Here is a 53,547-nt window from a genome sequence, read left to right on the forward strand (position 1 = left end):
CATGGGCAGAGCAATATCGGCAGCATGCGCCGTCTGCGCCAGAGGAGGCGTGAGGCAGGTGGCAAGGGCAAGCAGGGCAAGGGACTGCGTAAAATGGCTTTTGATCATGGCGCACTCTGGTTTCGAGGTTTGATGCCTCCTGCCGCAACCGGGTTGTGGGCGGGAAACATGCGGTCTAACGATTGGGGCGAAGACATAATCGTCGTTTTGCGCAGTTCACGTCGCGTCGATTATGTTTTACGTCCACAATGAAATTTTCGCAGGCAGGTAAAAGGCGATAAATGTTACAAACGTTTGTGGATGTTTGTGAATACGGAAAAAATAAACGACGCACACCCACGCGAAAGGGAATGATGCATGGCTGATGGCCCGAAGGGACCGTGGAGCGAGGATGAGCGGCATGACCTGCCGCCACTGGAGGAAGTAAGCGAAGAGGGCGGACGCGAACCCTTCTTCAATATGCCGGGCGGCGTGCTGGTCGCGCTCGCATTGCTGTTCCTGATCTTTGCCATCCAGGACTGGATCGTTTCTCCCGCGCTCTCGGAATGGATCGTGCTGGAATTCGGCTTTTCACCGATTCGCTATGCCTATCCTCTGGCCCAGCAGGATCTCGCCTGGATCTGGACACCATTGACCTATTCCCTCCTGCATGGCGGGGTGCAGCACCTGCTGTTCAACGGCCTTTGGCTTGCGGTGTTCGGCACGCCGGTTTTCCGGCGCATCGGCGCGATACGCTTCTGTCTGTTGTGGTTGGTAACGGCTGTTGGCGGGGCGGCGCTTCACATGCTGTTGAACTGGGGGGATGCGACGCTTCTGGTCGGCTCCTCCGCCGTGATTGCCGGAATGATGGGCTGCGCCTGCCGGTTTGCCTTCGGGGCCGGCCGGCATGCTTTCCGATTCGCGGATGATGTGCGGTTTCTCAGGCGATTCGGCATTCTCGAGGCGCTGAAGATCCGAATGGTTGTAACCTTTATTCTTGTTTTCGGCGTGAGCAACCTGATTTTCGCGGTCGGCCCACCGATCTTTGGCGATCCGGGCGGCCCAATTGCCTGGGATGCGCATCTCGGCGGTTTCCTCGTAGGTTTCCTGGGGTTTGCAGCTTTTGACAGAGATGCGCCGCGATAGGACATTGCGTCGCAGGTAAATTGCAGGCACAATCTCGTGATCGGCTGTGCGTTTGGAGGACAAACCGCCGGGTTGCAGGGAGGCCTGGACTGGGAAGTCCTCAAGCCATTGCATGACGAGAATGCTGGGATTTGCTGAGGAGGAAGCAATGTCTGTAACCGTGAGGATGATTCTCGAGGAAAAAGGCCGTGACGTCGTGACCGTCGGGCCGACAGTGACGCTGGCGGAAGCCGCAACCGTTCTGCATGAGAAGAAGATTGGTGCCATCGTGGTGATCGGCATGGAAAACCGCATCGTCGGCATCTTTACCGAACGCGACCTTGCCTCGGCCATTGGCCGTCTTGGTCCTGAATCTCTGAGCCTGCCGGTCTCCAAGGTGATGACCGCCAATGTACATCGCTGCACCGAGGAAACCACCGTCAACGAGCTGATGGAACTGATGAGCCGCAGGCGCTTCCGTCACGTTCCGGTTGAAAGCGGCGGCAAGCTCTGTGGCATCGTCTCCATCGGTGACGTGGTCAAGCAGCGCATCCGCGAGGTAGAACTCGAGGCTGAGCACATCAAGGCCTATATCGCCGGGTAATATCGAGCTGTTGCACGATTAAACCGCTTTGACTGCCTGAAATATCAATATGCCCGGCATGGCCCTTGATGGGGCCGTGTCGGGCATATTTCGTGTTAAAATCACAGGGTGCGGCTTCGGTTCAAGCACTCTACCGTGTAAACGCTTCCTGCATGCGGCGGATTTCGCTGATGCGGGCCATGGTTTCCTCATAGCCGCGTGCAATCGTCTCTTCCGCCCGGTGAAACTCGGAGAGCCCGATATCGTTGACGCGGGGGTGCAGCGCCAGATCCGGCGGATCGCCAGCCAGCCGGGCGCGGGAAATACGATCCTGGATGATGTTGAAGGATTGCACCATCACGGAGGTCAGGCCGAGCTTGTCGCGTAGCAGCGAACTGCCCTCGTGCAGGGCTTCGCCCACCTTGTGCTTGACCACGGCGGAGCGTCCGAACACGTCATAGTTCAGGTTCACGGCCACCACCAGCGGCTGCTCATAGGAACGGCAGACCGAAACCGGTACTGGATTGACCAGGGCGCCATCTACTAGCGTTCGGCCATTGCTGCGGATGGGCTCGAAAATTCCAGGCAGTGCGTAGGATGCGCGAAGAGCGGTAATCAAGGAACCGCCATCGATCCAGACCTCATGACCGCTTTTCAATTCGGAGGCGACCGCGACGAACGGCTTGGGAAGGTCCTCGATGGTCATGCCTTCCAGATGTTCCTGCATGCGCTTGGTCAGCCGCATGCCGCCCAGGAGACCGCCGCCGCCAATGGTGAGGTCCAGCAGCGACGCAATGCGGCGCATGGTCAGCGAGCGGGCAAATTCCTCCAGTTCGGCAAGTTTCCCCGCGAGATAGCAGCCACCCGCCAGCGCGCCGATGGACGTGCCTGCCACCATGCCGATTTCAATTCCGGCTTCATCCAGCGCCTTCAGCACGCCGATATGCGCCCAGCCCCGCGCGGCTCCGCCACCTAGCGCCAGTGCTATCTTGGGTTTTGGGGGCGGCAGGGCCACGGGTTCGTTTTCCGCCGGTTTCCCGGCTCCACCAGCACCGTGGGATTTCAAGCTCCAGTTCAGCATGCTCCGTCTCCAGCCCAAGGTATGATGATGAGCGTTTGAAGCTTACCAAAGTCTTGAGGAACGGCGCAGAAAAATGACAGCGCTTGTCAAATTTCGTTTACGCCCGAAAAACGACGTGGGATTATCGAGCTTGACCATCGTCGCCGTAAACGGCCTGCGGGTCGAAATGCCGATGATCGTCAACGATCACCGTTTTCGCGGCGCCATTTTCCACCGTCACGGCGCGGTAGAAACATGAGCGCCGTCCGGTATGGCAGGTGGCATCATGGCCTGCCACTTCCACCTTCAACCACACGGCATCCTGGTCGCAATCCACCCGGATTTCCTTGACGCTCTGGAGATTGCCCGAGCTTTCGCCCTTCTTCCAGATCGCCTTGCGCGAGCGGCTGTAATAATGGGCGACGCCGCTTTCCAGCGTCAACGACAGCGCCTCAGCATTCATATGCGCCACCATCAGCAGTTCGCCGTCCCGATGATCGGTCACCACTGCCGTCAGTAGCCCATGCGCGTCGAATTTCGGCGTCAGCAGGCCGGCATCTTCCAGTTCGCTCTTGTCTTTGGAGGGGGCAGGGAAATCGATCATGGCGGGAGTTCTCACAAAGAAAAAACGCGGATCGTTTTCTCCGATCCGCGTTATGCCGTTACATCATTTCCCGTGAGGTGAAAAGCGGCTCAGCGTCCACGCACCATGGTCATGAAGCGCACCTGCTCGGCGGCATTGTTCTTGAAATCGCCGGTGAAGGTGGTGGTGAGCGTGGTGGAACCGGACTTCTGAATGCCGCGCATGGCCATGCACATGTGTTCTGCATCCACCATGACAGCAACGCCGCGCGGCTTCAGATGCGTATCGATGGCCTCGGCGATCTGTGCGGTCATCGCTTCCTGCGTTTGCAGGCGGCGCGCAAACACATCGACGATGCGGGCGATCTTGGAAAGACCCAGAACCCGCCCGGCTGGCAGGTACGCGACATGCGCCTTGCCGATCACCGGCAGCATATGGTGCTCGCAGTGGGAGAAGAACGGAATGTCGCGCACCAGAACGATGTCGTCATACCCGGCAACTTCCTCGAAGGTCGTGCCCAGAACGTCGTCAACATCGGCATGATAGCCGCTGAACAATTCCGCATAAGCCTTGGCCACGCGCTTCGGCGTATCGAGAAGCCCTTCGCGGGTGGGGTCGTCGCCTGCCCAGCGCAGAAGCGTGCGAACAGCGTCTTCCGCTTCTTCGCGGCTGGGGCGAGCCGCTTCCGGCGACAATTTCTTTACGATGGCATCCATGCCCTTTGTCTCCTGTTCAGTCGCCTTGGACGGAACCTTTAAAGAGGAACCCGGTTGTAAATGCGTAATTCTACTCATAATGCAAGTCCAATCCTGCTTCCGACGCTCGCTTCAGCCTCTCACTGTCACGTTTGCGGCTTTCCCGTCCTGTTTGCGTCACCGGAAAAGCGCACGATCTTAAGTAGAGAATGCGCATGCATCATAGAGCCTTGCTTTTCTCATATGGTCCGCGTGTCTCACGTTTTCGAGTGAGCCGGCAGACAAATTGATCTTACGCCTGCCGGGGTCTACCGGATCAGTCCTTCAATCCCATTCCTGAAAAAACCATCTGTTTCCGTTTCTCTCCCCCCTGCTATATAATGCATGAAGCAGACCGGTTGAGAACCGCAAACGCAACACAGTGTTGCGCAAAGCTTTACGGTGACAAGGGCCCGTTTTTCGTTTTTACGCCTTGGCGGAGCAAAGTTTCCCGATGGATGACATTTACAACAGCAAGATCCTCGAATTTGCAGGCAATATCAGCCACATCGGCGTGCTGGACCCGGCAGATGCCAGCGCTGAGAAGCATTCCCGCCTGTGCGGCTCGCGCCTGAAAGTCTATCTGACGGTTGACGCCGGGAAAATCAGGGGTTTTTCCCATGAGGTGAAGGCCTGCGCCCTGGGCCAGGCCTCTGCATCGGTGATGGCGCGCACGATCGTTGGCGCAAGCTTTGCCGAAGTGCGGCAGGCGCGGGCGGATATGCTCGCCATGCTGAAGCAAGGCGGAGATGGCCCCTCCGGCCGCTTTGAAGACATGCGCTATCTGAAGCCTGTGAAGGATTATCCCGCCCGGCACGCCTCAACCATGCTCACCTTTGAGGCGGTGGTGGACTGTCTCGACCAGATCGAGGCCAAAGATCACGCCATGGCGGGGTAAAATGTGCCAGTTCTGCGAACTTGCCGAAGATGAGGATGAAAAGCCGCGCGCCGGGCGCAACTATGTCGGGCCGTTTCGCAAAACCCCGGGGCGGCTGATCGGCATGGGGGTGATCCGTCTTTATCAGCTTACGCTCTCCAGCCTTGTCGGAAGTCACTGCCGTCATAGCCCCACCTGTTCGGAATATGGCTATGAGGCAATTGCCCGTCATGGCATGTGGAGCGGCGGCTGGCTTACGCTTTTTCGGGTCCTGCGCTGCGGGCCCGGCGGCACCTGGGGGGTGGATGATGTGCCGCCTGTGCTGGGCAATGGCTTTCGCTTCTGGCAGGTCTGGCGGCTGTGGCGGTTCGGGCGCAAGCGGGCCGGGGCACGCCTTTGACCGTGCCTGAGGAATATCGTCAGGCCTCGCGTGATTTTGAGGCTGTGCTCGTCGATCTGCGGGATCATGCCATGCTTGCCACCACGCATCGGGCGTTTACCACGCTGGAAGCAGTGCTGCGGGTTTTCCGCCGCCGCCTGACCGTTGCGGAGGGGCTTGCCTTTGCCGACCTTCTGCCCGTTGGGCTCCGGGCGCTGTTTGTCAGCCATTGGGATTGCCATCAGCCCGCTTTGCCGTTTCTGTCGCGCACGGAAATGATGGCGGAGGTGCTGGCGCTTCGGCACAATCACAATCTTTCGACGGACACCGCGATCGAGGATGTGGTCACGGTGCTGCGCCGTCATCTGGATGAGAACGCGTTGCAGATGTTTCTGGCAGGCCTTTCATCGCCGGCGCTTTCCTTCTGGGGCTTTGAGCCCCTTGCCGATTAGACTTTACTGACAAGGCGAATTTCAGTATCCAGCCGCTTCATTCCCGGCGGTATCGCGCCGGTTCATATCACCACCCGCATTGGTTGGCGGGACTGGAGTGGAGCTATCATGTCTGAAGCCGTTTCCCTTACATTTCCCGATGGTTCCGTGCGCAGCTTCGAGGCTGGCGCAACGGGCAAGGACGTCGCCGAATCGATCTCTAAATCGCTGGCCAAGAAGGCGGTTGCGATCGCGCTGGATGGCGAAGTTCGCGACCTTGCCGATCCGGTGACCAGCGGAAAAATCGAAATCATCACCCGCACCGATCCGCGCGCGCTGGAACTGATCCGCCACGACTGCGCTCACGTCATGGCAGAAGCCGTGCAGGAGCTGTGGCCCGGCACGCAGGTAACCATCGGTCCGGTGATCGAAAACGGCTTCTATTACGACTTCGCCAAGAATGAGCCCTTCACCCCGGACGATCTGCCGAAGATCGAAAAGAAGATGAAGGAAATCATTGGCCGCAACCAGGCCTTCCGCAAGGAAGTCTGGCCGCGCAACAAGGCCAAGGAGGTTTTCGCCGCCAAGGGGGAAGCCTACAAGGTCGAGCTGGTCGATGCGATCCCGGAAGATCAGGACGTCAAGATTTACTATCAGGGCGATTGGTTCGACCTCTGCCGTGGCCCGCATATGGCGTCGACCGGCCAGATCGGCACGGCCTTCAAGCTGATGAAGGTGGCAGGGGCTTACTGGCGCGGCGATAGCAATAATCCGATGCTGACGCGCATCTACGGCACCGCCTGGGCCGAGCAGGCCGATCTCGACCAGTATCTGCATGTGCTGGCGGAAGCTGAAAAGCGCGATCACCGCAAGCTGGGCCGGGAAATGGATCTCTTTCATTTCCAGGAAGAAGGCCCCGGCGTTGTGTTCTGGCACGGCAAGGGCTGGCGCATGTTCCAGGCGCTGACGGCCTATATGCGCCGCCGCCTGTCCGGCACCTATCAGGAAGTCAACGCGCCGCAGGTGCTGGACAAGTCGCTGTGGGAAACCTCCGGTCACTGGGGCTGGTATCAGGAAAACATGTTTGCCGTGAAATCGGCGCATGCCTTTACCCATCCCGACGATGAAGAGGCCGACCAGCGCATCTTTGCCTTGAAGCCGATGAACTGCCCCGGCCATGTTCAGATCTTCAAGCACGGGTTGAAGTCTTACCGTGATATGCCTGTGCGCCTTGCGGAATTCGGTCTCGTGCATCGTTATGAGGCGTCTGGTGCGCTGCACGGCCTGATGCGCGTGCGCGGCTTTACCCAGGACGATGCACATGTCTTCTGCACGGAAGAGCAGATGGCGGCGGAATGCTTGCGCATCAACGATCTCATCCTGTCGGTTTACGAGGATTTCGGCTTCAAGGAAGTGGTGGTGAAGCTTTCCACCCGTCCGGAAAAGCGCGTCGGGTCTGATGCTCTGTGGGATCGCGCCGAAAGCGTGATGATGGATGTGTTGAAGACCATCGAGGAGCAGTCTGGCGGCCGCATCAAGACCGGCATTCTGCCGGGCGAAGGCGCCTTCTACGGTCCGAAGTTCGAATACACGCTGAAAGACGCCATCGGGCGTGACTGGCAGTGCGGAACCACACAGGTTGACTTCAACCTGCCGGAACGCTTCGGCGCCTTCTACATCGACCAGAATTCGGAAAAGACCCAGCCGGTGATGATCCACCGTGCCATTTGCGGCTCGATGGAGCGGTTCCTCGGCATTCTGATCGAGAACTTCGCCGGTCACATGCCGTTGTGGTTTGCGCCGCTTCAGGTGGTCGTGGCGACGATCACCTCCGATGCCGACGATTACGGCCGTGAAGTGGCCGAACTGCTGCGCGATGCGGGGCTTGAGGTGGAAACCGATTTCCGCAACGAAAAGATCAATTACAAGATCCGCGAGCATTCGGTGACCAAGGTGCCGGTCATCATCGTCTGCGGCCGCAAGGAAGCGGAAGAGCGTACGGTCAATATTCGCCGCCTCGGCTCGCAGGAGCAGGTTTCGCTTTCGCTGGATGAGGCGGTGGCAAGGCTTGCCGACGAGGCAACGCCGCCGGATGTAAAGCGCAAGGCCACTAAAAAGACGGCCTGAACTAAAATTTGCCCGAAAAGAGAAGGGGATGGCGTAGGGTGTGTGGACATTCGGCTTTGGGCGTGGCGAAAACGGTGATTTTCGAGAACCGGAGCGGAGTGTACTTGAGTACATGAGCCTAGGTAAGCGTAGGAAATCGCCGTTTGCAGCCCGCTCAGGGGCGAATGTCCACATACCCTAAAGCCATCCCCTTTTCGCATTATTAGCTATGCGGCACGTAAGGCAGCGAAGAATGCTGGATATTGATCTTCAGCTTTCCATCCGCCGTTTTGATGAAGCCCATGGTGTAGTCCACCTTGGTGACGGAGCCATCCTTGCCGGTAAAGTAATAATTGCCCATGGAAATGGCGGTGTTGCAGTCATAGGTGATGGCGTGATTTTCAAACCGGACATTCGTGTAGGGCGCAAGCGCAAAGCCCTGATCTTCCGGCAGTGAACCCTTGACGAAGTAAGACAGCGCCTCGTCAGGCGTGTCACGGAATTCGGTGACGGCTGCCTTGGTGGGTTTGAACAGAACCTTGCCATCCTGATAGGCATAGGTTTCCGAAATGAACTTTTCCGCCGTGGCCTTGGGATCTTGCGCTGCACCAATTGCGACAAGTCCTTTTCCCCAATTCTGCTGGGCCTGTTGTACCTCTGCTTCAGTAATGGACGGCGTACAACTTGCAGCCCATGTGGCTGCTGGCGCTGCAAGCACGGTCATCAAGGCGGAGACGGTGAATATACTTTTACGGTTCATAGGTGCCCCTGTGGTGTTGTGTGTGCATTTACGATAATGCAGATCGTTATTTCTGATATTGAATAACAGATCGACAAAATGTCGCATGACCTGAAATTGAGTTATATTTTAGAAATTTATATCTATATTTATATCACAATAATATCATTTTGTTTTATTTGAAATTCTTCACTGGAGTATAATATTCGGATTTAAAGCGTGTATCGCGGTAGGATGCTCTCGTTTTCGGTGAATATGTTTTGCTATTCTTGATTGCCTCGTAAATTAAGGAGGTTTCCGGGGAGGGGGCCGTCAACGGGCGGCAGGCTTCCAAGCCCATGGATATGAAATCAAAGGACTTTCTCCTTCGGGCGTTTGCGGATAAAACACATATGTTCTTCTTTGGCGGGCTCTGCCGCTTTCCACAGGTTGTTCAGAACAGGTCGTGAAGGGGCTTAATTTCTTGCTGGGTGCGACGGCTCATGCCGAATTGATTGCCGTTCTGACCGCCGTGACCGGCGATGAGCCGCGCGTGATGACGGTGCGCAGCGGCGAGGCTTTGCCTTCGGGTCCGTTCGAAGTCAGCCACCGTAGCTTGCAAGGCGGGCTGCGCGAATGGATCGAAGAGCAGACGGGGCATCCCGTTGGCTATCTGGAGCAGCTCTATACCTTCGCCGACAAGGACCGCGCGCCTGGCGAGGGCGGCAGGACGATTTCCATCAGCTATCTCGGTCTTGTGCGCGAGCAGGCCGCGCCGGGCCCCGGTCATCCGGGTTGGCATGGCTGGTACGGCTATTTTCCGTGGGAGGATCATCGCAACGGTCGCCCCGCCTGCCTCGAGCCCATTATCGGCGCGCTTAACCTTTGGGCGGCGCGGGAGGCCAGTCGCCGTGAGAACCGGCAGAGGCGGATCGATTTTTCCTTCGGCCTCAACGGTATGGACTGGAATGAGGATCTCGTCTTGCAGCGCTACGAACTGATGTTCGAGGCAGGCCTCGTGCAGGAGGCTGGCGCCGATCAAGGCTCCGGGCGTGTCATGTTTTCCGATCATCGCCGTATTCTGGCAACGGGCATTGCCCGCTTGCGCGCCAAGATCAAATACCGTCCAGTCGTCTTCGAACTGATGCCGGAGAGCTTCACACTGCTGCAATTGCAGCGCTGTGTGGAGGCGTTGGCGGGATTGACTCTGCACAAGCCCAATTTTCGCAGGCAGATCGACCAGCAAAACCTCATCGAGGAAACCGGCGAGATGGCGAGCGAGACCGGGGGCCGGCCCGCAAAGCTGTTCCGCTACCGGCATGCGGTGCTGGAAGAGCGGGCGCTTTCGGGCTCCAAACTGCCGCTTTCGCGCAATTGATAGCACCTTTCTAAAAAAGATCCTCCCGTGATTGACATAAACTCGAAACGAGAATAACCCTTTCTCCCCATATACTCATTGTGAGTAGAAAGGGAGTGAGCCATGAATATCGCCTTGCCGTCGCTTTATGAGCGGGTGTCGCGTGTGATTCCCCAGGCCGAATGGCTGTCTTTTGAGGATGATGTGGAGGCGATCCTGGCGCTGAAGCAGCGCCGCAATGCGGTGATCCTGGCGCATAACTATCAGACGCCAGAGATTTTCCATGGCGTGGCCGACATTGTCGGCGACAGCCTGGCGCTGGCGCGCAAGGCGATGGAGGTTGAAGCCGATGTCATCGTGCTGGCAGGCGTGCATTTCATGGCCGAGACCGCCAAGCTGCTCAACCCGGAAAAGACCGTGCTGATCCCGGATATGGGGGCAGGCTGTTCGCTGGCCGATTCGATCACGCCCGAGGACATTGCCCTGTTGCGGCAGGCGCATCCCGGCGTGCCGGTCATCACCTATGTGAATACGTCCGCTGCGGTGAAGGCTGCCTCCGATATCTGCTGCACCTCTGGCAATGCCCGGCAGGTGGTGGAATCGCTCGGCGTGCCGAAGGTGCTGATGCTGCCGGATGAATATCTGGCGCAAAATGTGGCGCGGGAAACGAGCGTGGAAATCCTGACCTGGCATGGCCATTGCGAGGTGCATGAACTGTTCACCGCCGACGATATTCGGGAATTGCGGGCGGCGCATCCGGGCGTTGTGGTTCTGGCCCATCCTGAATGCCCGCCGGATGTGGTAAAGGCGGCCGATTTCGCGGGCTCCACCGCTGGCATGTCGGATTATGTCGGACGCGAAAAGCCTGGGCGCGTGGTGCTGATCACCGAATGCTCGATGAGCGACAATGTCGCCGTGCATCACCCCGATGTGGAATTCGTGCGACCCTGCAATCTCTGCCCGCACATGAAGCGGATCACGCTCAAGAACATCCGGCAGGCACTGGAGGAAAACCGCCATGAAGTGACGGTCGATCCAACCATAGCCGATGCCGCCCGCCGGGCGGTGGAAAGGATGCTGGCGGTATGAGCTCATTGCCCGACAATCCCGTCATCGTAGTCGGCAGCGGACTGGCGGGGCTGATGACCGCGCTTTGCCTTGCGCCGCAGCCGGTGGTGGTCGTCACTCGCGCCGGACTTGGTGAGGAAAGCTCCAGCCAATGGGCACAGGGCGGCATTGCCGCCGCATTGGGCGAAGATGACGATGCAGCGCTGCACGCCGAAGATACACTTGCCGCAGGCGATGGGCTTTGCGATTCGGATGCCGTCCATGCCATCACCGGCGCGGCGCGGGAGGCGATTGCAACACTGGAAGGATTCGGTGTCGTCTTCGATCGCGACGGACAAGGAAGGCTGGCGCTCGGCCTTGAGGCCGCCCATGGCCGCCGCCGTATCGTGCATGCGGCGGGTGATTCCTCCGGGGCTGAGATCCTGCGGGCCATGGTACGCGCCGCCCGGGCCACGCCCTCCATCCATTTTCTGGAGCATCACAGCGCGGAGCGATTGCTCACCACGGATGGCCGAATGGCAGGTTTGGTGGTGGCGGGGCAGGATGGAGAGCGAAAGTTCATCGCCGCCAGCCGTGTCGTGCTGGCTACCGGCGGGCTCGGCGGGCTTTTTCAGGCCACGACCAATCCTGCGGGCAATTTCGGTCAGGGCATTGTGCTGGCGGCACGGGCCGGGGCAAAGCTCGCGGATATGGAATTCGTGCAATTTCACCCAACCGCACTTGCGGGCAGAACACGACCTCTGGCGCTGGTGAGCGAGGCCGTGCGCGGCGAGGGGGCTTTGCTCGTCAATGACCGGGGCGAACGTTTCATGAGCACGATTGCCGGCCAGGAGCTTGCGCCGCGTGATGTGGTGGCGCGGGCCATCAGCGCTGAACTCGCCACGGGTCGCCGGGTTTTTCTCGATGCCCGCCAAGCACTCGGAGAACGATTCGGCGCTCGCTTTCCCGCCATCCATACCCTGTGCCGCGCCACGGGCGTGGATCCGGCGCGGGATCTCATTCCCGTCAGCCCGGCGGCACATTATCACATGGGTGGGGTCGCAACCGATTTGCGGGGGCGCAGCTCTGTTCCAGGCCTTTGGGCGGCGGGCGAAGTGGCCTGCACCGGGCTGCACGGGGCAAACCGTCTGGCCAGCAATTCCCTGCTGGAGGCTGCTGTCATGGGCCAGCGCGTCGCCGAGGATATTCGCCGGGCACCGGTGGTGATGCCATCATTCCATGCCCTGCCATCGGCAGAATGCGCGGTGGAGGATGAGGCTGTCCGCCCTATTGTCTCGCGCCATTTCGGCGTCATTCGCCATGCCGCTGGCCTCTATGCGGCGCTCGAAGAGCTGTTGCCGATGGTGGAAGAGGACGGTCCAGCCACCCAGCCGGCGCTGGTGGCGCTGTTGATCGGCGTTTTCGCCTATCAGCGCCGTGAATCGCGGGGCGGCCATGCGCGCAGCGATTTTCCCCTGCCGCAGCCCCGATCCCAGCGGCAGATCATGACGCTCAGCGAGGCACTGGCCGCCGCACGCGCCATTCTTTCCCATCCCGAAGCACGGAGTGCCTGATATGACTGCTGTTTCTCTCCCGCGCCTGATGGTGGAGCCACTGGTTCATGCGGCGCTGGTGGAAGATCTCGGGCTTGCCGGTGACGTTACCTCGAATGCCGTCATCCCCGCCGATCACCGCTCCCGCGTGGTGATGGCGGTGCGGCGCGATGGCGTGATTGCCGGGCTGGACCTCGCGGAAATGGCTTTTCGGCTGGTCGATCCGGCCATTGTCTTTGAGCGGCATCGGCATGTGTTTGACGGCGCAAAGGTGCGGGCGGGAGCCGTTCTGGCGACGATCAGCGGCCCGTCCCGCGCTCTGCTGACGGCGGAACGGGTGGCGTTGAATTTTCTCGGCCATCTCTCCGGCATCGCCACCGTCACGTCGCAGGTGGTGGAGGCCGTCTCTCATACCAAAGCGCGCGTCGTCTGCACCCGCAAGACAACGCCCGGCCTGCGCGCGCTGGAAAAATACGCGGTACGAATGGGCGGCGGCATGAACCACCGCTTTTCGCTGGCGGACGCCGTGTTGATCAAGGACAACCATATCGCCATTGCAGGCGGCGTGAAGGAGGCGCTGAAACGCGCCAAGACTTCGGCGGGCCATCTTCTGAAAATCGAGGTAGAGGTCGATACGCTCGAACAGCTTCACGAAGCGATGGAAGAAGGTGCCGATGCCGTGCTGCTGGACAATATGACGCCCGAGCAGTTGCGGAAAGCCGTGACCATCGTTGCCGGTCGCGCCATTACCGAGGCGTCTGGCGGTATTTCGCTTGCCAATGCGGCGGCGGTTGCTGAAAGCGGCGTCGATCTCCTGTCCATGGGCTGGCTCACCCATTCCGCACCGGTGCTGGATATCGGACTGGATTTTCTGGATTCGTAAGGATGCTTTTTAGAGCGCTTAGAACTGCTCGGTGGTTCAAAGAAACACCGAGCAGTTCTAAGGCTTTGTTTTTACGCATTTCCGGACGGAAAACCGCTATGCACTTTTCTGGAATTGCTTGAGCGCCTTGCCACCATGAAAACCCGCGGAAAGCGCAGCAGCACCTTGCCATCGGCGGCGGGTTTGTAGAAGGTTGCGAGCCTGTCGCGGTAGCGGGCGAGAAACTCGGCGCGCTCATCCTCTTGCAGCGGGTCGATGAAGGGTCGAAGGCCCGTGCCCTTCACCCATTCGACGATGGCATCCACACTGTCCAGCGGGTGGTTGTAGATCGTGTGCCACAGGTCGATCTGCTGGCTGAACGGGCTCAAGGCGTCATAATAATCCTCCACCCGCGCCAATGGCGCACGATGAACGGCGGCGAGTCTCTCCGCCCAAGGCCCTTCCGATGCCACTTCGCGCATCAGCACATGGGTCGGTTCCTGAAGATTATCCGGCATCTGCACGGCCAGAATGCCGTGCGGGGCCAGCGCCTCATTCATCAGCCGTGGCAGCACAGCCAGGTGATCGGGCAGCCATTGAAACATTGCGTTGGAAAACACCACATCCACCGGCTCTTCCGGTCGCCAGGTCGCAGCATCGGCCTGTTCGAAGTGCAGGCCGGGCAGGGTTTGTCTCGCCTTGGCGAGCATGTCGGGAGAGCTGTCGAGACCGGAAATCCCGGCCTCCGGCCAGCGGGCAACCAGAAGCCCGGTGGAGTTTCCCGGCCCGCAGCCGAGATCCACCACACTCTTCGGATTGGCAACAGCCACCTGGGCCAGAAGGTCGCGGGCAGGGCGGCTGCGTTCGTCATTGAACTTCAGATATTGCGCTGACGACCAGTCCGACATGTTTTTTCCTTCCAGATGAACACCGGGGCGCATTGGACCACCCCGGTTTAGCTCTTTCACTCCGGCTGGTTGGCCTCGACCACCGCAAGTGCTGCCATGTTGACGACGCCACGCGAGGTGACCGACGTTGATAGCACATGCGCGGGCATAGCGGCCCCCAGCAGGATCGGTCCTACATGCAGGGCGTCCGTCATGGTGCGTACCAGACCCAGCGAGATATTGGCCGAATCGAGATTGGGGAAGACCAGCAGATTGGCCTCGCCCGTCAGCGTGCTATCCGGCATGGCGCGGCGGCGCAGGCTGTCGGAAAGGGCAGAACCTCCCTGCATTTCACCATCCACTTCCAGTTCCGGCGCTTCCTGGCGCAGGATCTGCAAGGCGGCGCGCATCTTGCGGGCGCTTTCGGAATTGCGCGAACCGAAATTGGAATGCGACAGCAGAGCCGCCTTCGGGGCAATGCCGAAGCGGCGAATGGTCTGGGCGGCGAGAATGGTCATTTCCGCAATCTCCTCCGAGGAGGGATTTTCGGTTACGAACGTATCCGTCATGAACACCGCACCGCGCGGCGAAATCAGCAGGCTGAGGCCGGAGAAATCCCGCACGCCGGGCTTCTTGCCCAGGATCTGCCGCACGTCGCGCACATGCTTGTCGAAGCGGCCTTCCAGACCGCAGATCAGCGCATCGGCTTCACCACGTTTCACCGACAGTGCGCCGATCACCGTCGTATTGGTGCGCACGATGGTGCGGGCGGCTTCCGGGTTGATACCGGCGCGGCCAACCAGCGCGAAATAGTCATCGACATAATCGCGGTAGCGCGGATCGTCTTCCGGATTGACGATGGAGAAATCGACACCGGGACGAATGCGCAGACCGAAACGCTTCAGGCGCGTCTCAACGATCTGCGGGCGGCCGATCAGGATCGGCTCGCCAATCCCGTCTTCCAGCAGCACCTGCGCGGCGCGCAGCACGCGCTCATCCTCGCCTTCGGCAAAGATAACCCGCTTCTTCTGGGCGTTCTTGGCCGCCGCAAAGATCGGCTTCATCACGAAACCGGAGCGGAAGACGAAGCGGTTCAACTGATCCAGATAGGCATCATAATCGGCAATCGGGCGGCGGGCGACACCGCTTTCCTCGGCAGCCTTTGCGACAGCCGGGGCGATCCGCAGGATGAGACGCGGATCGAAGGGCGAGGGTATCAGATATTCCGGACCGAAGGTAGGCGTATCGCCGCTATAGGCCTTGGCGGCCACTTCCGACACCTCCTCGCGGGCCAGAGCGGCGATCGCCTTCACGGCGGCCATCTTCATCTGCTCGTTGATGGTGGTGGCGCCGCAATCCAGCGCGCCCCGGAAGATATAGGGGAAGCAGAGGACGTTGTTGACCTGGTTGGGATAGTCCGACCGGCCGGTGCAGATCATGGCATCCGGGCGGGCGGCGCGCGCCTCTTCCGGCATGATTTCGGGCTTCGGATTGGCCAGCGCCATGATCAGCGGCTTTTCGGCCATCTGCGCCAGCAATTCCTGCTTCAGGACGCCAGCGGCGGAGAGGCCGAGGAAGACATCGGCGCCGGGAATGCTGTCGGCCAGCACCCGGTTGTCGCTTTCCTGGGCATAGACCTCTTTCCAGCGGTCCATGAGTTCATTGCGGCCCTTGTAGACAAGGCCCTCGATGTCGTGAACCCAGATGTTTTCGCGCTTGGCACCAAGCTCCACCAGAAGGTTGAGGCAGGCAAGCGCTGCGGCGCCGGCACCGGAGGTGACGATCTTCACGTCTTCCAGCTTCTTGCCAGCCAGTTCCAGCCCGTTCAGCACGGCGGCGGCGACGATGATGGCAGTACCATGCTGGTCGTCGTGGAACACCGGAATGTTCATGCGGTCGCGCAATTGCTGCTCGATCTCGAAGCATTCCGGCGCCTTGATGTCTTCGAGATTGATGCCGCCGAAGGTGGGCTCGAGAGCCGCTACCGTGGATACCATGCCCTCGACGGTGGTGGCATCGACTTCGATATCGAAGACATCAATGGCGGCGAATTTCTTGAAAAGAACCGCCTTACCTTCCATGACCGGCTTGGAGGCCAGCGGGCCGATATTGCCAAGGCCGAGAACCGCGGTTCCGTTGGAAATCACCGCAACGAGGTTGGAGCGGGCGGTATAATCATCTGCTGCGGCCGGATTGTCGCGAATGGCAAGACAGGGAGCGGCAACACCCGGCGAATAGGCCAGCGCCAGGTCGCGCTGGTTGCCCAGCGGCTTGGTCGGCTGGATTTCCAGCTTACCCGGACGCGGATGCAGGTGATAGAACAGGGCCTGGGAGTCCAGGTCGCCAGATGGTACGGATGTTTTTGTCTTGTCGTCAGTCATCATCTTGCCGGTTTGGTCTATCTATCTCACTTTGTCCCTCATACAACAAAAGTGCGACGGAGCCAGAACATATTTCCATGATCTGGGGATTGTGCCGGGCGTTCTGATTTTTCCCACAACCGTGGTCAAACAGCCAAGCTTTTTGTTTTTTCATCGGATTTTCCGGGAAATCCCCGACTTTTGACTGGTTTTCCGCTGCGCGCGCGGCTGCAATGTCATCATCCTGAAATACGAGTCTGGTTTTCAGAATGCCATGGGTTGTGACCGCGAAAAGGACAAATTCCGTGAGCGAACCGTTTGATATCCGATCCGGCGAAACGCGGCATGTAAGAACTCTCTTTATTTCTGATGTTCATCTTGGCTCCAAGGCGGCCAAGACGGATTTTCTGCTGGATTTTCTTCGTCTCTACGAAGCCGACACCATCGTGCTGGTAGGCGATATTGTCGATGGCTGGCGGCTGAAACGCAGCTGGTACTGGCCGCAGGGCTGCAATGACGTGGTGCAGAAGCTCTTGCGCAAGGCACGCAAGGGCACGCGCATCATCTATATTCCCGGTAATCACGACGAGTTCCTGCGGGATTTCCCCGGCACGCATTTCGGCGGTATCGAGGTGAAGGATCGCATCATCCACGAAGCGGCGGACGGCAAGCGCTATCTGGTGCTGCATGGCGACGAGTTCGACGTTGTAGTGCGCAATGCCCGGCTTCTCGCCTATCTGGGTGATTGGGCCTATGACACGGCCATTGCCATCAATGTCTTGCTGTCCGCCGTGCGCCGCCGTCTCGGCATGCCCTACTGGTCGTTCTCGGCCTGGGCCAAGCTGCAGGTGAAGCATGCCGTCAACTTCATCGGCGAGTTTCAGAAGGTGGTGGTGGAAGAGGCGCGCCGCGCCGAGGTGGATGGCGTGATCTGCGGCCACATCCATCACGCGGTCATCGCCAATATGGACGGGATCGACTACATCAATACAGGCGATTGGGTGGAAAGCTGCACTGCCGTGGTGGAGCATTATGACGGTGCCTTCGAACTGATCGAGTGGGGCGATATGCAAGGTCTCGAACCGGAGCCGAAAATGCTGCCGAAACCGGCTGCGATTCGCCCGGTTTCCGAGCCGGTGGTTATCGCCGCCGAGAGCCGGATGGCCTGATCAAGAGGTTTTCCGGGCTGGCGGGCGAAAAAGCCTGTGCATGAAAGTGTCGTTTTAGGGCTGGCCGACACTTTTCACGTTGCGGTGAGTGGAATTGCTGGACAGGCTCTATATATTCCCCGTGGTTTCGAGGTCTCCTCGGTGATGTAATCCAGCAATGGCTTTGAAAGTTTACCTAAATTGACGTCCACCCCCGCGGAGATGGCAACGGTTGAGGCCGAAGAACTGGAAGGTGGAGCCGGTCTCAGGCTGCGCCTGAGTGGTCCGTGGCGCAACCACACGATCCATACGGTTCTGCCGCAATTACAGGATCTGAAGCCTGAAGGCGCCGCGCGGACGGAAGTGGACCTGTCCGGCATTTCTTCTCTCGATACATCCGGTGCGTGGCTCATCCGCCGCATCCAGCTTGCAGCCGGTGACAAGGGCGATGTGTCCCTCGTCGGCGGCAGCGATGTCATGCGCGAGCTGGTCGCGGCCCTGCCGGAAAAACCGCCGACGCCTGAAAAGAAAAAGGATGACCGCCCGCTTTATCAGCGCGTGCTGGAGCCTGTGGGGCGGGGCACTGTTTCACTATGGCATGACATGGTCGACATGACCTATGTGCTGGGGTCCGCCGTGCGCGGCACCCAGTCGAAGGAAAAGCGCGGCGGCACGGCATCCATCGCCTCCATCGTCAATCAGATGGACCATATGGGTGTGCGGGCGGTTCCCATCATCACGCTGATGTCCTTTTTGATTGGGGCGATCATCGCCCAGCAAGGCGCTTTCCAGTTGCGCTATTTCGGCGCGGAAGTCTTCGTGGTCGATCTCGTCGGCATTTTGCAGTTGCGTGAAATCGGCGTGCTGTTGACAGCCATCATGATCGCCGGTCGCTCCGGCAGTGCCATCACCGCCGAAATCGGCTCCATGAAGATGCGCGAGGAAATCGACGCCCTGAAGGTGATTGGTCTCAACCCGATCGGCGTTCTCGTGCTGCCCCGCCTGGTGGCGCTGGTTATCGTGCTGCCGCTATTGACGATCATTGCCAATTTCGCGGCTCTCTATGGAGCAGCCATTGTCTCCTGGGTCTATTCCGGCATCACCTTCCAGGTGTTTTTGTCGCGCCTGCATGAGGCGGTGGATTTTTCCACGCTGATGGCGGGCATGATCAAGGCGCCGTTCATGGCGGTGATCATTGCCATCGTGGCGGCCGTGGAAGGCAAGAAAGTCGGCGGCAGCGCCGAATCGCTCGGTCATCACGTTACCGCTTCCGTGGTGAAATCCATCTTCGTCGTCATCCTCGTGGACGGGCTTTTTGCCATGTTCTACGGCGCTATCAATTTCTAGGAGCCGGAAGATGGCGGACGAAGAGGCAAGAGAGGAACATTCGGAGCGCGAGGCCGTCTTGTCTGTGCGCGACCTGACTGTTGCCTTCGGTGACAAGGTGGTGCTCGACAATCTCAACCTCGATGTCTATCGCGGAGAGGTGCTGGGCTTCATCGGTCCGTCAGGGGCGGGCAAATCGGTATTGATGCGGACCGTGCTGAGGCTTCTGGAGCGGCGTTCGGGAACGATCAAGATCCTGGGTGCCGATTACGACAAGGTGACCGATGCGGAGCGCGTGACGCTGGATACGCGGCTTGGGGTTCTCTTTCAGCACGGCGCGCTGTTCTCGGCGCTGACGGTGAAGGAGAATATCCAGCTGCCGATGCGTGAATATCTGAAGCTGCCGCCATGGCTGATGGATGAACTGGCCTATATGAAGATCCAGATGGTGGGGCTTCATCCCGATGCGGGGGACAAATATCCGTCCGAGCTTTCCGGCGGCATGATCAAGCGTGCGGGTCTTGCGCGTGCGCTGGCGCTGGACCCGGATCTCGTATTCCTCGATGAGCCCACCTCAGGCCTGGATCCCATCGGCGCTGCGGAGTTCGACGATCTGATCGCCCGCTTGCGCGATACGCTGGGCCTGACCGTCTACATGGTCACCCATGACCTGGACAGCCTGTTTTCCGTCTGTGACCGCATCGCGGTGCTGGGGGAGAGACGGGTCTTGGTTGAGGGAACGTTAACCGATATGCTCAACTGCGACGACGACTGGGTGAAGTCCTACTTCCGGGGCAAGCGCGCCCGTTCCATTCCCCAGAAAAAAGACGCCAGAAACCCAAATCGCGACTGATCGAGACCCATGGAAACCAAAGCAAACTACTCCATCGTCGGCTTTTTCACGATCATCGTGATCCTCGCGGCCTTCGGCTTCATTTACTGGATGGCGGAATATGGCCGTGGCGGACCGATGGAACCGCTGACGATCCGCATTCCCGGTTCCGCCAACGGGTTGAGCGTCGGCTCGCCGGTGCGGTTCAACGGTATTCAGGTGGGCTCGGTGCTGTCGCTCAGCATCGACCGGGATGATCCGGCCTTCTCGATTGCCCAGACCGAAGTGCAGCAGGATTCGCCCATTCGCTCCAATACCAAGGCGGTTCTGGAAATCCAGGGCCTGACGGGTGCCGCCTATATTGAGCTTTCCGGCGGCGTGGGCGGTGACAATCTTTTTGACAGGGCCCGGGAATCGGGCAAGCAGGCGACGCTGACGGCAGACCAGTCGAGCGTCACCAACCTGCTGGCGACCGCCGACAAGATCATGCGCCGGGCGGATAACGCGATTTCCGACATTCAGGGCTTCGTGGCCGATGCACGCGGGCCGCTGACCAATACGGTGCGCAATGCCGAGACCTTTTCCAAGGCGCTGGCTGACAATGCCGGTGGCATCGATACGTTCCTGAAGAGCGTGAGCGCCCTTTCGGATACGGTTTCCGGTCTTTCGGGACGTCTGGATGCAACACTGGCGGCGGCGGAAGACCTGCTGAAGGCGGTGGACCGCCAGAAGGTCAACCAGATCCTCACCAATGCGGAAACCTTCACGCAGCGCATTTCCGATGCCTCCGACAAGATCGGCACGGCCATCGACAGCTTCAACGCCACGGCGCAGACCTACAATCAGTTCGGCGTAAAGGCACAGGGCACGCTGGATAAGGTGGACAAGCTCATCGCCTCGGTGGATGACCAGAAGGTGGCGCGGATTGTCGATGACGTGTCCGTGGCGGTGGCGGATGCGCGCAAGAGCGTCGATGATTTCCGCTCGGTCAGCGAGAAGATCCGCAATCGCCAGGAAGATATCGACAAGGCGATCACCGATTTCACCCAGCTTGCCAATACGCTCAACAACGCCTCCGGCCGTGTCGATGGCATTCTGGTGAAGGTGGATCAACTGCTCGGATCGGACGATACGAATTCGCTCTCTGCCGAAGCGCGGCGCACGCTGGAATCGATCCGTGCGGTTGCCGATAATCTCAACCAGAAGATCGGGCCGATTGCCGACAATCTGTCGAAATTCTCTTCGTCGGGCCTGAAGGATATCCAATCGCTGGTCAACGACACCCGCGCGACGGTGAAGAACCTTGATGACACCATCAGCAATTTCGACCGCGATCCGCAGCGGCTTATCTTCGGCGGCGATAACGTGAAACAATATGACGGACGGGTGCGGCGCTGATCGGGAGCGCTGCTTGACGAGCCGCATGACATGGACACCGAAATGACGATCGGGATCATCAAGGCCGGGAAAGACCGGCAATGGGTAAGAGGGCTGGTTATGGGTGCTGGGAGTACAGGCACGGTGCGCAGGGCTTCCCTGCGGGTTTTGGCGGCCTCGGCCATGGTTCTTGCCCTATCCGCCTGCGGCAGCACGCCGAACGATACCTATGACCTGGCGACACGGGACCTCATGGCTTCCCCGGTCAAGGCTCAGGCGCAGAAGCGGCAGATTCTGGTGCAGGATCCGACGGCGCTGAAGGTGCTGGACAGTGAAATGATTGTGGTGCGCGTTTCCGGTACGGAAATGCAGTATCTGGCGAAATCGCAGTGGAGCGACAAGCTGCCGCGCATGGTGCAGGCCAAGCTGGTCGAAGCCTTTGAAAATACCGGCAAGCTCGGCGGTGTCGGCAAGCCGGGGCAGGGGCTGGCCATCGATTACCAGCTGATCTCGGATATTCGCAGCTTCGAGATCGAGGCAAGCGGCGGCCGTCATGCCAAGGTGGAAATCTCGGCCAAGCTGCTCAACGACCGCAATGGCACGGTGATTGCACAACGCGTTTTCTCAGCCGTTGTCCCCGCCCGCAGCGGCGACAATCAGGCCATGGTGGATGCATTGTCGCAGGCCTTCGCCAAGGTCAGCGGCGATATCGTGGCCTGGACGCTGACGGTTATCTGATCCGCGCTCCGGAACTGTTTGAACGCATGAAAAAGGGGCGGCTTGCGGGCCGCCCCTTTTCCGTTGCTGGATCTCGGAGAGATTACTCCGAGATTGCCTTTTTCTCGTCTTCCTTCCGCGTCGCCCAGAGCGAGCCGATGATACCGGCGGCCAGGATGCCGAGCGTGATGGTCAGCGAGATCATCGGCGGGATCTTGGCAAGGCCGAGCATGTCGGCGATGAAGATCTTGGAACCGATGAAGATCAGCACGACCGACAGCGCATATTTGAGGTAAGCGAAGCGGTGGATCAGGGCTGACAGGGCGAAATAGAGCGCCCGGAGACCCAGAATGGCGAAGATGTTCGAGGTGTAGACGATATAAGGGTCGGTGGTGATGGCGAAGATGGCCGGGATCGAGTCGACCGCGAAGACGAGGTCCACGAATTCGACCATGATCAGCGCCAGCAGCAGTGGCGTGATATAGGTCTTCATCTTGCCGGTCTGTTCATCGGCCTTGCGCACCACGAAGTGATCGCCTTCCAGCTTTTCGGTCACCGGCAGGTGCCGGCGCACGAATTTCAGCACGGGATTGGAGGCGACGTCATATTCCTTGTCGGCGCTCAGCAGCATCTTCACGCCGGTAAAGACCAGGAAGGCTGCGAAGAAATAGAGAACCCAATGGTAGCTTTCGACAATGGCCGCACCGGCGGCGATCATGATGCCACGCAGGATGATGACGCCCAGGATACCGTAAAGCAGCACACGGTGCTGGTAGGCGCGGGGAATGGCGAAATAGCTGAAGATCATGGCAATGACGAAGATATTGTCCATCGCCAGACTTTTTTCGATCACGAAGCCGGTGAGATATTCAAGGCCCGCCTGCTGGCCTGATTGCCACCAAATCCAGCCGCCGAACAGCACGCCGAGCGCAATATAGAAGGCAGAAAAGGCAAAGCTCTCGGCCATGCCGATTTCCTTGCTTTTCTTATGGAGAACGCCGAGATCGAGAACGAGAAGAAAGAGAACGATTGCGATGAAGAAAAGCCACATCCAGACTGGCTTGCCCATCATGTCGACCCAAAGAAAATCCATAGGAGGGTTTCCTTACCGGAAGGGTTTTTGATTACAGCATCGACATCACGGGAATCCGGCACTCGCGTCAGAGGGGCCCGATGCTGCATTGCCCCGTAGATGTGGCGGCCACGATCACGTTTCAAGCCTTCTTCTTGACATTTTTGTTGGGCGGGACTAGAGACCCCGCCAGCACAGGGTAGAAATGTCCGGTGTTACCATGACATGTCCCGTGGCGACTTCCTTTCTTATGAAAAATGAAGTGCCTGTCAGGAGCGCCGCAAGGCAATCCAAAGGAGGGCGTGTTTCCTGAACAACAAGCCCGCAAGGGCATAAAAACCAAGGAAATACGATGAGCAAGCGCGCATCTTCCAAGTACAAAATCGATCGTCGTATGGGCGAAAACATCTGGGGCCGTCCGAAGTCCCCGGTCAATCGCCGCGAATACGGCCCGGGCCAGCACGGCCAGCGCCGCAAGGGCAAGCTCTCCGACTTCGGCGTGCAGCTGCGCGCCAAGCAGAAGCTGAAGGGCTATTACGGCGATATCCGCGAGAAGCAGTTCCGCGCCATCTATGAAGAAGCCAACCGCCGCAAGGGCGACACCGGCGAAAACCTGATCGGCCTGCTCGAATCGCGCCTGGACGCCATCGTCTATCGCGCCAAGTTCGTTCCGACCGTCTGGGCGGCTCGCCAGTTCGTCAACCACGGCCACGTGACCGTGAACGGCGTTCGCGTCAACATCGGCTCCTATCGCTGCAAGCCCGGCGATGTGATCGAAGTTCGTCAGAAGTCCAAGCAGCTCGTTACGGTTCTGGAATCCGTCCAGCTCGCCGAGCGTGATGTTCCGGACTACATCGAAGTTGACCACAACAAGATGGTTGCAACCTTCGCCCGCATTCCCGGCCTCACCGATGTTCCGTACCCGGTCATCATGGAGCCGCAGCTGGTCGTCGAATTCTATTCGCGCTGATTTTGCTTGTGCAATGGGGAAAGCCGTCCTTCGGGGCGGCTTTTTCTGTTTGCAGTGCAGCAGGAACAAGGCAGAATGGCTTTGGGGAAAGACGAGGGACAGATGGATCTGCAAGCCATTGTGGATGACATCGCAAGTATGATGGCGCCGCGCCTGGGTGAAGGGCGCGTGGCGGATTACATACCCGAGCTTGCCAATATCGATCCCCGGCAGTTTGGTCTTGCCGTTACCACGGTGGATGGCCAGACTTTCCACTCCGGCGATGCGACCACCGCCTTTTCGGTGCAGAGCATTTCCAAGGTCTTCATGCTCACGCTGGCTTTGGGCAAGGCTGGGGAAAGCATCTGGAAGCGGGTGGGGCGTGAACCTTCGGGTTCGGCTTTCAACTCTATCGTCCAGCTGGAGCACGAGCACGGCATTCCGCGTAACCCCTTCATCAATGCCGGGGCCATCGTCATCACCGACATGGTGCTGGCCGGCCACAAGCCGCGTGAGGCGATTGGCGAGTTCCTGCGGTTCATTCGCTTTCTGGCGGATGACGAGAGCATAACCATTGATGAGAAGGTGGCGCGCTCAGAGCAGGCCACAGGCTTCCGCAACTTTGCGCTTGCCAATTTCATGCGCTCCTTCGGCAATCTGGAGCATCCGGCGGATCTGGTGCTCGGCACCTATTTTCACCAGTGCGCCCTTGCCATGAGCTGCGTGCAGCTTTCGCGGGCCGGTCTGTTCCTTGCCAATCGCGGCACCAATCCGCTGACGGGCTTTTCCGTGGTCTCACCGAAGCGGGCGCGCCGTATCAATGCGCTGATGCTGACCTGCGGCCATTACGACGGCTCGGGTGATTTTGCCTATCACGTCGGCCTGCCAGGCAAGAGCGGCGTAGGTGGCGGCATTCTGGCGATAGCACCGGGCAAGGCATCCATTGCAGTCTGGTCGCCTGGCTTGAACAAGGTCGGCAATTCGGCGCTCGGCTCCGAAGCGCTGGAGATGCTGGCCATCCGCACCGGATGGTCGGTGTTCGGAAATTGAGTTTTGCCGCTCTTCGGAGCATGTCCGGGTCCTTGGAAGGATTTCCTGCCCCGGCTGCTTCAGGCGGCTTCGTGAAACAGGTGCAGGCGCGATCTGAAAAAAAAGTCGGCGTCTGCCACAACAGGGAACCTGGGTTTTTCCTGAGTTGCCGCAGTGCAAAAAAATGTGTCTGCTGAGGGGTCGCCGAAGGGCGATACACGCAGATACCCGCATGGCGACAGCCGCAACACAGTGAGAGTCTCGATGCTGATGATGGATATACGAGCCAATAAAAAGCCGCTCCATATCATTGCGGACGGATATGGTCTGTCGCCCGGGGTGGATGCGGCCATTCGTGCCCTCCTGGAGCAGCGCAAGGTGCGCGGCACCAGCTGCATGACCGTGTTTGCCGATTGGCGTGATGAAGCCGAATTGCTGATGCCGGTGATTGACGCCTGTGGCGGCGAGGTCGGTCTGCATCTGACCCTGACGAGTTTCATGCCGCTGAGCGGGGTTAAGCCGATGTGTTCGCTGCGGCGGCGCATTTCGCAATGGCTGCTGGGCGGGGTGGACAAGGGCAAGCTGCAGCGGGAGCTGGATGCCCAGCTCAACGCCTTCGTGGATGCCGTAGGCCGCGTGCCGGATTATATCGATGGCTACCAGCATGTGCACTTCCTGCCGGTGGTGCGTGACTGGCTGAAGGCGCGGCGGGAACTGCTGATCAGCCCGCGTGGCAAGAGCCCATGGCTGCGCGGCGAGCCGCAGCAGGGGCTGGCGCTGGGCCTGCCGCAGCGAGGCAAGATTGCCGTGGTGGAGCGCATGGCCAATGGCTTCAACGCGGAAATGCGCGAGGCCGGTTATGAAGTGCGCGGCCCGCTGGTCGGCTTTTATGAAAAGCGCAATCCGCAGCGGTTCCGCGAGACCCTGCAATTCGTGCTGCGCAACGCGCCGGATGATGCGGTCATGATGTGCCGTCCCGGCATCGTGGATCCGGTTTTGGTTGCCCGCGAGCGCCGGGTGGCAACGCGAGAGGTTGAATTCGCGGAACTGATGCGGCAGTAAGGGTTGAGACCGGACGGGCAGCGACCGGCTTACAGATGGGGAACCCTATTGATGACAGCCGCCTTGCAGCCTGCGCTGGATGAGAATGAGAGTGTGATAGCCGAAGACGAGGTCTCCGGTCATGCGCTCTTTGCCCATGCGCCGCGCAGCGTTTCCTTCAACAAGCTGAGAAAGCGGCTGCTGCGGCAGTTGCGGCAGGCGCTGGAGGATTTCGACATGCTGAAAGGCCAGAAGCGCTGGCTGATCGGCCTTTCCGGCGGCAAGGACAGCTATGGCCTGCTGGCGCTGCTCCTGGATCTCAAGTGGCGCGGCCTGCTGCCGGTGGAGCTCATTACCTGCAATCTCGATCAGGGCCAGCCCAATTTTCCCAAGCATGTCCTGCCGGACTATCTGACCTCGATCGGCGTGGCTCATCGGATCGAATATCGCGATACCTATTCCATCGTGAAGGAAAAGGTGCCGCAGGGCGCTACCTATTGCTCGCTTTGTTCAAGGCTGCGGCGTGGCAATCTTTACCGAATCGCCCGGGAGGAAGGCTGTGATGCGCTGGTGCTCGGCCATCACCGCGAGGATATTCTCGAAACCTTCTTCATGAATTTCTTTCACGGTGGCCGGCTTGCGGCCATGCCGCCAAAGCTTCTCAATGACGAAGGGGACCTGATGGTGCTGCGCCCGCTGGCCTATGCGGCGGAGGACGATCTGGCCAAATTTGCCGCCGCCATGCAGTTTCCCATCATTCCCTGCGATCTCTGCGGCTCGCAGGATGGCTTGCAGCGCAATGCGATGAAGGAGATGCTGGCGGGCATCGAGGCGAAAATGCCGGGCCGCAAGGATGCCATGCTGCGGGCGCTGGCGCATGTAAACCCCTCGCATCTGATGGATCGCACGCTTTTTGACTTTTCTGCCCTTGCTGTCACGAAGCCTTCACATGAGGAGAGCAAAGGCGCAGGTCTCGACTTTATCTAAGGATCATCTTCCGTGTTTCAGGATCAGGATGTCGAACTGGTGCTCCAGTTCGTCCAGCAGGCTGCCGCAGCCGAAATCTTCCCCCGCTTCCGCCGTCTTGCCGCCACCGATGTGGTGGAAAAGAAATCCTCCATCGATCTCGTGACCGATGCCGACCTTCTGTCGGAAAAGCACATGACGGAGAACCTGCTGGCGCGCTGGCCGGATGCGCTGGTGGTGGGCGAGGAGGCCTGCGAGACCAATCCGGCGCTGATCGAGGCGTTGCGCGAAGCCGAGCTTGCCTTCGTCATCGACCCCGTCGACGGCACCTTCAATTTCCAGGCCGGGCTGCCGATCTATGGCACCAATATGGCTGTCGTTAGTAAGGGGCAGACGGTGGCTGGCATCATTCATGATTCCGTGCTGGGAGACAGCCTGATTGCGATAAAGGGCGCAGGCGCGCGCATGCGGCGGGCCGATGGGGTGGAAACCGCCGTGAAGGTGGCAGCGCCTGTCGATCTCTCTCTAATGGTCGGCACCATTTCCATCAACGACCTCGGCTACGGCGAAAAGCGCCGCATTGCCGGCAATCTTGCCAAGACCAAGATGGCCTTCGGCTATAATTGCTCGGCCTATGAATATTGGATGGCCGCGACCGGAAAGGTGCATTTCATCGGCCATCACAAGCTGATGCCGTGGGATCATCTGGCGGGCGTGCTGATCCACGCCGAGGCCGGTGGCATCACGGCGAAATTCGACGGCTCGCCCTATCTGCCGGGCGAGACGACAGGAGGCATTCTCTCCGCGCCCGACCGGGAGAGCTGGGAGATGATACTGCGGGAAATCGTTCACGCTGAATAAAGCACGTTGCGGCTTATCAGCCTCATGCAACGTGCTTTACTGCATAATTCCTTAAATCGGAATCGATTTAAGGCTAAAATTATGCAGCAGATTTAAAGCGTTACAGCGAACCTTTGTGCGCCATATATGGCGCACGGCGCTGTAATGTCTTGTTTTAGCGCATGTCGCGCAAAGCCGCTGCGCACTTTTGCGCGACATGCTTTAGTCAATGAAAGGACGCGCCATGGATACGCTTGATATCGCCGCACTCGCAAACCTGCTGCAGGAGGCGGCGGTACAGGAAATCCTGCCGCGGTTCCGCAATCTCGGTGAGGACGATGTCCGCATTAAGACGGAGGCCATCGACCTCGTCACCGAGGCGGATGAGGCCGCTGAAAGGGTAATCCGTGCCGGGATCGAGCGTCTTCTGCCTGAGGCGCTGTTCATTGGCGAGGAGGCCGTGGCGGCAGATCCGGCACTCCTTGGCAAGATCAAGGATGCCGACCTTGCCGTCATCGTCGATCCCATTGACGGCACTTTCAATTTTGCCGCCGGTCTGACGCTGTTCGGCGTCATGATGAGTGTGGTGAAGGCGGGCGAGACGGTGGCCGGGCTCATCTACGATCCCATCGGCAATGACTGGGCAATTGCGGAAAAGGGCAGCGGCGCGTGGCTCTGCAAGGCTGATGGCGAGCAGGAGCAGATGAATGTCGTTCCGGCGCCTGAGCTTTCCCAGATGATCGGCATTGCCAATACCGGCTTTTTCGATCTGGAGACGCGGCGAAAAATCCTGGCCAATCTGGCGGATGTGCGGCTCTTCACCAGCTATCGCTGTGCGGCGCACGAGTACCGCATCCTGGCGCAGGGGCACCTGCATTTCGCCATGTATAACAAGCTGATGCCCTGGGACCATCTGGCCGGAACGCTGCTGATGCAGGAAGCTGGAGCCTATGCTGCCCGCTTCGATGGCACGCCCTATCTGCCGCATCATACCGATGGCGGGCTGCTGATTGCGCCCGACAAGGACGCTTGGCAGGAGTTGCGGGAAAAAGTTTTTACCGTTTGATTTCGGAATAAGTGTAAATGCGTTCATGATCCGCCGCCTGACAGGCGGCGGATTTTTCGTTTACCATCATGTCCCCAGAACTCGGAAGTTCCTGTTCTGCTTGAATTGCGTCACTCTTTGACAGGTGCGTTCTGCGGACGGAACAGCTTGCCCTTCTCCGCCAGCAGCACAAAAAGCAAGCCGATGATGCCGAGGAAGAAATAGCCGCAGACGAGCGGCGTTGCCGTTCCATCATAGGCCTGACCGATAAACGCGCCGATGGTGGAGCCACCCACCGTACCCATGAAGCCCAGCACGGAAGAGGCCGTTCCGGCCACATGGCCCAGCGGCTCCATGGCAAGCGCGTTGAAATTGGCGCCGATCCAGCCGAACTGGAACATGGAGAAGCTGAAAAAGGCCATGAACAGCAGGAAAGGCATGGGACTTGGCCCCATGACCTGCACAAGCAGCCATATGCCTGTGGTGCAGATGAAGCCGATCAGCGACCAATGCGAAAGCTTGCGAATGCCAAGCTTGACGACGAGCTTTGAATTGATGAAGGCGGAGCCGGACATCAGCACCGCCACGGTGGCGAAGGCCACGGGTGTCCATTTTCCAAGACCATAGATTTCTCCATAGACCTGCTGCGCCGAGTTGATGAAGCCGAAGAGCGCACCGAAGACGAAGGCGCTGGCGATCGTATAACAAAGCGCCGTCCGGTTTGTCAGAACGATCTTGAAGCCGGAGAGAATGACCGAAGGTGTGAACGGACGGACATTCTGAGGGTCCAGGGTCTCCGGCATCCGCAGGAACATCCAGCCACCGACGAGCATGCCGCCCAGGCCGATGAAGATGAAGATCAGGTGCCATTCGCCCAGGAACAGGATGGCCTGACCCGTGCCCGGTGCGATGATCGGCACGATCATGAAGACCATCATGATGAGCGAGGAGACCTCGGCCATCTGGCGTCCGCCATAGACGTCACGAACGATGGAAATGGTGATGACACGCGTTCCCGCCGAGCCCGCACCCTGAATGAAGCGCAGGATGAGCAGCGTGGTAAAGGAGGAGGTTGCGGTAATCGCGAAGGCGCCGATGACATAGACCACAAGGCCCAGCAACAGCGGAATGCGCCGGCCGAAACGGTCGGAAAGCGGTCCATAGAACAATTGTGCAACGCCAAAGCCGAGAAGGTAGGCGGTGACGATCAACTGGCGGTGGTTTTCGTTGGTGACCTGCAGCGATTCGCCAATCTGCTGCAGGGCTGGAAGCATGATATCGACGGCGAGGGCATTCAACGCCATCAATGCCGCGCAAATGGCAACAAATTCTGCCTTGCCCATGCCTCTGAGGACCGTGGGCGTGCTTGTGGATGAAACGGACATTGCGTAATCCAGAACAACAAAAAAGCGCCGCAACGCGACGCTTCGTGGGGGAGGGTTGCCCCTATCTCTTAACGGCTAAACCGCTGGCTGTCGCCCAAAAAAATCAGGCAGCACCCTTTGTGGTTATTCCTTTTTCCTGCAGATGCGTCTGCAATTCCCCAGCCTGGAACATTTCGCGGACAATATCGCAGCCGCCGATGAATTCGCCCTTGACATAGAGCTGCGGAATGGTCGGCCAGTTGGAATAATCTTTGATGCCCTGGCGGATTTCCTGATCGGCCAGCACATTGATGCCCTTATAGTCGACACCGATATAATCGAGAATCTGCACGACCTGACCGGAGAAGCCGCACTGCGGAAACTGCGGCGTGCCCTTCATGAACAGAACCACGTCGTTGTTCTTGATTTCGTTGCTAATGAATTCCTGTACGCCGCTCATGGTTTTTCCTTTCACATGCGGGTCAAGGCCGCTGCTTTGCCGGATATCTGTTGTCTCGTATATAGGTAGTTTTTTCGTCCGAGAAAAGCACTCTACAGTAAAACAGGCCGTTTTCAGCCGCGATTGCGGGTGATGCGGCGCGCCTGACGGGCCGACTTGCTGCGATGATTGGCGCGGGCCACCACCACTTTTTTCTCGGAAACCGGCTCCGCTGAGGCGGGACGGCGGCGATTTTCCTTGTGGCGGCGACGTTCGGCGAATTCCGCCTTGATGGTGCGCACGAGGTCGCGGATGAAACTGGTCAGCGGATTGCTCATCTTGCAAGATCCATTAGGGTGCCGGGGAAGACTGTCATCATCCCGAAAGGCAGGCAAAGACAAAAAGACGTGATAGTTTGAAGACCCGCCAGAAATGGCAGGTCAGGCTTCAGGAACCGAAGTTTGCAGGGCGAGTGCGTGCAGCACTCCGCCCATATTGCCCTTCAGCGCGTCATAGACCATCTGGTGCTGCTGCACGCGGGTCTTGCCGCGAAAGGCCTCCGCAACGACTTCCGCTGCATAATGGTCGCCGTCGCCCGCCAGGTCGCGTATCACCACCTTGGCGCCGGGAATGCCCGCCTTGATCAGGTCTTCAATATCGCCGGGTTTCATGGCCATGATGCTGCTCCCTCTCTCGTTATTCTGCGGCGGCCAGAACGTCGCCCGTGCCATCCATGAAGGCAGGGAACCATGATTCATGCGCCTTGCGCAATTCGTCAACGGCAATCGTGCAAACGCCGCTGATTGAAAGCGCAGAACCGCCCACCTTGCCAAGACGGCGGAAGGGCACACCGGCACCTTCGGCATTGGCACAGATGAAATTGGCGAGATCGGCAGGCACCGTCACGACGTAGCGGGCCTGATCCTCACCGAACAGCAGTGCATGGTTCGGGCCGCGGCTTTCGGAGAGGTCGATGTCCAGACCCTTGGCCGATGCGATGGCCATTTCCGCCAGCGCCAGCGCCAGACCGCCCGAGGAAATATCGTGGGCTGCCGTGATCTGACCGTTGCGGATGGCCGAGCGGACGAAATCGCCATTGCGGCGTTCGGCGTGCAGATCCACTTCCGGAGCGGGGCCATCGGTGCGGCCCAGGATATCGCGCAGATAAATGGAGCTGCCGAGATGCGAACCGTCCGTGCCGATCAACAGCACATGATCGCCTTCCTCAGCCGAGCCGATCTTGGCCATGCGCTTCCAATCCGGCAGCAGGCCAACACCCGCAATGGTCGGCGTGGGCAGAATGGCAACACCATTCGTCTCGTTGTAAAGCGAGACATTGCCCGAAACGATCGGGAAATCGAGAGCCCGGCAGGCTTCGCCGATGCCCTTGATGGCTTCCACGAACTGGCCCATGATTTCCGGCTTCTCCGGATTGCCGAAGTTCAGATTGTCGGTCGCGGCCAGCGGCTCTGCGCCGGTTGCGGTGATGTTGCGCCAGCATTCCGCCACCGCCTGCTTACCGCCCTCGAAGGGATCCGCCTCGACATAACGCGGCGTGACATCGGAGGAGAAGGCGAGTGCCTTGCTGGGATGATTTTCCACGCGGATCACACCCGCATCCCCACCCGGCACCTGCAGGGAATTGCCCTGGATCAGCGTATCATATTGTTCATAGACCCAGCGGCGGCTGGACTGGTTGGGCGAGCCGACGAGCTTGAGGATAGCTTCGCGGTAATCCGCCGGTTCGTCCACCAGATTAGCCGGCAGCGGCGCACGCTTGTCGGACTGACGCCAGGGGCGATCATATTCCGGTGCCTCATCGCCCAGTTCCTTGATCGGCAGGTTTGCGACTTCCTCACCCTGATGGATGATGCGAAAACGCAGATCGTCGGTGGTCTTGCCGACGATGGCGAAATCCAGACCCCACTTGACGAAGATTGCCTTGGCTTCGGCCTCCTTTTCCGGCTTCAGCACCATGAGCATGCGCTCCTGGCTTTCCGAAAGCATCATTTCATAGGCCGTCATGTTCTCTTCACGCACCGGCACCTTATCGAGGTCGAGTTCGATGCCGAGATCGCCCTTGGCGCCCATTTCAACCGCAGAACAGGTGAGGCCTGCGGCTCCCATGTCCTGAATGGCGATGACGGCTCCGGTTGCCATCAATTCAAGGCATGCTTCCAGCAAGCATTTTTCGGTGAAGGGATCGCCGACCTGCACGGTCGGGCGCTTTTCCTCGATGGATTCGTCAAATTCAGCAGAAGCCATGGTTGCGCCGCCGACGCCGTCACGGCCAGTCTTGGCGCCGAGATAGACCACCGGCAGGCCTACGCCTTCCGCCTTGGAATAGAAGATGGCATCGGTACGGGCGAGACCGGCGGCAAAGGCGTTGACGAGAATATTGCCGTTATAGCGTTCGTCGAACTCCACTTCGCCGCCGACGGTGGGCACGCCGAAGGAATTGCCGTAACCACCGACACCGGCCACCACGCCAGCCACCAGATGCTTGGTCTTGGGATGATCCGGCGCGCCGAAGCGCAGCGCATTCATGGCCGCAACAGGCCGTGCGCCCATGGTGAAGACGTCACGCAGAATGCCGCCAACGCCGGTGGCAGCGCCCTGATAGGGCTCGATATAGGAGGGATGGTTATGGCTCTCCATTTTGAAGACAACGCAATCGCCGTCGTCGATATCCACGACACCGGCATTTTCACCCGGTCCCTGGATAACGCGCGGGCCTTTGGTGGGCAGGGTGCGCAGCCATCTCTTGGAGGACTTGTAGGAGCAGTGCTCGTTCCACATGGCAGAGAAAATGCCAAGCTCGGTAAAACTCGGCTCACGCCCGATCAATTGCAGGATCCGGTCATATTCCTCCGGCTTCAATCCGTGGGATGCAACCAGTTCCGGGGTGATCGGGATGGAGTTCGGGATCGTCATGGCTCTCTCTGCTATCCGGCGTGGGCGTTTTGCCGCTCTTTTATAGCAGGCTTGCGGCTTGCGCGACTGGAAAATGCGGCTTTTCCATGCTGTGGATGACGCGTGGCGCAACCGGGTTGGGGATAGCGCGAATCTTTCCACATTTTTGCCCCGGCCTGCGCTACACTTGTGGCTGATTTGTGCAGCGGCTTTTCCTAACCAAAAGACGAGGAACAGCCTGCAAACTCCTCAGATTTCTGGTGAAAAGGTGTTTCTGTGATCGATCCCTATGCCATGCTCGGATTGGAGCGCGATGCCGATGAAGCGGCCATCAAGGCGGCCTATCGCAGAAAGGCAAAGAATGCCCATCCCGATACGGGCGGCGACACGGAAGAGTTTGGCCGCATCACCGCCTCTTATGAATTGTTGAAGGATCCGGTGCGCCGGAAGGTCTATGACGACACCGGTTACGATCCGCAACTGGCCGATGTGGCCGACCTCAAGGGCCTGATGGTGCTGGAAACGCTGATCAACGACATGATTCTCGATGAGCGCGAACCGGGCAGCTTCGATCCCGTGGCCGGGCTGCGTCGCAAGCTCACCGATGATATCCTGAAAGCGCGTTTTCATATTCTGGAACTGGAGCGGCATCGCACGCGCATCCGCAAGCACATGGACCGGCTGGGCCGCAAGCCGGAGACGGATGTGCTGGGCTCCATGCTGCGCGCCCGCACCCAGTCCATTGCCGATGCTATCAAAACCGCTGAAACGCAGATCGATGCCATAGAGCGGGCTTATTCCATGCTGGAGGGATATTCCTACGAACTGGAACCTCCGGCGATCGGGCTGTCCGAGGCCGTTCCGGACTTGCCGAAGGCAGCGGAATAATACCAAGCGCCATTGAAAATGGCGCTTGGTATTCTTTTTTCGAATATCTCAAGCGTCTGACGCATCTTCGAGCCTTTGTATAAATCATATTTTTTGAATGTTTTAAGCTGATCCCGGTGATGCTTGCCTTTTTGCAAAACACCGGTCGCGAAGCTCCGAGAGCGTGCCGCAAACAAGACTGCATAATTCCTTAAATCGCAATAGGTTTAAGGTAAAATTGCGCAGCAGATATAAGGCGTTACAGCGATCTCTTATGCGCCATGCAGGGCGCACGGTGTTGTCATGCCCCATCCCTGCCACATTGGTAGGCTTTGAGCCTGACCGGAAATTTTTTTCCGACCATGGAACAAAACCGCCGTCACCGCCTTTGAGCGGCGATAGATCAAGTGGCGTCCGTGGCCAAGGCTACGAGCGCGCCGTCAAGGAGAAGGGACTCTATGGCTCGCTACGATCTGAACCTGCTTCTCAACATCAACGACGATACGTTGGGTGGGAGGCTGTCTGCTGCGCGGGACGCGGCTGGCATCGACCTTTCGACACTGGCGCTGCTGGCTGGCGTGCCGGTGCAAAGCCTGAAGGCCTGGGAAGCTGACCGCTGTGAAGCGGATCCGCATGGCTTGGCCGATGTGGCCGAGGCTCTCGGCGTTTGCGGCACCTGGCTTGCAACGGGTGAGGGAGCCGGACCCGATGAGGACCGCGCAAGCGGCAGCATGATTCCCGTCATGCGTCAGGAACTGACACGCCTGATGAAAATGTACGAGGAAACCGGTTCGATGATCGAAAAGCTTCATCAGCGTATCGATGATCTGGAGCAGCGCCGCGCCAGTTGATCGGCTGCCTCCTTTTTTGATTGTGGATTTTTTAAACCTATTCAGCAGAAAGCCGCTTGTTCAAGCGGCTTCCCCATCGTTGACGGTTTCACCGAAAACACTCTCGAACGCCTCCCTGAGGCGAATATCCACATCCGTCATCATCACTGGCAGCCCAAGGTCGGCAAGGCTTGTCACCCCATAGGCTGAAATGCCGCAAGGCACGATTCCGCCGTAATGGGAAAGGTCGGGTTCCACGTTCAGCGACAAGCCGTGGAAACTGACCCAACGCCGCAGCCGGATGCCAAGGGCGGCGATCTTGTCTTCGGTCACGGAGCCATCGGGCAGGGGTGGTTTGTCCGGCCGCCGTACCCAGACACCGACACGATCTTCGCGGCGCTCGCCCCGGACATTCATCAGACCAAGCGTGCGGATGACCACCTCTTCCAAAGCTGCCACATAGGCGCGCACATCCTGCCGCCGCCGTTTCAGGTCCAGCATCACATAGGCAATGCGCTGGCCGGGCCCATGATAGGTATATTCGCCGCCACGCCCCGTTGCGAAGACCGGAAAACGCTCCTTGTCCACCAGATCCTTCTCATCGGCACTGGTGCCGGCGGTATAAAGCGGCGGATGCTCCAAAAGCCAGACCAGTTCGTCAGCGCGGCCATCGGCAATGGCAGCCACTTCAGCCTCCATGGCGGCAAGTGCCTGATCATAGGGCACCAAATGATCGGAGATACGCCAACGTACGGGCGGGGAACCGGCCTTAGGGAACATTTCAAGCTGAAGATCGGTGCGGAGCATAGCAATCCCTTCCCTTATCAAAGGCCAGCGAATGACCGCGTCATTGACAGGAAAAGCGCGTGATTTCAAGGCTGCGAAAGCCGCAGGCCTTCAATCGCGAAAAATGTCATTTTCCCAAGGTCTTGGCAGGGGCATGGAAAGATTTCACAAAAATGTTGCAGTCTACCCTTGTGCACCCCCAAGGCATTTGCTAGATGCCTCCTCGCCGACGCAAATCGGCTCTGAAAGCTACCACGATGCGGTCGTGGCGGAATTGGTAGACGCGCAGCGTTGAGGTCGCTGTGGGGTAACCCGTGGAAGTTCGAGTCTTCTCGACCGCACCAAAGAACCCGGCCTTGAGCCGGGTTTTCTTTTTTCTCCAAAGGCTTAAGTTTTGATGTGTCCCACGTCAAAATGAGCGTGGGACACATTAAGTTTTTCTACCGATTGCCCGCCGAACTTCCGACGTGCTTGTGAACTGGTGAATTGCGCTAGGTTCAGCCTCTAGGTGGGTGTCTCGTGCGTGGATTGCTAAGGACTCGGAAAAGCCCAATTTTTAACGTACACCTAGACGGTAACGAATTCGGGGAAAGCCGTGAAAGAGATCACTGCGCAAAGGGTACAAGAGCCTGAGCTTCGCTCGACCATTACCGTGCGGGACGCAATACAGCAGAAATTCAACGTGATGCATGCTGTTATTTTGCGTGACATTCGTAGTCGCTATTTTAATCACGGGTTAGGGTTTTTGATTGTTCCACTTTTCCCGTTTGTTCACATCCTGTTGCTTCTCGGCGTTTATTTCGCTGTTTCGAAAAATTCTGAGTTTGGTGACGATCTTCAGCTTTTTTTTGCAACAGGTTTGCTACCTGTTATGACTTTCATGTACGTGTCTCGATTCATGTCGATTTCATTGTTGGCAAACAAATCGATGATGGCTTTTCCTGTTGTGCGTTTGCTGGATATAGTTCTGGCTCGAGCTTTTCTTGAATTTGTTGGTATAGTTATATCATTTTTATTTATTTATGTATACCTAATTTTTACAGGTTCAAATCCTGTTCCCATTCATCCTTCTGAGGCTTTGCTTGCCTTTTTCTTTACAGTAATACTGTCAATTGGATTCGGCATAACTGCCAGTGTTATTTCCGCCGTTGCGCCTGTATTTCCTATGATTTATGGTTTCTCTATGGTGATATTTTATCTCTCCTCTGGAGCTCCGATATATCTTCATTCTTTTCCAGAGTTAGCTTTGTATGGCTGCTCTTGGAACCCCGTGTTTCATGCTGTCGAATGGGTACGGTCTGCTTATTATCTCGGCTATCCGACTGATTATCTGGACAAGCGATATTTTATTGGTTTTGCTATTGGCAGTGTGTGCTTTGGGCTAATGCTAGAGCGTTTGCTGCGAAAAGTTGCTCTAGAAAATTGACAAAGGTGATGATTATGGGGCGGTCAGGGTGTCACAGCCAGGCCTCAGACACGTCTAACCGGTCCATGGCTTGCTGTGCCAGCTTCCACCTCTCCACACGCCGCGTGTAAACCTCGCTCGTCTTGGCCTCTGAATGGCCGAGAATGGCCATGATTTCATATTGGCTGCAGCCTTGTTCGGCCAGCAGCTCGGCTAGGCCCTTGCGCACACCATGTGCAGAGAGATGGGGCAGCCCAGCATCGATGCACCAGCGCTTGAACATGGCCGACATGGAATCACCGCTGGCAAACGGTTTGTTGCCGCGAGCGACGATGTAGGTTTCAGCTATTGTGCCCTGGCTATGGATTGCTGCTTTCAGGGGCTTGAGCAGGGGGATGGTCACTTCCGTTGATCCCTTTTTGGCAGGCACCCATCTTAGTGCCTCGAGGCCGTCCAGCATGCACTCGTGCCGGGGGCCAAGGAATGTCAGGTCTTCGATCCGGCATCCCGTCCAGAGCAGAATCGACATGGCAATGAAAGGCTTAGAGCCCGGTTTGTGATGGGCAAAGAAACGCTTCACGTCTGCCGACTTCCACGGGGTGGCGCCGTCGCCTTTCTTGTAGATTCGCTCGATGCCCTTGGCAGGATTGGTTTTGATGTGGCCGCGCTTGATCGCCCACTCATACATGACGCTTATGGCCTCGATAAAGGCGTCTGCCTGGGCGGGAGTGCTCGCCATTTTGTCCTGCATCTCGATCAGCTTCGCTTGCGGGATGAGCATGACCCGATCTGGATCCTCGATCAGGCGAGCCAGAAGGTTTCTTTTCTTTTTCAGCGTCTTGGCACTAGTAAGCTTCGCCTTTACCCTTTGCTCCATATGCTCAAAATAGCTATGCACCAGCCAGCCGATGGAACGGGGTTTCACAACCTCCGATGCCTTCTTTAACGGTGCTGGCTGCTCGCCATAACGGGCGAGCGTATATTGACGGCTGAAATCTTCATCGCCCGGCAGGCAAAAGATGCGAATGCGCTGCTTGGGGTTGCCAATCACCCTCACGCGGTAACGGATATTGCCCGAAGGCAGCTCTTCCTTGATAAGGCCTGGATAGCTGACTTTCATGGTTTTCTACCATTCCTTGAGGTCAGGGGAGGCTGGCTCGGCATCGCCTTCGACGCTCCCTGCAAATCGAATCTCAACAGTGCCGTCCTGAATAAGAAGACGATCGACCATGAGGCCTGCGCGTTTGGCGGCCTTCAAGGCTGCGGCCATTGCGTGTTCGCTGGCGCGTTTTCTGATGGGGCTTGCCCCCGGCACCTGTTCAGCCTTCCGCATTTTTTCTCTCCCCGTTCTGTGATTGCCAGTTCTTGAAATTGATCACGCTGCGGCGCTTTTGTTGCTGTTCAACCATTTCCACGTGGGCGGTGATACGCGCCACGGTGATCCAAACGCCGTCCTTGGTGCGCATTTGGAAGCGCGGAATGGTTTCGGCGGTGGCGCGGTTGGGAAGGGTGGAGGTTTTCGGCTTTCGCCGGGGCTTTGCGTTGCTCATGCGTGTTCCTTTCCTCCGGCACAAAGGCACGGCTGATCCGACGCGGCTGTAGAGGCGCGCGCTGCATGGATGGTCTGGGGATTGTCGAAAGGGTATCCGTTCGGGAAACCGCAGCGCCGTGGCTGCGGAAACCGGAAAGGATGTTAGGGAGGCGCTATTCCTGTCAGTTTTGCCGTCTGGCTTTCTCCTACTGTTGCTTCAATAGATAAATGCGAAGCTGCTGCTTAAGCCGCAGAAGGTATTTTGGATATTGAAGCGAAATTCACACTAACAGCCGTATACGCGGGACATGTCCCGCAGTCAAGAGGGATGACGGATATGTCCCTCTGTCTTTTGAGCTCTTTCATCGTAAATCCTTAGGTTGTGGGGCTAATTGATGGGGGCGTCTGTGGCCATATCTGACTTTCTTACGGTGATGTCTGAGCATGTTGAGGCTCGACCATATCGAGCGGCGAAGCCGATTATCTTGCCGGAAACTGATGACGACGATTTAGCCGATGTTTCTGATGTTCTTGGCTATGCCGAAGGACAAAGTTTTATGATCGAGTATGTTGACTCCCGAGGCAGGGGATCTGCACGGCGTGTCACTGTCTGGTCTATTGTTGCGGGGGCTGGTGGCACTCCCTGTCTCTTTGCTAAATGCCACGAACGTAACGCGATGCGGCAATTTCGCATTGACAGGATTAAATGCTGCATCGATTACGATGGTGAAGTTTTTGAAGACGTACCGCTTTTCCTGAGGGAAAATTTCGGTATGAGCCTGCCTGCCTCTCTTGCTGCCGGGCTTGATAAGGATTGGGCGCGCATCCTGGAAGATGTTCGTGTGCACGCTGTATTGATAGCGGCGGTCATGCGATCCGATGGGAGAGTGCACGAGCAAGAAGTCGAGATTGGTCTCATTCATTTGATTGCAGTTGCTGAAAGAAGCGGTCACTTCTTGGATGAATTGCGGCAGGCTTCGCTGCAACGTTATTTGTTGAGGCTGCGCCCAACTGACTCTGCAATAAAAAGTGCTATCGATTCGCTTATTGGGGAAGATAAGCGTCAGATCGAGCGTCTGCTGCGTGTGTGTGTTGCGGTAATGGATGCGGATGGAAAGCGCGACGTTCGTGAGAAGGCCGCAATAAATGCTCTTGCGGACGAAATTTTAGGGGTTGTCGTGGTTTGACGTTGCTTAATAAAAGCATTCTTAGGGGCTAGTAGGCAAATTTAAAATTCTGCCGGAATCATCCTAATCGCCTGACCACTATGACAAGTCTGTTATGACCTTCACGACTTGACCAAGAACAGTTGTGTCAGCATCCAGGCTGATTGCTTCGTGTTCTTGATTGGTTGAATAGGGCTCAAGCCTGTCCGGGTTTCTCATAAAGCGCTTAAAGGTCGCGGCATCGCCTTTTTGAAATATAAAGAACTTGCGTGGAAGAAGCTCTTTTATGGACGCATTTACAATAATTTTTGCGCCTTCTGGGGCGATTCGATTCATGGAATCGCCTGAAACCAGAAGGGCAAAATGCTTGCCGGGTTTCAGGCCATCCACTGCTAAACGCTGCGCCGTCGCTTCATATTCTGTAAAGCCCGTCTCCGAGTAGGGGCTTGCTGCCACCCAGCTTATCAGGGGCACCCGCGTCACGGAATGCGAGGGGTCCTCTCCGACCTCACCAAAAGCTAGCCATCCCGCCGACACATTAAGTACCGACGCGATCTTCTGGATGCTATCTAGTCTGGGTAAAACGGATTTTGGTCTTCGCCAATCGCGGATCAAGTCTGGCCCGTGCCCAGACAACAGAGATACCTTTCGCAGGGAAAGACCGAGCTCTTTCGCGCGATTTTCAACCCTTTCAATAATCTCCACAGTTTGAAGCGTTTCCATGGGGGAAATATCCCTTATCCCTTGTCACTAAAAAAGAGGGACATATCCTGTTGACATGTGAGGGATATGTCCCTTATTCAGTTCGCCATAAGGCGATTAACGATGTTGTGCAGCCAGATTTTTGTCTGGTTGCGAACACCTAAGAGTTTTCGCGCCCTTCAACATTCCCTGTTCGACCAGGGTCTTGAGGTGTCAAATGCACGAACTCCATTTCAAAAATTCGTTTGCCGAGCTTGAGGCCCGGCTTGATGCGCTGGCCTTTCCGTCTGAGTGGCGGGAATCGCTGCGCGTGGTGACCAGCAAGGGTGTTTACATGCTCACGGTGGAGCCTGTCTCTCTCCACAATCATCATATTCGTCTCGGAATGCCGGAGTTGGAAACGCGCCCGTCCGAAGATGGATTTGTTGTGGTCCTGCCCGAAAGCTTTTTGGGGAAGAGGTGCGCCTGACGGTGCTGTCGTTCTCAATATTGGCATGCGGGCCTCCGTAACGCGTTCACGGCCCATTCCTCACATTTTCGATCACTTCCCACCACGGGAATAACGCCGGGCTTTTCCCGGCGCGGGAAAGGTTTTGCCTTATGAAGACTGATGCATGGTTTCACCGGATCAAAGCCGCGCAGCGGGATCTGATCCGTCTGGTGGGTGGCATTGAGCGGGCGGCGCTGATTTCCTCGGTTTCCAAGAGCCATATTGGCCGGATGAACAATGCCACGGACCCGGAGCTGATGCCGATTTCCGTGGTGTTTGCACTGGAAAGCGAATGCGGGGTGCCGCTGGTGACCTCGGCGCTGGCGGAACTGAACGGGCGGCGGCTTTCTGATCCTGGCGCCGAGCAGGCTGCCGATCGCAATGTGCTGACCAGCTATACGGCTGTGGTGCAACGGGCTGCTGATCTGACCTCGGGCGGGGCGGTGGCGATTGCCGATATGGTGGTGACGCCGGTTGAGGCGCGGAAGATGGACCGCGATGCCGCCGAGGTGGAGCTTGCCGTTTCCGAGCTTCGCAAGGCGCTGGCCGTGGTGATCGAGCGCGGCGGCGAGAAGCTTGGGCCGCGCCTGGTGCACGGGGGCCTGTGATGGAGGCTTTCGACGCTCTTCCGGCTCCTGTCCGCCGCGCTATCGCCAGCGCGGCTTTTCCTTTTCCGCCGCTGGTGGCGCTGCGGTTTCTGCGGCGCGGGCTTTCTGCCGAGCGGGTGGCGGGCCTGATTGCGGCTGCCGATCTGCGGCTTTCGCGCGAGGTGGCGGCATGAGTGGCGCCGTCTCTGTCCCTGCACCACTGTCGGCTCCTCTCAAGGTTCTCGTCGGATGCGAAACTTCCGGGGTTGTCCGGCGCGCGTTTTCCGCTCTCGGCCACGATGTGTGGTCGTGTGACTTGCTGCCAGCCGATGATGGCAGCAACCGGCATATTGTCTGTGATGTTCGGGAATTGCTGCATGAGGGTTGGGATTTGCTCGCCGTCATGCATCCCCCGTGCACCCGTCTTTGCAATTCCGGTGTGCGCTGGCTGAAAGTGCCGCCTCCCGGGAAGACACTGGAACAGATGTGGGCGGAACTGGACGAGGGCGCTGCACTGTTTTCAGATTGCTGGAATGCGCCGATCGAGCGCATTGCCATCGAAAACCCCATCATGCACTGCCACGCCAAGGCGCGGATCAGGAACTACCGGCAACCGGCACAGACCGTGCAGCCGTGGTGGTTCGGTGATGAGGCTTTCAAGGCAACCAGCTTTTACCTGCGCAATCTTCCCAAGCTTCAGGCGACCAACCGGTTGACGCCACCGAAAGCGGGTACCGAGGAGCACCGGAAATGGTCGAAAGTCCATCGTGCGCCGCCACGGGCTGATCGCTGGAAGATCCGGTCCAAGACCTATCCGGGTATCGCAAATGCAATGGCCGTTCAGTGGGGCGGATATGCGCTGGAGGCCGCATCATGCAGGATGTGAACCGCCAGCGGGAGGCGGCGACGCTCAACCGGCTCAAGGGCTCGGCGGAGCGGTTGCAGGATGATGTCTGGACGCTGGAGGCGACCCGCGAGGGTACGCGGCTGATCGTGCACAGGCCGATGGGTGAGCAGGCGCATATTGCCACCATCCACACGGCGGCGCTGCATGATGAGCGTGACCTGATTTGCGGGGCGCTGGATCATTTGCGGCTGTTTCTGCGGCTTTTTGATCGGGCAAGTGCGACGGTTCTCGATCTTCGCGGGCAGTTGGCTGTGCAGCCGGAGCGCAAGAGGCCGGATCATGCGGCGCAGGCGTCCATTCTGCTGTCCAGGCCTTCTTTCCAGCAATTCCTGAGCCGCGCCGGACAGGCGGCGGCGGATGACAAGACCAGTGCCGATGCGGCTTTGAAGGCCCGCCTCGGCATAACTAGCAAAAAACAGATCAATGAGGATGACCGCGCAAGGTCTGCCTGGCTCTCGCTGCATGGCGAGTATGAGGCTTGGCTGCGCGGCGGGGGTGATGCATGAGCGGGGATTTGCCCATCATCGAACAGCTTTATGACTGCCAGGACCATGCCGAGCGGGCCGACTGGCTGCTGCGGGTGCCGCAAAGCCTGCTGCTTCGCGAGGAAATGAGCATTCGGCTGGCTTTGCGGTCGGCGGGCTTCATGGCCGGTATCGATTATCTGGATTGCGAGCTTTCGGCGCTGCGCTCGGTGCGCGGGGAGGCGGGCGGCTGGCGTGATGGCGTCAGCCGTGCCGTGGAGGACGTGCGCCAGCATATGCGCCGGATCGTGAAAGGGGGTGGGCTGTGAGCAGCAACGCCCGTTTCAGCATTATTCCCGGCTGGATCGTGACCGATCCACGGCTGCGGGGCAGGGATCTGCAAATCCTCTGCCTGCTGGGCCGTCATACCGACAAGCAGGGCTGGTGCCGCCGTTCTCAGGTGAAGATGGCGGATCAGCTCGGCTGCGCACGTTCTACCGTTCAGCTTTCGCTTGATCGGCTTATCGAGATGGGTGTGGTGGAGCGGCATATCGTGACCGTCAATGATGGCCGCGATACCGCGCATCTCTATCGGGTGGTTTATGACCGTCAGCCGCCGCAGGGCTATGCATTCGATGCAGATCTTGATGACGACGAGAATGAAGCGGAATTAGAAAATTGTTCTAATACCCCTGCCGACCAGTCGGCACCCCCTGCCGATATATCGGCACCCCCTGCCGACTCTGGATCGGCACCCCCTGCCGATCCTGGATCGGCACCTATTAACGATCCTCTTAGAACGACCCTCTCTGAACGAAACGGCGGGCGTGGGCGCGAGAAGCAGGAAGAGAAAAAAATTTCTTCCGATTTGGAGGGGCAGGAGCCGCAGGCCTCTCGCCGTGCGGAACGGGAGCGTAGCGAACGGCAGTTCCAGCGCTGGTTCAAGACCTGGCCGGGGCTGGGCGATCTGGAATTTGCCCGCAATGCCTGGATGGCGCTGTCTGCCGAGGAGCGGGCGGCCTGTGTGGAGCTGACGCCGGTCTACCTTTCCTGGCCGGGGCGGAAGGTGACGGCCCCTGCGGTCTATCTCAAAAACCGGGCCTGGGAAGACATGCCTGCCGATGCGGCAGAGCAGCAGGGGCCGACCCATGGCGCAGCCGCCTATTGCGGCAAGCTGTGGATGGGGCGGTGGTTCCAGGAACTGCTTTCGCCGCCGACCGGGCGGTTCATGATCACCCGCACCGAGGAGGCGCAGGTGAGCGCCGGAAAGATCAGCCGGGAGGCGTTGATCCGGGAAAAGCGGATGCGAAACGGCTGGCCGGTGGCGAACAAGATGCTGGATCTGGCCCGGAGCTGCGAGCCGTTCGTGACTTCGCTGGCGCTGAAACCGCATGTGGCTGGCTTCCAGGCCGTGAGCCGGGACAGCGCGCTTTTCCAGGCATGGCAGCGGCTGCATGAGCGGCGCGGCTGGCCGCAGATCCAGAAGCCGCTCGGGCATGTGTGGCTTCCGGCTGTTGCCCCGGATGCGAGCGATCTCGACGCCGCTGTCGAAGCGGCATTGGCGAATTTTGAACAGGCAATCAGCGAAGGGCGTGGCAAGGATGCAGCTTAGGGCAAACGAGATCGAGCTTCCTGTTTCCGATCGCGGGCAGGAACGGCTGGCACGGCTCACCGCCGAGCAGCAGGCGCGCAAGCGCTGGCTTTCCATGGCAAGCCGCGAGGTGGCGGATCAGCGGCCAGACCAGACGCAATGGCTCTGCCTGCGGGTGATGACGGGCCGGGAAAAGGCTGTGGAAAACTTGCTGGAGGCGATGAACATCGAGGCCTTGGTGCCGACCCGCAAGGGCAAGGTGCACTATCGGCGCGGGCGGACAATTCCGGCTGCCGATGTGCCGGTGCTGCTGGGTTACGTGCCGGTTCGCTGCGCTGTCACCGGCTCTGCCATGGCCGGGCTGAAGACGGTGGAGCATGTGATCGGCGTTCTCGGGACATGGGAAGCGCCGTTGATGATCGAAGCTGATTTCATCAATCGATACAGAGAGAAAGCGCGGTTTGGTGATTTTGATTATGAACGGCAGGGAATGCCGGTGCGGCGCGGTCAGCGGGTGCGGATTGCCGAGGGACCGTTCGCGACGATGAGCGGCGAGGTGGTGACCGAGTGCCTGAGCGGCGTGGGAGACGTGGTGGTTGAGGTTGAAATGATGGGCCGAAAAATTCCTGTGTTGATGCCTATTGCATTCCTGAGCGAGCTGTGATTCTTTTTGCGCATTGGATGAGCTGATGATCCTGCTAGTGAGCCTCTGAGAACGCGGTAGAACGCGGGGAGTAATCCCGAGGTTGGTACACCGGTCAGCCCCCGCCTTGAAGCAAGCCAATAGGCAACCGCTTCAGGGCCAGTGCGTAAGCTATGTTTTGACGAGGGCGGCCAGAGGGTCGCCTTTTTTCGTTTTAGGGTTATGGCGATAGATCAACGATCCGACGAGGCCAAGGGCTGGCGCTCCTGGTATTACACCCCGGCTTGGCGGGCGGTGCGGGCAACCCAGCTGAAGCGGGAACCCTACTGCCGGATGTGCCGACAGCAAGGCAAGCTGGTGAAAGGCTTCATCTGCGATCACGTCGAGCGCCATCGCGGCAATCCCGAGGCATTCTGGAACGGCCCGTTCCAGACCCTTTGCAAGAAGCACCATGACGCGACCAAGCAGCGGGAAGAGCTTCGTGGTTTCTCAACGGCCATGGGCGCGGACGGCTGGCCGACCGACCCCAGGCACCCGGCGAACCGGCGGTGAGGCCGTCGATCCAAGGGGTAGGGGTGGGTCAGTCTTGAGGGGCATTCACGGCCCGCACCGGCGTCCAACATTTCTGTGTAACGAGTGGAAATTGAAGGCAAAAAGCCACAGGGCAGGAGGGGCTGATGAAGGGACGGAAGCCTTCCAGCGAAAACGTCGTGCCGCTCAAATCGGAAGACGGCGGCGGGGCGAACTTTGAGGCGCGGGCGGCGGCACGGGCGCGGGAGTTGCGACCGGCAGAGCTGCCCTTTGATGTGCGGGCGATCTATGACCGGATTGCGCCGCCGCTATGTGATCCGCGCAAGAACCGGCTGAACGAGACGAACATCTTCATGTTCGAACAGCTGTGCTGGACGATTTCGCGGTACGAAAAACTCCGGCTTGATGTGCGCGAGAACGGCGAAACCTATGAGAGCGAGACACGCAACGGCGTGCAGCTCAAGAGCCGCCCGGAGGTCGGGCAGCTCAACGAAACATGGCGGCAGATGCGGGCGCTGGCGAGCGACTTCGGCATGACGCCTTCGGCAGAGCGCGGCCTGCAAACGAGCGGACAAATGGGTTTCAACTTCGATGATGATGATGGGTTTGATTGACGTCTTGCCGAGGGAAGCTGAAGCGCTATCTTCTGCGGAATGTGGGAACTCATCGTTATTGTGCCGGTTTTGGCAGTCGTCGCTTTTGCTATCGTTCACCAGCTCTCGGTGCAGGTGAATGAGTATCGCTTTTATCAGTCCGTTGATTGGGACTTCTCGATCGACAGCAAAATCGACCGGCTGAACATCGATGAGCGCATGTTTGGATATAGCCTTAACCTGACGAACTGGCAAAGGTTCTATCTCTTCAGGCCCTTTTTCATATTTATCCTGTTGTTCGTGCTGGTCATGATGATTGTCAGCCTCTTCTAGGCTCGGCTTCCCGGCGACCGCGCCATTCCCAAAATTTGAGTTCTCCACCGATGACGGGTTCGATTGAGATCGACATCCCGGATGTGTCCTATGAGGATGATCCGGTGACCGCCTGGGCGGCGGATGTGCTGCGGGGCGTCGTTGTGGCGGGGCCGCATGTGCGCAACACCTGCCGCCGCCATCTGCTCGATCTTCGCGACGGCCCGGCGCGGGGTCTGGTCTGGGATCTGGACGAGGCGAAGAAGCGGATTGCGTGGTTCTCGAAGCACCTGCGGCTGAATGGCGGGCAGTTCGAGGGCATCCGGTTTACCCCGCATCCAAGCCAGGCTTTCCGCATCGGCTCGCTGTTCGGCTGGAAATGGGCAGATACCGGGCTTCGCCGGTTCCGCCGTTTCTACGATGAAGAGGGCAAGGGCAACGGCAAGTCGCCGCTTCTCGGCGGTATCGGCCTGATGATGATGGTGGCGGATGGCGAGCCGCGTGCCGAGGTCTATGCGGCGGCAGCCAAGAAGGATCAGGCGCAGGTTTTGTTCCGCGATGCCGTTGCCATGCGCGACCAGTCGCCGACGCTTTCCCGGAAGGTGACGAGCCAGGGGGAAAACCCGGTCTGGCAGCTGACCTATCATGCCAAGGGCGGCGACAAGCGGTTCTTCAAGCCGATTTCGTCGGACAAGGCGCAATCGGGGCCACGTCCTTCCTGCGCGCTCTGCGATGAGGTGCATGAACATCCCAACCGCGACGTGATCGAGATGCTGGAGCGCGGCTTCAAGTTCCGCAGACAGCCGCTCCTGGTCATGGCGACCAATTCCGGGTCCGACCGTAACTCGATCTGCTGGGAAGAGCATCAGCATGCGGTGAATGTCGCGGCGGGCGTCGTTGAGGACGATACCACCTTTTCCTTTGTCTGCTCGCTCGATGAGGGCGATGATTGGGAAAATGACCCGGACTGCTGGGTGAAGGCCAATCCGCTCCTCGATGTGACGATCACGCGGGAATATCTGGCGGGTGTCGTGGCGCAGGCGAAGGCGATGCCCGGCAAGCGCAACGGCATTGCGCGGCTGCACTTTTGCGAATGGACGCAATCGGTGAATGCCGCGATCCGCCGCGAGGCGTGGATGGCCTGCCAGCGGCAGGCAGATCTTGACTGGCTTATCGAGCAGGGCTTCCCCTGCTATGGCGGTCTTGATCTGTCGCGCACGCGGGACTTTACGGCGCTGACGCTGATCTGGGTGCTGGACAGCACCAAGGACGCCGAGCGCTTTGCCTCGAAAACATGGTTCTGGACGCCCGCCGACACGCTGGCGGATCGGGCCAGCACCGACCAGGCCCCCTATGATCTCTGGCGCGATCAGGGGCATATCGAGGCGGTTCCGGGTCAGCGGCTCAAATATTCCTGGCTGGCCTCTGCGGTGGCGGAGATCTGTGCGCGGTTTGAACCGATCGAGATCGGCGCCGACCAATACGGGCTTGAGCAGCTTTCCGAGCATCTGGAAGATCAGGGCGTTTCCCTGCCGCTCACCATCCACCCGCAAGGCTTCCAGCGCCGGGTGCTGGAGCGTGATCCGAGCGCCCCGGATGGCGAGCAGGAGATTTACCTCTGGATGCCGCACAGCATCAACATGCTGGAAAACGCGCTTTATGAGGAGCGGATCGCAATCGACCCGAACCCGATGCTGGATAGCTGTGCTGCCAGTGTCGTCTATGCGGAAAACCGCACCGGCCACCGGATGTTCGACAAGGAACATGCCTTTGGCCGCATCGACGGCATGGTGTCTCTCGCCATGGCGACGGGCATGGCGCTCTGCCGTGTTCGCCCATCGCAGGCCTCGCCCTGGGATGATCCGGATTTTTCCATGAACAAGTAAAAGGGGTGGCCTGATGGCTTCCAAAAAGGGCAAGGCCGAGCGGCGTTCAACGTCGCTCGAAAGCGAAACCGTGCCGATCAGCGCCGCAAACTTCATGGAGTTCTTCGGCCTGGGCGGCGGGGCACTGCCGACTGTCAGCATTGAAACGGCGCTGAAGGTGCCAGCGGTGCAGGCGGCGGTATCGTTTCTGTCGCGCACGCTGGCAACCCTGCCGCTCCATGTTTACAAAACGACGGATCGCGGGCCGGAGCGCCTCGGCGGCAAGCTTGCCGTGGTGCTGGAAGAAAACCCGAATGAGGAAATGGACACCTCGAAATTCCGGCGTTTCTTCTGGGAGCAGGTGTTTACCGGCGGGCGCGGGCTGGCGTGGATCGAGCGCAAGGGCAGCGGTATCGAGGCGCTCTGGCCGATTGATCCGGGAGCCTGCTCGATCCGCCGCCGCCATGGCCGGTTGTCGTACAGTTTCGAGGGTCGTGAATATCCGGCCTCGGACGTGATCGACATTCCCTATATGCTGAAGCGCAATTTGGTCCAACATCGCGGACCGATTGCTATGGCGGAAAAGGCCATCCAGCTGGCGCTTGCCATGAACGACTATGCCTCGAATTTTTTCGCAGGCGGCGGGGTGCCGCCCTTGGCGCTAGAGGGGCCAGCGCCAGCCAATGCCAGGGCCATGCAGCGGGCGCGCGAGGATATCCATCGGGCTGTCCGCCAAGCGCAGCAGGACAATCTCCCGGTCATTCACCTCCCGACGGGGTATAAGTTGACCCAGGTCGGCTATGATCCGGCAAAGGGCCAGATGACCGAGGCGCGACTTTATCAGGTGCAGGAGATTGCCCGCGCCTATCAGATCCCGCCGAACTTTCTTCAGGATCTGAGCCGGGCCACCTTCTCGAATGTCGAGCAGAACGACCTTTATCTGGTCAAGCATCTGGTCAGCCAGTGGGCGACCGCCCTTGAGGGAGAAATGAACCTCAAGATCTTCGGGCGGATGAACACGCGCCGCTATGTCCGTCACAACCTCGACGGCCTGATGCGCGGCGACTTCAAGAGCCGCGTCGAGGCGCTGGCGGCGGGCGTCAACTCGGCGCTGCTCACCCCGAACGAGGGCCGCGAGATCGAGGGCAGGCCGCGCGATCCGAACCCGGCAGCAGACCAGCTTTACATTCAGGGTGCGACCGTCCCCATCGGGAGCGCTGCCCGGCTCGGCCATAATGGCGGTCCGCCGCTCGATAATCCCACACAAGAGACAGAAAGGGAGGTGGATGATGATGGCACCGAAACCGGGGGAGCGTGAGCGCCGCTCACTGGCCCAGCCGGTGGAAACCCGCGCCGATGGCGAGCGCATGACGGTCGCCGGGTATGCGGCGATCTTCGGGGAGGTCACGATGGTTGGCGATCTCTTCGAGGAGACCATTGCGCCGGGCACGTTTGCCCGCTCGCTGCGCGGCGATGATATCCGCGCCTTTTATGACCATGACACGGCGCTGGTGCTGGGTCGCAACCGGGCGGGCACGCTGCGGCTCGCCGAGGATGCGCGGGGGCTTTCGGTCGAGATCGACCTGCCCGACACCACGGCGGGCCGGGATGTGCGCACGCTGATTGCGCGCGGCGATGTCTCGGGCATGTCCTTCGGCTTCGAGGCGGTTGGCGAGGAGTGGGATTTTACCCGCGCCCTGCCGCGCCGCACGATTACCGATGTCAACCTCTTCGAGGTCTCTATCGTCTCGATCCCGGCCTATGCCGGAACCTCGATTGCGCTGCGGTCGCTTGAATGCGCCCGCCGCTCAGACACCCGCTCTTTCCTGCCCGCCACGCGGCTTCGCATGAAAATGAGCCTCGACCTGGCGCGCCGCTCCTAACCGGCTCGCCATTCTTCTTTCCCCAACAATCAGGAGCATGACATGTCGCAGAGACTGAAAGAACTGCGTGAGAAACAATCGCGTCTCGTGGCGGAGGCCCGCGAACGGCTGGAGGCGATGACGCCCGATACCGACGAGGTGCGCGCCAAGGAACTGGAAGCCGCCCACGACAAGGCCATGGCCGAGCATGACCGGCTGCAATCGATCATCGACCGCGAGGAAAGGTTGGCGGAGCTGGAAAAGCGCCATGAGGAGCGGGATGAACAGCGCCGCGCCCAGAGCCGCCCGTTGCGCGACACGCCGGAAACGCGGGGCCTTGATCTGCCGGAAAGCGGCAAGGTGGAATATCGCAGCGTGTTTGCCAAGGTGGTCTGCGGCGTCAATCCGTCCGATCTTTCGGCGGAAGAGCGCTCGGTCCTGAAACAGGGCATCGCCACCTTCGAGACCCGTGATCAGGTGACCAGCAGCGCCATTGCCGGTGGCTATACCGTGCCGACCGAGCTGGAAGCGGAGATCATCAAGGCTATGAAGGCCTGGGGGCCGCTTTATGACGAAAACATCTGCACGGTGCTTTCCACCTCCAAGGGCAATGAAATGCTGGTGCCGACGATTGACGACACCGACCATGAGGCCGATGCGCTGGCCGAAGCCGCCGACCTTCTGGAAGACGGCAGCGGTGATGCCGAGTTCGGCCAGAAAACCCTGAACGCCTATGTCTATGCGACGCCGTTCATCAAGTGGTCCTTCGAGCTGGAGGCGGATTCGCTGTTCAACATGGAAAGCCTGCTGGGCGGGTTGATCGGGGAACGGCTGGGCCGGATCGGCAACCGCAAGCTCACCACCGGCACGGGGCAGGACCAGCCGCACGGCGTTGCCAATGCCGCCTCGCTCGGCGTCACCACGGCAACGGCCAATGGCTTCACCTGGGACAATATCCTTGAACATGAGCATTCGCTCGATCCGGCCTATCGCGCCAGCCCCAAGTGCCGCTGGATGTTCAACGACAAGTTCCTGCTGGCGGCGCGCAAGCTGAAGGACGGTAACGGCAATTACCTGTGGCAGCAGGGCGATGTGCAGAAGGGCGTGCCTGCGAGCTTCAACGGTCGGCCCTATTCGATCAACCAGCATATGGACGAGATCGAGGCGGGCAAGCGCATCGCGCTCTTTGGCGACTTCTCGAAATACTATGTCCGCAAGGTCGGTGCGCCGGTGATCGGCGTGCTGCGCGAGCGCTTCTGGCCGAAGGTCGGCATTGCCGGTCTGATCCGCTTCGACGGTGAGCTGGGCGACACAAACGCCATCAAGGCGATGAAGACCGCCGCCTGATGCCTGAGCCGGGCAGGCATGACCCTGCCTGCCCGTTTCCTGAACAGGAGACATCCCATGAGCTGGTATACGGCAACCGTTGCCGCCAGATCGGACGCCTTGCCGGTCTCCGTCGCGACCGTCAAGGATCGCTGCGCCATCGATACCGCAAGCGACGACGCCCTGCTGGAAATGATGATTGCGGAGATCGCCACGGTCATCGAGCAGAGCTGCAATCTCAGCCTCTGGCCGCGCACGCTGGTGGCGCAATGCGACGGCTGGGAGGATTTGCAGCGCCTGCCGGATGGGCCGGTAAAGCCCGGCAGCAAACCGGCGATCACCTACACGAAACCGGACGGCCAGGAGGCGGTTCTCGACCCCGCCAGCTACCGGCTGCGCTGCCGTGAACTGGACGCCTGGCTGGAGCCGGTCCGGCGCTGGCCGCAGGCCCATCGCGGCGCGCCGGTCACGGTCACCTATGAGGTGGGCTTTGCCGAACTGCCGCTGGATTTGCGCCTCGGCATCATCATGCGCGTGGCGGAGATCTATGGCCGACCGGAAAATCAGGCGGCGGAGAAGATCACGGATTTTGACCGGCTGCTGGTCAACTGGCGGCGGGGGGCATGATGCGGGTGCGGTTTCTGGACGATTACGACTTCAAACCCACCCGCGCCACCACCATCGCCTATCGCGCCGGGACGGAAGCGACGGTGCGCAAGCTCTGCGGCGAGCGGGCGATTGCCGCAGGCAAGGCGGTGGAACTGCCCGCACCATCCCGACACCAGACAGGAGAGGCCGATGGCGCTGAAGCGAACGCCGGGTGACCTGAAGCGCCGCATTGTCTTTGAACAGCGGCAGGAGATCGATCGCGGCGACGGCGTGACCGTGGCCGGATGGATCGAGCGCTTTCGCTGCCGGGCCGGTTTCCAGCATCTGCGCGGCGGCGAAACCGTGATGGCCGACCGCCTTCAGGGCGAGCATGTGCAGATCGTCTTCGTCCGCGATTGCCCGGAGGTGGCGGCGGTCGGGACGGCCTGGCGTATCCGCGATCTCGACAGCGGCCAGACCTTCAACATCACCGATGTCACGCCAGGCGAATGGACCGATGAGGACCGGCGCTGGCGCGACTTTCTCACCAAAACAGGCGGAGTGACCGGATGAGCAGGATCCTCAATCTCGTCAAGCTCGACCGCAAGCTGAAACGCCTGCCGGATCAGGCAAAGGCGGAGATCAAAGCGGGCATGGAAGCGGCGGCTAACGGTGTCGTGACCATGATGAAAAACCTTGTGCCCACAGATGACGGCACCTTGCGCGACAGCATCGGCTGGACCTGGGGCAAGGTGCCGAAGGGGGCGGGCATCGTTGCGGCAGTGAAGGCATCAACCGGCAG

At 59.1% G+C, this 53,547-nt stretch carries 63 protein-coding genes and 1 tRNA gene (2 of these 64 only partly in view); 45 read left to right on the forward strand and 19 right to left on the reverse strand.

The window, feature by feature from the left end; all coding sequences use genetic code 11:
* Positions 1-108, reverse strand: partial view of an acid phosphatase gene (locus tag QO005_RS11505; RefSeq protein WP_307158180.1) — the start only. Its footprint begins 1,830 nt before the window's first position; only the first 108 of its 1,938 coding nucleotides appear in the window; the start codon lies at positions 106-108; its stop codon lies beyond the left edge, outside the window.
* A 249-nt stretch (positions 109-357) separates the two neighbouring features.
* On the opposite strand from QO005_RS11505, the gene QO005_RS11510 reads away from it, so the two are divergent.
* Together QO005_RS11510 and QO005_RS11515 are read left to right on the forward strand one after the other, a co-directional pair.
* Positions 358-1,125, forward strand: a complete 768-nt coding sequence (locus QO005_RS11510; RefSeq protein ID WP_307158181.1) for a rhomboid family intramembrane serine protease — start codon at positions 358-360, stop codon at positions 1,123-1,125.
* 148 nt (positions 1,126-1,273) lie between these two features.
* Positions 1,274-1,708: a CBS domain-containing protein gene (locus tag QO005_RS11515; protein ID WP_307158182.1), complete on the forward strand. Its 435-nt coding sequence runs from the start codon at positions 1,274-1,276 to the stop codon at positions 1,706-1,708.
* A 130-nt stretch (positions 1,709-1,838) separates the two neighbouring features.
* Here the strand turns inward: QO005_RS11515 and QO005_RS11520 are convergent, their stop codons facing one another.
* From QO005_RS11520 to folE, 3 genes are all read right to left on the reverse strand, one after another.
* Positions 1,839-2,768, reverse strand: coding sequence for a patatin-like phospholipase family protein (locus QO005_RS11520; protein ID WP_307158183.1), 930 nt, complete (start codon positions 2,766-2,768; stop codon positions 1,839-1,841).
* Positions 2,769-2,889: 121 nt separating this feature from the next.
* Entirely contained in the window at positions 2,890-3,351 is a 462-nt protein-coding gene (hisI, locus tag QO005_RS11525) for a phosphoribosyl-AMP cyclohydrolase (protein WP_307158184.1), read from the reverse strand.
* 89 nt (positions 3,352-3,440) lie between these two features.
* Positions 3,441-4,046 (reverse strand): GTP cyclohydrolase I FolE, encoded by a 606-nt coding sequence (folE, locus tag QO005_RS11530; RefSeq protein ID WP_307158185.1) that lies wholly within the window; start codon positions 4,044-4,046, stop codon positions 3,441-3,443.
* 472 nt (positions 4,047-4,518) lie between these two features.
* Between folE and QO005_RS11535 the strand changes: the two genes are divergently transcribed.
* From QO005_RS11535 to thrS, 4 genes are all read left to right on the forward strand, one after another.
* Positions 4,519-4,962, forward strand: coding sequence for an iron-sulfur cluster assembly scaffold protein (locus QO005_RS11535; protein WP_307158186.1), 444 nt, complete (start codon positions 4,519-4,521; stop codon positions 4,960-4,962).
* Between the two features lies 1 nt (position 4,963).
* A complete protein-coding gene (gene yidD, locus QO005_RS11540) occupies positions 4,964-5,341 on the forward strand; it encodes a membrane protein insertion efficiency factor YidD (RefSeq protein ID WP_307158187.1) in 378 nt (125 codons plus the stop codon).
* A 2-nt stretch (positions 5,342-5,343) separates the two neighbouring features.
* Complete coding sequence (locus tag QO005_RS11545; protein WP_307158306.1) at positions 5,344-5,772, forward strand: DUF2267 domain-containing protein; 429 nt, start codon at positions 5,344-5,346, stop codon at positions 5,770-5,772.
* A 108-nt stretch (positions 5,773-5,880) separates the two neighbouring features.
* The gene (thrS, locus tag QO005_RS11550; protein WP_307158188.1) at positions 5,881-7,878 is read left to right on the forward strand and encodes a threonine--tRNA ligase; all 1,998 of its coding nucleotides are present in this window, start codon (positions 5,881-5,883) and stop codon (positions 7,876-7,878) included.
* A gap of 202 nt (positions 7,879-8,080) precedes the next feature.
* Here the strand turns inward: thrS and QO005_RS11555 are convergent, their stop codons facing one another.
* Complete coding sequence (locus tag QO005_RS11555) at positions 8,081-8,617, reverse strand: metal-independent carbonic anhydrase family protein (RefSeq protein ID WP_307158189.1); 537 nt, start codon at positions 8,615-8,617, stop codon at positions 8,081-8,083.
* 442 nt (positions 8,618-9,059) lie between these two features.
* Here QO005_RS11555 and QO005_RS11560 point away from each other — a divergent pair, with 442 nt between their 5' ends.
* The 4 genes from QO005_RS11560 (at position 9,060) to nadC (ending at position 13,415) form a co-directional block, all read left to right on the forward strand.
* Positions 9,060-9,953 (forward strand): NUDIX hydrolase, encoded by an 894-nt coding sequence (locus QO005_RS11560; protein ID WP_307158190.1) that lies wholly within the window; start codon positions 9,060-9,062, stop codon positions 9,951-9,953.
* A 102-nt stretch (positions 9,954-10,055) separates the two neighbouring features.
* Complete coding sequence (gene nadA, locus QO005_RS11565) at positions 10,056-11,021, forward strand: quinolinate synthase NadA (protein WP_307158191.1); 966 nt, start codon at positions 10,056-10,058, stop codon at positions 11,019-11,021.
* Positions 11,018-12,553 carry an L-aspartate oxidase gene (locus tag QO005_RS11570; RefSeq protein ID WP_307158192.1) on the forward strand — a complete coding sequence of 512 codons (1,536 nt, stop codon included), beginning with the start codon at positions 11,018-11,020 and terminating at the stop codon, positions 12,551-12,553. Before nadA ends, QO005_RS11570 begins: the two co-directional genes overlap by 4 nt.
* Position 12,554: 1 nt before the next feature.
* Positions 12,555-13,415, forward strand: coding sequence for a carboxylating nicotinate-nucleotide diphosphorylase (gene nadC / locus QO005_RS11575; protein WP_307158193.1), 861 nt, complete (start codon positions 12,555-12,557; stop codon positions 13,413-13,415).
* A 71-nt stretch (positions 13,416-13,486) separates the two neighbouring features.
* Here nadC and tam read toward each other — a convergent pair whose 3' ends face one another.
* The 3 genes from tam to QO005_RS11590 are packed head-to-tail and all read right to left on the reverse strand — an operon-like array spanning position 13,487 to position 16,816.
* Positions 13,487-14,302, reverse strand: a complete 816-nt coding sequence (gene tam / locus QO005_RS11580; RefSeq protein WP_307158194.1) for a trans-aconitate 2-methyltransferase — start codon at positions 14,300-14,302, stop codon at positions 13,487-13,489.
* Positions 14,303-14,358: 56 nt separating this feature from the next.
* A complete protein-coding gene (locus QO005_RS11585) occupies positions 14,359-16,665 on the reverse strand; it encodes an NADP-dependent malic enzyme (protein ID WP_307158195.1) in 2,307 nt (768 codons plus the stop codon).
* On the reverse strand, positions 16,655-16,816 hold the full coding sequence (locus tag QO005_RS11590; RefSeq protein WP_307158196.1) for a hypothetical protein: 162 nt from the start codon (positions 16,814-16,816) through the stop codon (positions 16,655-16,657). The genes QO005_RS11585 and QO005_RS11590 overlap by 11 nt, the downstream gene beginning before the upstream one ends.
* 130 nt (positions 16,817-16,946) lie before the next feature.
* Between QO005_RS11590 and QO005_RS11595 the strand changes: the two genes are divergently transcribed.
* From QO005_RS11595 to QO005_RS11615, 5 genes are all read left to right on the forward strand, one after another.
* Complete coding sequence (locus QO005_RS11595; protein ID WP_307158197.1) at positions 16,947-17,810, forward strand: UDP-2,3-diacylglucosamine diphosphatase; 864 nt, start codon at positions 16,947-16,949, stop codon at positions 17,808-17,810.
* Positions 17,811-17,990: 180 nt separating this feature from the next.
* The gene (locus QO005_RS11600) at positions 17,991-19,136 is read left to right on the forward strand and encodes an ABC transporter permease (RefSeq protein WP_370878053.1); all 1,146 of its coding nucleotides are present in this window, start codon (positions 17,991-17,993) and stop codon (positions 19,134-19,136) included.
* Between the two features lie 10 nt (positions 19,137-19,146).
* Positions 19,147-19,968 carry an ABC transporter ATP-binding protein gene (locus tag QO005_RS11605; protein WP_307158198.1) on the forward strand — a complete coding sequence of 274 codons (822 nt, stop codon included), beginning with the start codon at positions 19,147-19,149 and terminating at the stop codon, positions 19,966-19,968.
* Between the two features lie 9 nt (positions 19,969-19,977).
* Entirely contained in the window at positions 19,978-21,345 is a 1,368-nt protein-coding gene (locus tag QO005_RS11610; RefSeq protein ID WP_307158199.1) for an MlaD family protein, read from the forward strand.
* A 99-nt stretch (positions 21,346-21,444) separates the two neighbouring features.
* Entirely contained in the window at positions 21,445-22,062 is a 618-nt protein-coding gene (locus tag QO005_RS11615; RefSeq protein WP_370878057.1) for an ABC-type transport auxiliary lipoprotein family protein, read from the forward strand.
* A gap of 82 nt (positions 22,063-22,144) precedes the next feature.
* Here QO005_RS11615 and QO005_RS11620 read toward each other — a convergent pair whose 3' ends face one another.
* Positions 22,145-23,134 carry a TerC family protein gene (locus QO005_RS11620; protein ID WP_307158200.1) on the reverse strand — a complete coding sequence of 330 codons (990 nt, stop codon included), beginning with the start codon at positions 23,132-23,134 and terminating at the stop codon, positions 22,145-22,147.
* Between the two features lie 331 nt (positions 23,135-23,465).
* Here QO005_RS11620 and rpsD point away from each other — a divergent pair, with 331 nt between their 5' ends.
* The 6 genes from rpsD (at position 23,466) to QO005_RS11650 (ending at position 29,004) form a co-directional block, all read left to right on the forward strand.
* Complete coding sequence (gene rpsD, locus QO005_RS11625; protein WP_307158201.1) at positions 23,466-24,083, forward strand: 30S ribosomal protein S4; 618 nt, start codon at positions 23,466-23,468, stop codon at positions 24,081-24,083.
* Positions 24,084-24,185: 102 nt separating this feature from the next.
* A complete protein-coding gene (locus QO005_RS11630) occupies positions 24,186-25,112 on the forward strand; it encodes a glutaminase (RefSeq protein WP_307158309.1) in 927 nt (308 codons plus the stop codon).
* Between the two features lie 249 nt (positions 25,113-25,361).
* Positions 25,362-26,153, forward strand: a complete 792-nt coding sequence (locus QO005_RS11635; protein WP_307158202.1) for a ChbG/HpnK family deacetylase — start codon at positions 25,362-25,364, stop codon at positions 26,151-26,153.
* 51 nt (positions 26,154-26,204) lie between these two features.
* Complete coding sequence (gene ttcA / locus QO005_RS11640) at positions 26,205-27,119, forward strand: tRNA 2-thiocytidine(32) synthetase TtcA (RefSeq protein WP_307158203.1); 915 nt, start codon at positions 26,205-26,207, stop codon at positions 27,117-27,119.
* Between the two features lie 12 nt (positions 27,120-27,131).
* Positions 27,132-27,959 (forward strand): inositol monophosphatase family protein, encoded by an 828-nt coding sequence (locus tag QO005_RS11645; RefSeq protein ID WP_307158204.1) that lies wholly within the window; start codon positions 27,132-27,134, stop codon positions 27,957-27,959.
* Between the two features lie 223 nt (positions 27,960-28,182).
* Positions 28,183-29,004 carry an inositol monophosphatase family protein gene (locus QO005_RS11650; RefSeq protein WP_307158205.1) on the forward strand — a complete coding sequence of 274 codons (822 nt, stop codon included), beginning with the start codon at positions 28,183-28,185 and terminating at the stop codon, positions 29,002-29,004.
* 110 nt (positions 29,005-29,114) lie between these two features.
* On the opposite strand, the gene QO005_RS11655 is transcribed toward QO005_RS11650, so the two are convergent.
* From QO005_RS11655 to purL, 5 genes are all read right to left on the reverse strand, one after another.
* Entirely contained in the window at positions 29,115-30,326 is a 1,212-nt protein-coding gene (locus tag QO005_RS11655; RefSeq protein ID WP_307158310.1) for a multidrug effflux MFS transporter, read from the reverse strand.
* 145 nt (positions 30,327-30,471) lie between these two features.
* Positions 30,472-30,807, reverse strand: coding sequence for a Grx4 family monothiol glutaredoxin (gene grxD, locus QO005_RS11660; RefSeq protein WP_307158206.1), 336 nt, complete (start codon positions 30,805-30,807; stop codon positions 30,472-30,474).
* A gap of 113 nt (positions 30,808-30,920) precedes the next feature.
* Entirely contained in the window at positions 30,921-31,124 is a 204-nt protein-coding gene (locus QO005_RS11665; protein ID WP_307158207.1) for a hypothetical protein, read from the reverse strand.
* A 102-nt stretch (positions 31,125-31,226) separates the two neighbouring features.
* Positions 31,227-31,463, reverse strand: a complete 237-nt coding sequence (locus QO005_RS11670) for a BolA/IbaG family iron-sulfur metabolism protein (RefSeq protein WP_307158208.1) — start codon at positions 31,461-31,463, stop codon at positions 31,227-31,229.
* Positions 31,464-31,482: 19 nt separating this feature from the next.
* A complete protein-coding gene (gene purL / locus QO005_RS11675) occupies positions 31,483-33,720 on the reverse strand; it encodes a phosphoribosylformylglycinamidine synthase subunit PurL (RefSeq protein WP_307158209.1) in 2,238 nt (745 codons plus the stop codon).
* Positions 33,721-33,993: 273 nt separating this feature from the next.
* On the opposite strand from purL, the gene QO005_RS11680 reads away from it, so the two are divergent.
* On the forward strand, positions 33,994-34,587 hold the full coding sequence (locus tag QO005_RS11680; protein ID WP_307158311.1) for a J domain-containing protein: 594 nt from the start codon (positions 33,994-33,996) through the stop codon (positions 34,585-34,587).
* A 437-nt stretch (positions 34,588-35,024) separates the two neighbouring features.
* Positions 35,025-35,417: a helix-turn-helix domain-containing protein gene (locus tag QO005_RS11685; protein WP_307158210.1), complete on the forward strand. Its 393-nt coding sequence runs from the start codon at positions 35,025-35,027 to the stop codon at positions 35,415-35,417.
* 60 nt (positions 35,418-35,477) lie between these two features.
* Here QO005_RS11685 and lipB read toward each other — a convergent pair whose 3' ends face one another.
* Positions 35,478-36,203 carry a lipoyl(octanoyl) transferase LipB gene (gene lipB, locus QO005_RS11690; RefSeq protein ID WP_307158211.1) on the reverse strand — a complete coding sequence of 242 codons (726 nt, stop codon included), beginning with the start codon at positions 36,201-36,203 and terminating at the stop codon, positions 35,478-35,480.
* A gap of 238 nt (positions 36,204-36,441) precedes the next feature.
* Here lipB and QO005_RS11695 point away from each other — a divergent pair.
* Positions 36,442-36,526 (forward strand) — tRNA-Leu (locus tag QO005_RS11695).
* 251 nt (positions 36,527-36,777) lie between these two features.
* On the forward strand, positions 36,778-37,608 hold the full coding sequence (locus QO005_RS11700) for an ABC transporter permease (protein WP_307158212.1): 831 nt from the start codon (positions 36,778-36,780) through the stop codon (positions 37,606-37,608).
* Between the two features lie 31 nt (positions 37,609-37,639).
* Here QO005_RS11700 and QO005_RS11705 read toward each other — a convergent pair whose 3' ends face one another.
* The 3 genes from QO005_RS11705 to QO005_RS11715 are packed head-to-tail and all read right to left on the reverse strand — an operon-like array spanning position 37,640 to position 39,137.
* Positions 37,640-38,707 carry a tyrosine-type recombinase/integrase gene (locus tag QO005_RS11705; protein ID WP_307158213.1) on the reverse strand — a complete coding sequence of 356 codons (1,068 nt, stop codon included), beginning with the start codon at positions 38,705-38,707 and terminating at the stop codon, positions 37,640-37,642.
* 6 nt (positions 38,708-38,713) lie between these two features.
* Positions 38,714-38,920 (reverse strand): hypothetical protein, encoded by a 207-nt coding sequence (locus QO005_RS11710; RefSeq protein ID WP_307158214.1) that lies wholly within the window; start codon positions 38,918-38,920, stop codon positions 38,714-38,716.
* Positions 38,907-39,137 carry a hypothetical protein gene (locus QO005_RS11715; RefSeq protein WP_307158215.1) on the reverse strand — a complete coding sequence of 77 codons (231 nt, stop codon included), beginning with the start codon at positions 39,135-39,137 and terminating at the stop codon, positions 38,907-38,909. The genes QO005_RS11710 and QO005_RS11715 overlap by 14 nt, the downstream gene beginning before the upstream one ends.
* Positions 39,138-39,525: 388 nt before the next feature.
* On the opposite strand from QO005_RS11715, the gene QO005_RS11720 reads away from it, so the two are divergent.
* Positions 39,526-40,305 carry a tellurite resistance TerB family protein gene (locus QO005_RS11720; RefSeq protein WP_307158216.1) on the forward strand — a complete coding sequence of 260 codons (780 nt, stop codon included), beginning with the start codon at positions 39,526-39,528 and terminating at the stop codon, positions 40,303-40,305.
* A 78-nt stretch (positions 40,306-40,383) separates the two neighbouring features.
* On the opposite strand, the gene QO005_RS11725 is transcribed toward QO005_RS11720, so the two are convergent.
* Positions 40,384-41,007 carry an XRE family transcriptional regulator gene (locus QO005_RS11725; RefSeq protein WP_307158217.1) on the reverse strand — a complete coding sequence of 208 codons (624 nt, stop codon included), beginning with the start codon at positions 41,005-41,007 and terminating at the stop codon, positions 40,384-40,386.
* Between the two features lie 196 nt (positions 41,008-41,203).
* On the opposite strand from QO005_RS11725, the gene QO005_RS11730 reads away from it, so the two are divergent.
* From QO005_RS11730 to QO005_RS11820, 19 genes are all read left to right on the forward strand, one after another.
* Positions 41,204-41,455: a hypothetical protein gene (locus tag QO005_RS11730; protein WP_307158218.1), complete on the forward strand. Its 252-nt coding sequence runs from the start codon at positions 41,204-41,206 to the stop codon at positions 41,453-41,455.
* 131 nt (positions 41,456-41,586) lie between these two features.
* Complete coding sequence (locus tag QO005_RS11735; protein WP_307158219.1) at positions 41,587-42,084, forward strand: hypothetical protein; 498 nt, start codon at positions 41,587-41,589, stop codon at positions 42,082-42,084.
* Positions 42,084-42,257 (forward strand): DUF6525 family protein, encoded by a 174-nt coding sequence (locus tag QO005_RS11740; protein ID WP_307158220.1) that lies wholly within the window; start codon positions 42,084-42,086, stop codon positions 42,255-42,257. Before QO005_RS11735 ends, QO005_RS11740 begins: the two co-directional genes overlap by 1 nt.
* Positions 42,254-42,949 carry a hypothetical protein gene (locus tag QO005_RS11745; RefSeq protein ID WP_307158221.1) on the forward strand — a complete coding sequence of 232 codons (696 nt, stop codon included), beginning with the start codon at positions 42,254-42,256 and terminating at the stop codon, positions 42,947-42,949. Before QO005_RS11740 ends, QO005_RS11745 begins: the two co-directional genes overlap by 4 nt.
* The gene (locus tag QO005_RS11750) at positions 42,937-43,476 is read left to right on the forward strand and encodes a hypothetical protein (RefSeq protein ID WP_307158222.1); all 540 of its coding nucleotides are present in this window, start codon (positions 42,937-42,939) and stop codon (positions 43,474-43,476) included. Before QO005_RS11745 ends, QO005_RS11750 begins: the two co-directional genes overlap by 13 nt.
* Positions 43,473-43,763, forward strand: coding sequence for a hypothetical protein (locus QO005_RS11755; protein WP_307158223.1), 291 nt, complete (start codon positions 43,473-43,475; stop codon positions 43,761-43,763). The genes QO005_RS11750 and QO005_RS11755 overlap by 4 nt, the downstream gene beginning before the upstream one ends.
* Complete coding sequence (locus tag QO005_RS11760; RefSeq protein ID WP_307158224.1) at positions 43,760-45,046, forward strand: helix-turn-helix domain-containing protein; 1,287 nt, start codon at positions 43,760-43,762, stop codon at positions 45,044-45,046. Before QO005_RS11755 ends, QO005_RS11760 begins: the two co-directional genes overlap by 4 nt.
* Entirely contained in the window at positions 45,036-45,689 is a 654-nt protein-coding gene (locus QO005_RS11765) for a transcription termination/antitermination NusG family protein (protein ID WP_307158225.1), read from the forward strand. Before QO005_RS11760 ends, QO005_RS11765 begins: the two co-directional genes overlap by 11 nt.
* Before the next feature lie 201 nt (positions 45,690-45,890).
* Positions 45,891-46,220 carry an HNH endonuclease gene (locus tag QO005_RS11770; RefSeq protein WP_307158226.1) on the forward strand — a complete coding sequence of 110 codons (330 nt, stop codon included), beginning with the start codon at positions 45,891-45,893 and terminating at the stop codon, positions 46,218-46,220.
* Positions 46,221-46,345: 125 nt separating this feature from the next.
* Positions 46,346-46,813: a P27 family phage terminase small subunit gene (locus QO005_RS11775; RefSeq protein WP_307158227.1), complete on the forward strand. Its 468-nt coding sequence runs from the start codon at positions 46,346-46,348 to the stop codon at positions 46,811-46,813.
* A gap of 39 nt (positions 46,814-46,852) precedes the next feature.
* On the forward strand, positions 46,853-47,125 hold the full coding sequence (locus QO005_RS11780; RefSeq protein WP_307158228.1) for a hypothetical protein: 273 nt from the start codon (positions 46,853-46,855) through the stop codon (positions 47,123-47,125).
* A 50-nt stretch (positions 47,126-47,175) separates the two neighbouring features.
* Positions 47,176-48,990: a terminase large subunit gene (locus QO005_RS11785; protein WP_307158229.1), complete on the forward strand. Its 1,815-nt coding sequence runs from the start codon at positions 47,176-47,178 to the stop codon at positions 48,988-48,990.
* A gap of 13 nt (positions 48,991-49,003) precedes the next feature.
* Positions 49,004-50,287, forward strand: coding sequence for a phage portal protein (locus QO005_RS11790; RefSeq protein WP_307158230.1), 1,284 nt, complete (start codon positions 49,004-49,006; stop codon positions 50,285-50,287).
* Positions 50,256-50,852 carry an HK97 family phage prohead protease gene (locus QO005_RS11795; protein ID WP_307158231.1) on the forward strand — a complete coding sequence of 199 codons (597 nt, stop codon included), beginning with the start codon at positions 50,256-50,258 and terminating at the stop codon, positions 50,850-50,852. The genes QO005_RS11790 and QO005_RS11795 overlap by 32 nt, the downstream gene beginning before the upstream one ends.
* 42 nt (positions 50,853-50,894) lie before the next feature.
* Entirely contained in the window at positions 50,895-52,178 is a 1,284-nt protein-coding gene (locus tag QO005_RS11800) for a phage major capsid protein (RefSeq protein WP_307158232.1), read from the forward strand.
* Between the two features lie 57 nt (positions 52,179-52,235).
* Positions 52,236-52,784 carry a head-tail connector protein gene (locus tag QO005_RS11805; protein ID WP_307158233.1) on the forward strand — a complete coding sequence of 183 codons (549 nt, stop codon included), beginning with the start codon at positions 52,236-52,238 and terminating at the stop codon, positions 52,782-52,784.
* Positions 52,781-52,981: a hypothetical protein gene (locus QO005_RS11810; protein WP_307158234.1), complete on the forward strand. Its 201-nt coding sequence runs from the start codon at positions 52,781-52,783 to the stop codon at positions 52,979-52,981. The genes QO005_RS11805 and QO005_RS11810 overlap by 4 nt, the downstream gene beginning before the upstream one ends.
* Positions 52,956-53,318, forward strand: coding sequence for a head-tail adaptor protein (locus QO005_RS11815; RefSeq protein ID WP_307158235.1), 363 nt, complete (start codon positions 52,956-52,958; stop codon positions 53,316-53,318). Before QO005_RS11810 ends, QO005_RS11815 begins: the two co-directional genes overlap by 26 nt.
* Positions 53,315-53,547, forward strand: the 5' portion of a protein-coding gene (locus QO005_RS11820) for an HK97 gp10 family phage protein (protein ID WP_307158236.1). Its footprint extends 229 nt past the window's final position; 233 of the gene's 462 nt are visible here — the first part of the coding sequence; it begins with the start codon at positions 53,315-53,317; the stop codon falls past the right edge of the window. Before QO005_RS11815 ends, QO005_RS11820 begins: the two co-directional genes overlap by 4 nt.

The sequence above is a fragment of the Allorhizobium paknamense genome (assembly GCF_030815125.1).
GTDB lineage: Bacteria > Pseudomonadota > Alphaproteobacteria > Rhizobiales > Rhizobiaceae > Allorhizobium > Allorhizobium paknamense.

What these genes read in the sequence shown, in the direction of transcription:
- QO005_RS11510 (WP_307158181.1), top strand. Translation starts at nt 358, where the DNA reads ATGGCTGATGGCCCGAAGGGACCGTGGAGCGAGGATGAGCGGCATGAC.
- QO005_RS11515 (WP_307158182.1), top strand. Translation starts at nt 1,274, where the DNA reads ATGTCTGTAACCGTGAGGATGATTCTCGAGGAAAAAGGCCGTGACGTC.
- QO005_RS11520 (WP_307158183.1), bottom strand. Translation starts at nt 2,768, where the DNA reads ATGCTGAACTGGAGCTTGAAATCCCACGGTGCTGGTGGAGCCGGGAAA.
- hisI (WP_307158184.1), bottom strand. Translation starts at nt 3,351, where the DNA reads ATGATCGATTTCCCTGCCCCCTCCAAAGACAAGAGCGAACTGGAAGAT.
- folE (WP_307158185.1), bottom strand. Translation starts at nt 4,046, where the DNA reads ATGGATGCCATCGTAAAGAAATTGTCGCCGGAAGCGGCTCGCCCCAGC.
- QO005_RS11535 (WP_307158186.1), top strand. Translation starts at nt 4,519, where the DNA reads ATGGATGACATTTACAACAGCAAGATCCTCGAATTTGCAGGCAATATC.
- yidD (WP_307158187.1), top strand. Translation starts at nt 4,964, where the DNA reads ATGTGCCAGTTCTGCGAACTTGCCGAAGATGAGGATGAAAAGCCGCGC.
- thrS (WP_307158188.1), top strand. Translation starts at nt 5,881, where the DNA reads ATGTCTGAAGCCGTTTCCCTTACATTTCCCGATGGTTCCGTGCGCAGC.
- QO005_RS11555 (WP_307158189.1), bottom strand. Translation starts at nt 8,617, where the DNA reads ATGAACCGTAAAAGTATATTCACCGTCTCCGCCTTGATGACCGTGCTT.
- nadA (WP_307158191.1), top strand. Translation starts at nt 10,056, where the DNA reads ATGAATATCGCCTTGCCGTCGCTTTATGAGCGGGTGTCGCGTGTGATT.
- QO005_RS11570 (WP_307158192.1), top strand. Translation starts at nt 11,018, where the DNA reads ATGAGCTCATTGCCCGACAATCCCGTCATCGTAGTCGGCAGCGGACTG.
- nadC (WP_307158193.1), top strand. Translation starts at nt 12,555, where the DNA reads ATGACTGCTGTTTCTCTCCCGCGCCTGATGGTGGAGCCACTGGTTCAT.
- tam (WP_307158194.1), bottom strand. Translation starts at nt 14,302, where the DNA reads ATGTCGGACTGGTCGTCAGCGCAATATCTGAAGTTCAATGACGAACGC.
- QO005_RS11585 (WP_307158195.1), bottom strand. Translation starts at nt 16,665, where the DNA reads ATGATGACTGACGACAAGACAAAAACATCCGTACCATCTGGCGACCTG.
- QO005_RS11590 (WP_307158196.1), bottom strand. Translation starts at nt 16,816, where the DNA reads ATGAAAAAACAAAAAGCTTGGCTGTTTGACCACGGTTGTGGGAAAAAT.
- QO005_RS11605 (WP_307158198.1), top strand. Translation starts at nt 19,147, where the DNA reads ATGGCGGACGAAGAGGCAAGAGAGGAACATTCGGAGCGCGAGGCCGTC.
- QO005_RS11610 (WP_307158199.1), top strand. Translation starts at nt 19,978, where the DNA reads ATGGAAACCAAAGCAAACTACTCCATCGTCGGCTTTTTCACGATCATC.
- QO005_RS11615 (WP_370878057.1), top strand. Translation starts at nt 21,445, where the DNA reads ATGGGTGCTGGGAGTACAGGCACGGTGCGCAGGGCTTCCCTGCGGGTT.
- QO005_RS11620 (WP_307158200.1), bottom strand. Translation starts at nt 23,134, where the DNA reads ATGGATTTTCTTTGGGTCGACATGATGGGCAAGCCAGTCTGGATGTGG.
- rpsD (WP_307158201.1), top strand. Translation starts at nt 23,466, where the DNA reads ATGAGCAAGCGCGCATCTTCCAAGTACAAAATCGATCGTCGTATGGGC.
- QO005_RS11630 (WP_307158309.1), top strand. Translation starts at nt 24,186, where the DNA reads ATGGATCTGCAAGCCATTGTGGATGACATCGCAAGTATGATGGCGCCG.
- QO005_RS11635 (WP_307158202.1), top strand. Translation starts at nt 25,362, where the DNA reads ATGATGGATATACGAGCCAATAAAAAGCCGCTCCATATCATTGCGGAC.
- ttcA (WP_307158203.1), top strand. Translation starts at nt 26,205, where the DNA reads ATGACAGCCGCCTTGCAGCCTGCGCTGGATGAGAATGAGAGTGTGATA.
- QO005_RS11650 (WP_307158205.1), top strand. Translation starts at nt 28,183, where the DNA reads ATGGATACGCTTGATATCGCCGCACTCGCAAACCTGCTGCAGGAGGCG.
- QO005_RS11655 (WP_307158310.1), bottom strand. Translation starts at nt 30,326, where the DNA reads ATGGGCAAGGCAGAATTTGTTGCCATTTGCGCGGCATTGATGGCGTTG.
- grxD (WP_307158206.1), bottom strand. Translation starts at nt 30,807, where the DNA reads ATGAGCGGCGTACAGGAATTCATTAGCAACGAAATCAAGAACAACGAC.
- QO005_RS11665 (WP_307158207.1), bottom strand. Translation starts at nt 31,124, where the DNA reads ATGAGCAATCCGCTGACCAGTTTCATCCGCGACCTCGTGCGCACCATC.
- QO005_RS11670 (WP_307158208.1), bottom strand. Translation starts at nt 31,463, where the DNA reads ATGGCCATGAAACCCGGCGATATTGAAGACCTGATCAAGGCGGGCATT.
- purL (WP_307158209.1), bottom strand. Translation starts at nt 33,720, where the DNA reads ATGACGATCCCGAACTCCATCCCGATCACCCCGGAACTGGTTGCATCC.
- QO005_RS11680 (WP_307158311.1), top strand. Translation starts at nt 33,994, where the DNA reads ATGCTCGGATTGGAGCGCGATGCCGATGAAGCGGCCATCAAGGCGGCC.
- QO005_RS11685 (WP_307158210.1), top strand. Translation starts at nt 35,025, where the DNA reads ATGGCTCGCTACGATCTGAACCTGCTTCTCAACATCAACGACGATACG.
- lipB (WP_307158211.1), bottom strand. Translation starts at nt 36,203, where the DNA reads ATGCTCCGCACCGATCTTCAGCTTGAAATGTTCCCTAAGGCCGGTTCC.
- QO005_RS11705 (WP_307158213.1), bottom strand. Translation starts at nt 38,707, where the DNA reads ATGAAAGTCAGCTATCCAGGCCTTATCAAGGAAGAGCTGCCTTCGGGC.
- QO005_RS11710 (WP_307158214.1), bottom strand. Translation starts at nt 38,920, where the DNA reads ATGCGGAAGGCTGAACAGGTGCCGGGGGCAAGCCCCATCAGAAAACGC.
- QO005_RS11715 (WP_307158215.1), bottom strand. Translation starts at nt 39,137, where the DNA reads ATGAGCAACGCAAAGCCCCGGCGAAAGCCGAAAACCTCCACCCTTCCC.
- QO005_RS11725 (WP_307158217.1), bottom strand. Translation starts at nt 41,007, where the DNA reads ATGGAAACGCTTCAAACTGTGGAGATTATTGAAAGGGTTGAAAATCGC.
- QO005_RS11730 (WP_307158218.1), top strand. Translation starts at nt 41,204, where the DNA reads ATGCACGAACTCCATTTCAAAAATTCGTTTGCCGAGCTTGAGGCCCGG.
- QO005_RS11735 (WP_307158219.1), top strand. Translation starts at nt 41,587, where the DNA reads ATGAAGACTGATGCATGGTTTCACCGGATCAAAGCCGCGCAGCGGGAT.
- QO005_RS11740 (WP_307158220.1), top strand. Translation starts at nt 42,084, where the DNA reads ATGGAGGCTTTCGACGCTCTTCCGGCTCCTGTCCGCCGCGCTATCGCC.
- QO005_RS11745 (WP_307158221.1), top strand. Translation starts at nt 42,254, where the DNA reads ATGAGTGGCGCCGTCTCTGTCCCTGCACCACTGTCGGCTCCTCTCAAG.
- QO005_RS11750 (WP_307158222.1), top strand. Translation starts at nt 42,937, where the DNA reads ATGCAGGATGTGAACCGCCAGCGGGAGGCGGCGACGCTCAACCGGCTC.
- QO005_RS11755 (WP_307158223.1), top strand. Translation starts at nt 43,473, where the DNA reads ATGAGCGGGGATTTGCCCATCATCGAACAGCTTTATGACTGCCAGGAC.
- QO005_RS11765 (WP_307158225.1), top strand. Translation starts at nt 45,036, where the DNA reads ATGCAGCTTAGGGCAAACGAGATCGAGCTTCCTGTTTCCGATCGCGGG.
- QO005_RS11770 (WP_307158226.1), top strand. Translation starts at nt 45,891, where the DNA reads ATGGCGATAGATCAACGATCCGACGAGGCCAAGGGCTGGCGCTCCTGG.
- QO005_RS11775 (WP_307158227.1), top strand. Translation starts at nt 46,346, where the DNA reads ATGAAGGGACGGAAGCCTTCCAGCGAAAACGTCGTGCCGCTCAAATCG.
- QO005_RS11780 (WP_307158228.1), top strand. Translation starts at nt 46,853, where the DNA reads ATGTGGGAACTCATCGTTATTGTGCCGGTTTTGGCAGTCGTCGCTTTT.
- QO005_RS11785 (WP_307158229.1), top strand. Translation starts at nt 47,176, where the DNA reads ATGACGGGTTCGATTGAGATCGACATCCCGGATGTGTCCTATGAGGAT.
- QO005_RS11790 (WP_307158230.1), top strand. Translation starts at nt 49,004, where the DNA reads ATGGCTTCCAAAAAGGGCAAGGCCGAGCGGCGTTCAACGTCGCTCGAA.
- QO005_RS11795 (WP_307158231.1), top strand. Translation starts at nt 50,256, where the DNA reads ATGATGATGGCACCGAAACCGGGGGAGCGTGAGCGCCGCTCACTGGCC.
- QO005_RS11800 (WP_307158232.1), top strand. Translation starts at nt 50,895, where the DNA reads ATGTCGCAGAGACTGAAAGAACTGCGTGAGAAACAATCGCGTCTCGTG.
- QO005_RS11805 (WP_307158233.1), top strand. Translation starts at nt 52,236, where the DNA reads ATGAGCTGGTATACGGCAACCGTTGCCGCCAGATCGGACGCCTTGCCG.
- QO005_RS11810 (WP_307158234.1), top strand. Translation starts at nt 52,781, where the DNA reads ATGATGCGGGTGCGGTTTCTGGACGATTACGACTTCAAACCCACCCGC.
- QO005_RS11815 (WP_307158235.1), top strand. Translation starts at nt 52,956, where the DNA reads ATGGCGCTGAAGCGAACGCCGGGTGACCTGAAGCGCCGCATTGTCTTT.